Source organism: Streptomyces sp. NPDC029159, assembly GCF_055564055.1.
On record NZ_JBVHWT010000001.1, the window covers coordinates 379223 to 435704 of the forward strand.

At 70.1% G+C, this 56482-nt stretch carries 54 protein-coding genes (1 of these 54 only partly in view); 27 read left to right on the forward strand and 27 right to left on the reverse strand.

Features of this window, described 5'->3' with window-relative positions:
* The 3 genes from ACZ4U4_RS01685 to ACZ4U4_RS01695 all read right to left on the reverse strand — a co-directional run.
* On the reverse strand, positions 1-271 hold a 271-nt coding region (locus tag ACZ4U4_RS01685; protein ID WP_467868240.1), incomplete at its 3' end, for an IPT/TIG domain-containing protein.
* Between the two features lie 279 nt (positions 272-550).
* Positions 551-1294 carry an IPT/TIG domain-containing protein gene (locus tag ACZ4U4_RS01690; RefSeq protein ID WP_467868241.1) on the reverse strand — a complete coding sequence of 248 codons (744 nt, stop codon included), beginning with the start codon at positions 1292-1294 and terminating at the stop codon, positions 551-553.
* A 109-nt stretch (positions 1295-1403) separates the two neighbouring features.
* On the reverse strand, positions 1404-1967 hold the full coding sequence (locus ACZ4U4_RS01695; protein WP_467868242.1) for a hypothetical protein: 564 nt from the start codon (positions 1965-1967) through the stop codon (positions 1404-1406).
* A gap of 1048 nt (positions 1968-3015) precedes the next feature.
* Here ACZ4U4_RS01695 and ACZ4U4_RS01700 point away from each other — a divergent pair.
* The 4 genes from ACZ4U4_RS01700 to ACZ4U4_RS01715 all read left to right on the forward strand — a co-directional run bounded on the left by ACZ4U4_RS01700 (position 3016) and on the right by ACZ4U4_RS01715 (position 7952).
* Positions 3016-3300 carry a hypothetical protein gene (locus ACZ4U4_RS01700; RefSeq protein WP_467868243.1) on the forward strand — a complete coding sequence of 95 codons (285 nt, stop codon included), beginning with the start codon at positions 3016-3018 and terminating at the stop codon, positions 3298-3300.
* Between the two features lie 1333 nt (positions 3301-4633).
* Positions 4634-6127: a DUF1045 domain-containing protein gene (locus tag ACZ4U4_RS01705; protein WP_467868244.1), complete on the forward strand. Its 1494-nt coding sequence runs from the start codon at positions 4634-4636 to the stop codon at positions 6125-6127.
* A gap of 681 nt (positions 6128-6808) precedes the next feature.
* Positions 6809-7339, forward strand: a complete 531-nt coding sequence (locus ACZ4U4_RS01710; RefSeq protein WP_467868245.1) for a hypothetical protein — start codon at positions 6809-6811, stop codon at positions 7337-7339.
* Positions 7340-7703: 364 nt separating this feature from the next.
* Entirely contained in the window at positions 7704-7952 is a 249-nt protein-coding gene (locus tag ACZ4U4_RS01715; protein ID WP_467868246.1) for a hypothetical protein, read from the forward strand.
* A 410-nt stretch (positions 7953-8362) separates the two neighbouring features.
* On the opposite strand, the gene ACZ4U4_RS01720 is transcribed toward ACZ4U4_RS01715, so the two are convergent.
* Positions 8363-8833, reverse strand: coding sequence for a DUF2690 domain-containing protein (locus ACZ4U4_RS01720; RefSeq protein WP_467868247.1), 471 nt, complete (start codon positions 8831-8833; stop codon positions 8363-8365).
* Positions 8834-9319: 486 nt separating this feature from the next.
* Between ACZ4U4_RS01720 and ACZ4U4_RS01725 the strand changes: the two genes are divergently transcribed.
* A complete protein-coding gene (locus ACZ4U4_RS01725) occupies positions 9320-9448 on the forward strand; it encodes a hypothetical protein (protein WP_467868249.1) in 129 nt (42 codons plus the stop codon).
* 550 nt (positions 9449-9998) lie between these two features.
* Here the strand turns inward: ACZ4U4_RS01725 and ACZ4U4_RS01730 are convergent.
* Complete coding sequence (locus ACZ4U4_RS01730; RefSeq protein WP_467868250.1) at positions 9999-11237, reverse strand: hypothetical protein; 1239 nt, start codon at positions 11235-11237, stop codon at positions 9999-10001.
* A 963-nt stretch (positions 11238-12200) separates the two neighbouring features.
* Between ACZ4U4_RS01730 and ACZ4U4_RS01735 the strand changes: the two genes are divergently transcribed.
* The 7 genes from ACZ4U4_RS01735 to ACZ4U4_RS01765 all read left to right on the forward strand — a co-directional run bounded on the left by ACZ4U4_RS01735 (position 12201) and on the right by ACZ4U4_RS01765 (position 20077).
* Positions 12201-12899, forward strand: a complete 699-nt coding sequence (locus ACZ4U4_RS01735) for an ABC transporter ATP-binding protein (RefSeq protein ID WP_467868252.1) — start codon at positions 12201-12203, stop codon at positions 12897-12899.
* On the forward strand, positions 12896-15121 hold the full coding sequence (locus ACZ4U4_RS01740) for a hypothetical protein (protein ID WP_467868253.1): 2226 nt from the start codon (positions 12896-12898) through the stop codon (positions 15119-15121). The genes ACZ4U4_RS01735 and ACZ4U4_RS01740 overlap by 4 nt, the downstream gene beginning before the upstream one ends.
* The gene (locus ACZ4U4_RS01745; RefSeq protein WP_467868254.1) at positions 15118-15495 is read left to right on the forward strand and encodes a hypothetical protein; all 378 of its coding nucleotides are present in this window, start codon (positions 15118-15120) and stop codon (positions 15493-15495) included. The genes ACZ4U4_RS01740 and ACZ4U4_RS01745 overlap by 4 nt, the downstream gene beginning before the upstream one ends.
* Positions 15492-16271, forward strand: coding sequence for a class I SAM-dependent methyltransferase (locus ACZ4U4_RS01750; RefSeq protein ID WP_467868256.1), 780 nt, complete (start codon positions 15492-15494; stop codon positions 16269-16271). Before ACZ4U4_RS01745 ends, ACZ4U4_RS01750 begins: the two co-directional genes overlap by 4 nt.
* Before the next feature lie 164 nt (positions 16272-16435).
* Positions 16436-17992, forward strand: coding sequence for an alpha/beta fold hydrolase (locus tag ACZ4U4_RS01755; protein ID WP_467868257.1), 1557 nt, complete (start codon positions 16436-16438; stop codon positions 17990-17992).
* Between the two features lie 46 nt (positions 17993-18038).
* Positions 18039-18737: a response regulator transcription factor gene (locus tag ACZ4U4_RS01760; protein WP_467868259.1), complete on the forward strand. Its 699-nt coding sequence runs from the start codon at positions 18039-18041 to the stop codon at positions 18735-18737.
* Positions 18734-20077 (forward strand): HAMP domain-containing sensor histidine kinase, encoded by a 1344-nt coding sequence (locus ACZ4U4_RS01765; RefSeq protein WP_467868260.1) that lies wholly within the window; start codon positions 18734-18736, stop codon positions 20075-20077. The genes ACZ4U4_RS01760 and ACZ4U4_RS01765 overlap by 4 nt, the downstream gene beginning before the upstream one ends.
* 40 nt (positions 20078-20117) lie before the next feature.
* Here ACZ4U4_RS01765 and ACZ4U4_RS01770 read toward each other — a convergent pair whose 3' ends face one another.
* The gene (locus ACZ4U4_RS01770) at positions 20118-20402 is read right to left on the reverse strand and encodes a hypothetical protein (protein WP_467868262.1); all 285 of its coding nucleotides are present in this window, start codon (positions 20400-20402) and stop codon (positions 20118-20120) included.
* 102 nt (positions 20403-20504) lie between these two features.
* Positions 20505-21410 (reverse strand): NmrA family NAD(P)-binding protein, encoded by a 906-nt coding sequence (locus ACZ4U4_RS01775; RefSeq protein ID WP_467868263.1) that lies wholly within the window; start codon positions 21408-21410, stop codon positions 20505-20507.
* A gap of 204 nt (positions 21411-21614) precedes the next feature.
* On the opposite strand from ACZ4U4_RS01775, the gene ACZ4U4_RS01780 reads away from it, so the two are divergent.
* The gene (locus ACZ4U4_RS01780) at positions 21615-22433 is read left to right on the forward strand and encodes a helix-turn-helix transcriptional regulator (RefSeq protein WP_467868264.1); all 819 of its coding nucleotides are present in this window, start codon (positions 21615-21617) and stop codon (positions 22431-22433) included.
* A gap of 33 nt (positions 22434-22466) precedes the next feature.
* Here the strand turns inward: ACZ4U4_RS01780 and ACZ4U4_RS01785 are convergent, their stop codons facing one another.
* The 4 genes from ACZ4U4_RS01785 to ACZ4U4_RS01800 form a co-directional block, all read right to left on the reverse strand.
* Positions 22467-23381: a phytanoyl-CoA dioxygenase family protein gene (locus tag ACZ4U4_RS01785; protein ID WP_467868266.1), complete on the reverse strand. Its 915-nt coding sequence runs from the start codon at positions 23379-23381 to the stop codon at positions 22467-22469.
* A 248-nt stretch (positions 23382-23629) separates the two neighbouring features.
* The gene (arsB, locus tag ACZ4U4_RS01790) at positions 23630-24751 is read right to left on the reverse strand and encodes an ACR3 family arsenite efflux transporter (protein WP_467868267.1); all 1122 of its coding nucleotides are present in this window, start codon (positions 24749-24751) and stop codon (positions 23630-23632) included.
* On the reverse strand, positions 24751-25062 hold the full coding sequence (locus tag ACZ4U4_RS01795) for an ArsR/SmtB family transcription factor (RefSeq protein WP_467868269.1): 312 nt from the start codon (positions 25060-25062) through the stop codon (positions 24751-24753). The genes arsB and ACZ4U4_RS01795 overlap by 1 nt, the downstream gene beginning before the upstream one ends.
* A gap of 124 nt (positions 25063-25186) precedes the next feature.
* Positions 25187-25537 (reverse strand): ArsR/SmtB family transcription factor, encoded by a 351-nt coding sequence (locus tag ACZ4U4_RS01800; protein WP_467868271.1) that lies wholly within the window; start codon positions 25535-25537, stop codon positions 25187-25189.
* 197 nt (positions 25538-25734) lie between these two features.
* On the opposite strand from ACZ4U4_RS01800, the gene ACZ4U4_RS01805 reads away from it, so the two are divergent.
* From ACZ4U4_RS01805 to besB, 4 genes are all read left to right on the forward strand, one after another.
* On the forward strand, positions 25735-27129 hold the full coding sequence (locus tag ACZ4U4_RS01805) for an NAD(P)-binding domain-containing protein (RefSeq protein ID WP_467868272.1): 1395 nt from the start codon (positions 25735-25737) through the stop codon (positions 27127-27129).
* Positions 27130-27725: 596 nt separating this feature from the next.
* Positions 27726-28484: an L-lysine 4-chlorinase BesD gene (gene besD, locus ACZ4U4_RS01810; RefSeq protein ID WP_467868274.1), complete on the forward strand. Its 759-nt coding sequence runs from the start codon at positions 27726-27728 to the stop codon at positions 28482-28484.
* A gap of 41 nt (positions 28485-28525) precedes the next feature.
* The gene (gene besC, locus ACZ4U4_RS01815) at positions 28526-29299 is read left to right on the forward strand and encodes a 4-chloro-allylglycine synthase BesC (protein WP_467868275.1); all 774 of its coding nucleotides are present in this window, start codon (positions 28526-28528) and stop codon (positions 29297-29299) included.
* Positions 29296-30834, forward strand: a complete 1539-nt coding sequence (gene besB, locus ACZ4U4_RS01820; RefSeq protein ID WP_467868276.1) for an L-2-amino-4-chloropent-4-enoate dechlorinase/desaturase BesB — start codon at positions 29296-29298, stop codon at positions 30832-30834. Before besC ends, besB begins: the two co-directional genes overlap by 4 nt.
* 56 nt (positions 30835-30890) lie before the next feature.
* Here the strand turns inward: besB and besA are convergent, their stop codons facing one another.
* On the reverse strand, positions 30891-32276 hold the full coding sequence (gene besA / locus ACZ4U4_RS01825; protein ID WP_467868278.1) for an L-propargylglycine--L-glutamate ligase BesA: 1386 nt from the start codon (positions 32274-32276) through the stop codon (positions 30891-30893).
* Positions 32277-32716: 440 nt separating this feature from the next.
* Here besA and ACZ4U4_RS01830 point away from each other — a divergent pair, with 440 nt between their 5' ends.
* Positions 32717-33118, forward strand: a complete 402-nt coding sequence (locus ACZ4U4_RS01830; protein ID WP_467868280.1) for an acyl-CoA thioesterase — start codon at positions 32717-32719, stop codon at positions 33116-33118.
* A 21-nt stretch (positions 33119-33139) separates the two neighbouring features.
* Here the strand turns inward: ACZ4U4_RS01830 and ACZ4U4_RS01835 are convergent, their stop codons facing one another.
* The 4 genes from ACZ4U4_RS01835 to ACZ4U4_RS01850 are packed head-to-tail and all read right to left on the reverse strand — an operon-like array spanning position 33140 to position 36107.
* The gene (locus ACZ4U4_RS01835; protein WP_467868282.1) at positions 33140-34117 is read right to left on the reverse strand and encodes a quinone oxidoreductase family protein; all 978 of its coding nucleotides are present in this window, start codon (positions 34115-34117) and stop codon (positions 33140-33142) included.
* A gap of 45 nt (positions 34118-34162) precedes the next feature.
* On the reverse strand, positions 34163-34696 hold the full coding sequence (locus tag ACZ4U4_RS01840) for a carboxymuconolactone decarboxylase family protein (protein WP_467868284.1): 534 nt from the start codon (positions 34694-34696) through the stop codon (positions 34163-34165).
* Positions 34693-35226, reverse strand: a complete 534-nt coding sequence (locus tag ACZ4U4_RS01845) for a carboxymuconolactone decarboxylase family protein (RefSeq protein ID WP_467868285.1) — start codon at positions 35224-35226, stop codon at positions 34693-34695. The genes ACZ4U4_RS01840 and ACZ4U4_RS01845 overlap by 4 nt, the downstream gene beginning before the upstream one ends.
* Before the next feature lie 2 nt (positions 35227-35228).
* A complete protein-coding gene (locus tag ACZ4U4_RS01850; RefSeq protein ID WP_467868287.1) occupies positions 35229-36107 on the reverse strand; it encodes a dioxygenase family protein in 879 nt (292 codons plus the stop codon).
* A gap of 111 nt (positions 36108-36218) precedes the next feature.
* Here ACZ4U4_RS01850 and ACZ4U4_RS01855 point away from each other — a divergent pair, with 111 nt between their 5' ends.
* Entirely contained in the window at positions 36219-37772 is a 1554-nt protein-coding gene (locus ACZ4U4_RS01855) for a molybdopterin-dependent oxidoreductase (protein WP_467868288.1), read from the forward strand.
* A gap of 108 nt (positions 37773-37880) precedes the next feature.
* Here the strand turns inward: ACZ4U4_RS01855 and ACZ4U4_RS01860 are convergent, their stop codons facing one another.
* Positions 37881-38480: a TetR/AcrR family transcriptional regulator gene (locus ACZ4U4_RS01860; RefSeq protein WP_467868290.1), complete on the reverse strand. Its 600-nt coding sequence runs from the start codon at positions 38478-38480 to the stop codon at positions 37881-37883.
* Between ACZ4U4_RS01860 and ACZ4U4_RS01865 the strand changes: the two genes are divergently transcribed.
* The gene (locus ACZ4U4_RS01865; RefSeq protein WP_467868291.1) at positions 38473-38916 is read left to right on the forward strand and encodes a cupin domain-containing protein; all 444 of its coding nucleotides are present in this window, start codon (positions 38473-38475) and stop codon (positions 38914-38916) included. The two genes, ACZ4U4_RS01860 and ACZ4U4_RS01865, sit on opposite strands and share 8 nt — an antisense overlap.
* Before the next feature lie 55 nt (positions 38917-38971).
* The gene (locus tag ACZ4U4_RS01870; RefSeq protein WP_467868293.1) at positions 38972-39799 is read left to right on the forward strand and encodes an MOSC domain-containing protein; all 828 of its coding nucleotides are present in this window, start codon (positions 38972-38974) and stop codon (positions 39797-39799) included.
* 178 nt (positions 39800-39977) lie between these two features.
* Here ACZ4U4_RS01870 and ACZ4U4_RS01875 read toward each other — a convergent pair whose 3' ends face one another.
* Together ACZ4U4_RS01875 and ACZ4U4_RS01880 are read right to left on the reverse strand one after the other, a co-directional pair.
* Positions 39978-41150, reverse strand: a complete 1173-nt coding sequence (locus tag ACZ4U4_RS01875) for an epoxide hydrolase family protein (protein ID WP_467868295.1) — start codon at positions 41148-41150, stop codon at positions 39978-39980.
* Between the two features lie 17 nt (positions 41151-41167).
* Entirely contained in the window at positions 41168-42622 is a 1455-nt protein-coding gene (locus ACZ4U4_RS01880; RefSeq protein ID WP_467868297.1) for an MFS transporter, read from the reverse strand.
* A gap of 68 nt (positions 42623-42690) precedes the next feature.
* On the opposite strand from ACZ4U4_RS01880, the gene ACZ4U4_RS01885 reads away from it, so the two are divergent.
* Together ACZ4U4_RS01885 and ACZ4U4_RS01890 are read left to right on the forward strand one after the other, a co-directional pair.
* Positions 42691-43287: a CGNR zinc finger domain-containing protein gene (locus ACZ4U4_RS01885; RefSeq protein WP_467868299.1), complete on the forward strand. Its 597-nt coding sequence runs from the start codon at positions 42691-42693 to the stop codon at positions 43285-43287.
* A 187-nt stretch (positions 43288-43474) separates the two neighbouring features.
* Positions 43475-44131, forward strand: a complete 657-nt coding sequence (locus tag ACZ4U4_RS01890) for a DUF4232 domain-containing protein (protein ID WP_467868301.1) — start codon at positions 43475-43477, stop codon at positions 44129-44131.
* 87 nt (positions 44132-44218) lie between these two features.
* On the opposite strand, the gene ACZ4U4_RS01895 is transcribed toward ACZ4U4_RS01890, so the two are convergent.
* The 3 genes from ACZ4U4_RS01895 to ACZ4U4_RS01905 form a co-directional block, all read right to left on the reverse strand.
* Positions 44219-44668 carry a DUF7144 family membrane protein gene (locus tag ACZ4U4_RS01895; RefSeq protein ID WP_467868303.1) on the reverse strand — a complete coding sequence of 150 codons (450 nt, stop codon included), beginning with the start codon at positions 44666-44668 and terminating at the stop codon, positions 44219-44221.
* 310 nt (positions 44669-44978) lie between these two features.
* Positions 44979-45281, reverse strand: coding sequence for a hypothetical protein (locus tag ACZ4U4_RS01900; RefSeq protein ID WP_467868305.1), 303 nt, complete (start codon positions 45279-45281; stop codon positions 44979-44981).
* A gap of 176 nt (positions 45282-45457) precedes the next feature.
* A complete protein-coding gene (locus ACZ4U4_RS01905; protein WP_467868307.1) occupies positions 45458-47512 on the reverse strand; it encodes a serine/threonine-protein kinase in 2055 nt (684 codons plus the stop codon).
* Between the two features lie 344 nt (positions 47513-47856).
* Between ACZ4U4_RS01905 and ACZ4U4_RS01910 the strand changes: the two genes are divergently transcribed.
* Positions 47857-48447, forward strand: a complete 591-nt coding sequence (locus ACZ4U4_RS01910; protein WP_467868309.1) for a TetR/AcrR family transcriptional regulator — start codon at positions 47857-47859, stop codon at positions 48445-48447.
* Between the two features lie 66 nt (positions 48448-48513).
* On the opposite strand, the gene ACZ4U4_RS01915 is transcribed toward ACZ4U4_RS01910, so the two are convergent.
* The 5 genes from ACZ4U4_RS01915 to ACZ4U4_RS01935 all read right to left on the reverse strand — a co-directional run bounded on the left by ACZ4U4_RS01915 (position 48514) and on the right by ACZ4U4_RS01935 (position 54763).
* Positions 48514-50349 (reverse strand): SPFH domain-containing protein, encoded by a 1836-nt coding sequence (locus ACZ4U4_RS01915; protein ID WP_467868311.1) that lies wholly within the window; start codon positions 50347-50349, stop codon positions 48514-48516.
* On the reverse strand, positions 50349-51770 hold the full coding sequence (locus tag ACZ4U4_RS01920; RefSeq protein WP_467868312.1) for a TIR domain-containing protein: 1422 nt from the start codon (positions 51768-51770) through the stop codon (positions 50349-50351). The genes ACZ4U4_RS01915 and ACZ4U4_RS01920 overlap by 1 nt, the downstream gene beginning before the upstream one ends.
* Positions 51771-51782: 12 nt before the next feature.
* Positions 51783-52406, reverse strand: a complete 624-nt coding sequence (locus ACZ4U4_RS01925; protein WP_467868313.1) for a toll/interleukin-1 receptor domain-containing protein — start codon at positions 52404-52406, stop codon at positions 51783-51785.
* Positions 52407-52648: 242 nt separating this feature from the next.
* A complete protein-coding gene (gene argG / locus ACZ4U4_RS01930) occupies positions 52649-54094 on the reverse strand; it encodes an argininosuccinate synthase (RefSeq protein ID WP_467868315.1) in 1446 nt (481 codons plus the stop codon).
* Between the two features lie 159 nt (positions 54095-54253).
* A complete protein-coding gene (locus ACZ4U4_RS01935) occupies positions 54254-54763 on the reverse strand; it encodes a hypothetical protein (protein WP_467868316.1) in 510 nt (169 codons plus the stop codon).
* 549 nt (positions 54764-55312) lie between these two features.
* Between ACZ4U4_RS01935 and ACZ4U4_RS01940 the strand changes: the two genes are divergently transcribed.
* From ACZ4U4_RS01940 to ACZ4U4_RS01950, 3 genes are all read left to right on the forward strand, one after another.
* Positions 55313-55477 (forward strand): hypothetical protein, encoded by a 165-nt coding sequence (locus ACZ4U4_RS01940; protein ID WP_345078330.1) that lies wholly within the window; start codon positions 55313-55315, stop codon positions 55475-55477.
* Between the two features lie 58 nt (positions 55478-55535).
* Complete coding sequence (locus tag ACZ4U4_RS01945; RefSeq protein WP_467868317.1) at positions 55536-55829, forward strand: Dabb family protein; 294 nt, start codon at positions 55536-55538, stop codon at positions 55827-55829.
* 312 nt (positions 55830-56141) lie between these two features.
* Positions 56142-56482: the 5' portion of an RNA polymerase sigma factor SigF gene (locus tag ACZ4U4_RS01950; RefSeq protein ID WP_467868319.1), read on the forward strand. Its footprint extends 469 nt past the window's final position; the window shows 341 of its 810 coding nt (coding positions 1-341); its start codon is at positions 56142-56144; its stop codon lies beyond the right edge, outside the window.

The window sequence follows — 56482 nt, forward strand, 5'->3', positions numbered from 1 at the left end:
ACCCGGTCAGCGTCACCGAATTCCCACCCGCCGCGGGCCCCGAAGACGGCACCACGGAACTCAACACCGGTGCAGAAACCGACGTGTACGTGTAGGTGACGAACTCCGAACTCGTGCCTGCCGGCGTGGTGACAGTGACCTGAACCGACCCCGTCCCCGCGGGAGCGGTGGCGGTGATCTGCGTTGCGGAGTTGACCGCGAAGGATGTCGCCCTGTTCGCCCCGAAACGCACACTGGTGGCTCCGGTGAAGCCCGTGCCGGTCACAGTCACACTGGTCCCTCCCGCGGCGGAGCCCGAACCCGGCGAGAGGGAGACGACCGTGGGCACGGACGCGGTCGTGTGAATAGACGTGGTCAACGGATGTTTGGATACGCTCACGTGATCGACTCTTTCTGAAGGTACGCCGATGGGGCGCCAGGCCAGAAGCGACAAGAGGTGACCCGGGGGGTGGAATCGCGCGGGGGCCTGCCGGGCGGAGGGGATCTGTCCCGGCAGGCCACCCGCGCGCCTGGCTCTGAGGGAAGAAGCCAGGTTCAGCGGCCCGAACCGTCAGATACCGGGCCCTGCGGTGTACGTGAAGGCTCCGGTATCGGTTACGGAGCCACCGGCCGTGGTCACGACCACGTCGGCGGCGCCAGCGGTACCGGGCGGAGTGACGGCCGAAATCGTGGTGTCACTGATGACGCTGAAGGGCGCGAGAGCACCACCGAAGGAGACCGACTGCGTGGTGGTCAGGTTGGTGCCCGTGATGGTCACCGCGGTCCCACCGGAGGTCGGTCCGGCCGTGGGAGCCAGAGTGGTGACTGTGGGGGCGTCGACGTAGGTGTACGACAGTCCGTTGTTGGTACCGCCCGCGGTGGTCACCCTGACGCCGACCGGCCCAGCCGCTGTCCCGGCCGGCACGGTGACGGTGAGCTGACTGTCGTTGACGACGGTCGGTGTCGCCGAGACCGTCCCGAAGGTCACCGCGGTGGCGGTGGAGAGACCGGTGCCGTTGATGGTGACGGTGTTGCCGCCCGCGGTGACACCAGAGATCGGGCTGAGGCTCGACTTGAACGGCGCGCCCACGTAGAAGAAGGACAGCGGATTGCTGGTCCCGCCGGGGGTGGTCACCGTCACGTCGACCGTACCCGTCCCCGAGGGGGAGATCACAGTGACCGAGGTGGCCGTGTTGGCCGTGATCGTAGCCAGCTTCGAACCGAAGTGGACGGCAGTGGCACCGGCGAGGTTCGTGCCGGTGATGGTGACGACCGTCCCACCTCCGGTGGACCCACTGTTGGGGGAGATAGGCATGGGATGCCTCCTTCGCTTGATGTGTGGATGAGTGGAGGGCTCGCCGAGACACGGTGGACCGTGGTGCGCCTCGTAGGCGCAGCGAGCCGGTTGTCCTCCGTCTGTGCCGTCAGCCCGTACAGCCCGGAACGCTCCCCGCGGGGGCGCAGTTGTCCGGCGTGTTGCGGCTGACGTCGCTGGCCAGCAGACTCACCGCACCGGAATTCCGGTAGATGCCCCCGCCGGAGGCAGTGGCCTTGTTGTCGGTGACGCTGCTGGCAGTCAGAGAGACCGTGCCGTTGTCGACGTAGATGCCGCCGCCGGCCACGGCGCTGTTGTCGGTGACCGAGCTGGATAGCAGGGTCAGCCCACCGCCCCGGTTGGAGATGCCTCCGCCCGGCTGGGAAGCCGGAGCCATACCGCCTCGGACGCTGATCGCGGTGAGCGTGAGCTGACCGCTGGTTCCGGGAACGTTCGCATCGCCCTGGACTTCGAGGACCCGGAATGCCGGGGCCGACGGGTCACGGACGATGGCCGTTCCCAGTCCCAGCATGGTGATCGGCGTGGTGATGGGCGGCAGCCCGACCGGGCCGTCCGACGCGCTGCCGTGAGCACTGGTGAGCGAGTACGTGCAGAACGGGGGCAGGAGCAAAGTGTCCCCGCCTGCTGCGTTCGCCGCGTTGATGGCTGCCACCAGTGAGCGCTCGCTGCACAGCACAGGACTCTGGGCATGTGCGGTGGCCGGGGCTGTGATCAGGCCCGCGGCCAGAGCGCAGAGGACGACCGCGGAGCGAAGAGAACGACGGGCGGTTGGCATGATGCTCCCAGAGGGTCACGTGAGCCGTTGCTCCCACCCGCGCCAAGAAGCAGCACGGGTGGTGACGCACGTCCTCTGCCGAGGGATCTCATGAGGCATCACCGTCGGACCGGCGCAGGGTCGGGGACTCCAAACCGGGCAACGACAGAACCACCGTCACTTGCTCCCCCGGAGAAGATGGGCGGCTCACCGGATTGGACGTACCCAGTAACCCACCAGGGGGAAAGCACGGGCAACGTCACCGAGGACATGTCACCCGATTGGCAGGGCGCGTTGTCTGCTCAACGCACACCCCGCCCTTCTCTCGTCCGGTCTCGTCTCCACGCCTGAGGCTCGCACGTCCCGGTCGGCCAGGAGCTCGGTTCCCCGGGTAGTTGTCCGGAGCAGCCGAAACCGGTGCCACACGGCAGCCGAGTTCAGTGACGCCGAGGGTGGCAACGCCAACGTCAACACCCCAAGTGCGGCGGCCGCCCGCCAAAGTTGCCGATCAGCAAGCACTCGGCCGAGCTGGTGCGGCAGGCGATCGACGGCCGCAAGGACGGACCCGCGCTGCACATCGGCGGGCGGCCGATCAGCCGCGAACAGGCAACGCGTACTGCGCGCTCGGCGGACGCTGGAAGCATCCACGCGTTCCCGCTCTCCGGGAAGCGGCGCAGGCTCGCGGACTTCCGGCAGGACGTACGACGGCCGCGCAGTGCCACGTTCGACGGGCGGGGCCGGCATCCGGTTCACGCAGCGCTGCTGCCCTCGCCGAAGAACACCACTGGCGCGCACGCCAACCAGCAGCAGCCCAAGGTTGGAACACGGCACCGCCCCGCGTCGCGCAGGTCGGCGCTGCGCAACTGGCGCCGGTGTACCGTGCGCTGCGCAAGTCGTTCGAGGACGGCAAGAACGAACCCGGCGCCGCCGACTTCTACTACGGCGAATGCGAAATGCGCCGCAACGACCGCGCCGTACTCCGGCCGGGGAACGCCGTCTGCTGTTCGGCTACTGGCTCCTGTCCGGCTACGGCCTGCGCGCCTCCCGCGCCTTCAGCTGGCTCCACGCCACCATGGCCCTCTCCGTACTGCTCTTGATGGCCTTCGGACTCCCCGACCACGACCCGAACCCCGCCACCACCGGCGCCTATATCGAAATGGCCACCCGAATCTTCGAACCCGCCCTCCTCGGCTTCGGCCTCCTCGCCATCCGCAACCGCATCAAACGCTGACCAACATCACTCTCCGCAATCAGCACCGGATCACGAGAGCAGCCACCACCTTCTACGGAGCAGCGTGCACTTTCGCAAAGATGCGAGGTGCGAGAGCCCCAATCTTCGACACCGGCCAGTCGTCGGCGGGGTGTGTTGCATATGCAGCACGGGACGTCGTTGAGCGACACCGAACGCCACCCAACGACATCGAAACACCCCCTCTCACCTGGCCTTTCAGAAAAACCGCAGGTGAGAAGCGTCATGTTGACGGGTTCAAATCCCACCGCTACCGCTCATAAACACCCCTCTGATCTGCGGAAACGCGGTCAGGGGGGTGTTTTGCGCGTTGCATATACAACACATGTGTTGCACAGGAGCACCGACGGAGTCACTTCCGTCGTCAACTCCCCTATGGACAAGGGGTCCTGAAGCAACAACCTTCGGTGGGGCTGCCACCCACGGGGCACCCCTCCAGGCTGCGAATCTCAGAGTCCAGAACGGTGGAGAACCCAACCACTTCGCGTCGCAGCCGTCTCATCTGCGGCTCGGCACCACGACGGAGAACCGGTCGCCAGCATGTTTGCCGAGCACGCGCCGGACCTTGCACCGCCGGAGAAGGCGGCGACCAGCTTTGAACAAGGGGCTGGGACCGTCGCAGATCAGATGGTGTTTGCTGCCCGCTCTCCGCCGGTCACCCGGCGACGGACCGGTGCCGACGCTCGCCTTTTCGTGTGGGAGCCGTCCACGCACGCGCGTGACCAGCAGAGTTCGCCAGCCGCGCTCGGCTCGCGGGCAGGACTTGGTGCAGCCGATCGAAGATTCGTGCCTTCCGCCGCCGGTCCAGGCGCCACCAACAGGCTGCTCCCGATCCGAACCCCGGCTCCAGATATAGAAGTTGCCAAGCTATGTAGTTGTAGGGGACGAGCAAGATGCCCTGGCGCCAGAGCCGCTCGGCTACGGCCGTTGCCTCGGAGACCGCTCCGGCCACGGCCGGCAAGGGCTCGGTCAGCACCCCCTCCCCGTAGTCCACAATCCACGATCGAGTACTCAAACCCTCACAAACAGCTGAATCTCCTCACGGTAACTCCCCGCCAGGCCATATCGACAAGATCGCGTTACGAGCGCTTACGAGGAAGCGGACAGCGAGGGTAGTGGGATACCCCAATACATGAGTGACCAGAGTGCTGTATGAGGTTAGCAAGATTCGCACTCTTCGCACCCAGAGCACATGATCTTCGATATACTCAATTTTGCAGCCAGCCCCCACTCGAATGAGCATTAAACTCACCAGGCCAAGGGGAACTGAATGACTCAACTAGAAAAAATGCGATGGGTCCTTTTCTATGTTTTCGTGACCCTATTCGTATTGATTGTCGGCTCTACAATCTGGGTCATTTTCTTCTCGGTGAATGGATGGAGCCCCCAGGACAAGGAATTCATCACAAAGGTCTTCGTAGGGGAAGTGGGAATTTCGATCGTCGCCTTGTTTTACGGCCTCTTCAACTTGAAGAATATGCAAAATCGAGAAGTTCTCACAGGAGGTGACACAGGGATTGAAAGTGGCGCCACCGATACATTTTACGTGAAGACACACCCACGAAGTCAGCACCCGAACTTCTTTTCCGAGGTAGAGGAGTTGATTCCAAAATCCAAAAACATCACATTGATTGCAGTGGGCTTGAACCTACTCTGGGAGAAGCACATCGTGGACATGTTGATTCGGCGCGCACAGGAGGGCACTTGCAACGTAACAGTATGCATGGGGAACACCGCGAGCCCACACGTAGAAGACAGGTTCATCGAAGAGGAAATGGAGTGGAACCGGCCACAAGTAGGCAAGCCAGGGGTCGACAGGAATATCAGAGCACTAGTCGAGCGGCTGCACGCCTCAGGCAACCCTAGGAAATTCAAATTTGTACTTTTCGAGCACTACCCGACGTTCGCCACTTTAATTTTCGATAATGATTTATTCATTTACCCCTACGGCTATCAGTCCCTCGGGAATGTGAGTCCGATCTTCCATGTCAGGAATGACGGAAGCGACCAAGCTAACTTCTTTCTAGAGAATGCGCGGAAGATCGTGTCTAATTCCATTCCTGCAAACGATCTTGCCTCAGTAAGGAAGAATCGTCGTTTCCGCTCAGATGATTGGATTCTCGCAGCCGTCTACATTATTCCGTCGCAAGACAGCCCCATTTACCAGTTCGGGTCTTCCGTTCTTGGCTACGATATTTACGACGCGCAACCAATTCCAGCTCCGCAGAATCTAAAATTTGCCCGCGATTGTGTGGGAGAGTCCGCCGATTACGGGTTCCACGCAACGCTAGCCGATGCTCTCTACTACTCCTCGGAGAAGCAGATTGAGCGGGTTAGGGCAGAAGTCAGATTTCTGTCGCAAGAGTTCAAGCCGTTCCATTTGGATGGACTTGAGCCTGTAGTCAGTCCGCATGACAGCCGGGCGGTCGTCATTCGAGCTCAGGACTCCAGCGGAACCGTTGAGTCTATTCATCACGAGCTGGTGTCGCGTGTCTATAGGAGTGCTGTCTCTTCAACCTACCTGGCAGGGCAGACCACTAAGGCACTCCCCAGTGGGGACCATCGAGCCCAGATGATGCTGGAGCGCTACGGGTCACCTTTCATCTTGGATAAATTCATGCTTCATTTCACTGTGTGCGGCTCATGCCCGGAAGGGACCACTTCCGGAATTGCCGATTCCATCCAGCAACAGATGGATGGAATCCTTCGAGAAAAAATTTACGTCGATCAGATCGCCTTGGTCATCAAGCGCCCTGGTCAAAACAAATGGACTATTGAAGAGGCATTTCCCCTTTGCGGTCCTCATTAGTCTTAATCGAACGACATTCTGAAATGGACCTCAGTGGGCTGGCGTCACGCTCCCAAGGCGGCGTGCCGCACAGCTCTGTTTTCCCGAGGTCGAGGGCAGGTCGGAAGGCGTCGTCAGCCCACGCCCACGAAGGGTGGCCGTGTGGCGTTGAGGGTGATCGGATTTCCCTGTTTTGGCGACGAGTTGGGCCTCTGGTACGGCAGGACGATCGGTCCGCATGCCGTCCGTGGCTTGCCCCTTTTCGGCACCCGACACCCCATGGGAGCCGCCACCCTCATGAGCACACCCACGCCTCCCTCGCCCAGGGCACCGGACTGAGAGTACTGCGCACATGGCACAGACCCCGTCACCGACCCCGTCGGCTGCCCCGGCCTCATCGTCCCGGGCCGCACCGCGTGCCCTCGCCCCCTTTGCCGATGCCGACCGCGACGCCTACCCAGCCAGCCTGCCCCCGGCACTGGCATCGACCACCGCGGCACCACCTTCGCCGAGTCCCTTCTCGATGCCCTACGCTCCCCCACCACAGACACCGCTCTCCTCGGCGAGGTCCGGTTCGGCTCGGCGACCTTCCAGAGCTTCGCCTGGTTCGAATCGGCGACCTTCAAGAGACACGCATGGTTCGAACCAGCGGCTTTTCAAGGCAACGTCACCTTCGGATCGGCGACTTTCCTATACGACGCCATGTTCGTAGAGGCGGTCTTCAAGAAGTCGATCACTCTCGGGCCGGCGGTGTGCGCCGGGAGTGTGGACCTGTCCGGGGCGGTATTCGACAGCGCAGTAACACTCTCACTCGCCGCGCGCCACCTGGTGTGTCGGCGGACGCGCTGGTCGTCGACGGCGGAGATACGTCTGCGCTACGCCACGGTGGACTTCACCCACGCGGTCCCGGAGTCCCCCCTCACCATCGCTGCGCAGGCCGGCCCCTTCACAGGCCCCAACGGGGAGCAGGTGGCAGAACAAGCTCTCACCGACGCCCCCGCCCCGCCCGACCCCACCGTTCAAATAGCATCGCTCCGCGGCGTGGACGCCGCCCACCTAGTCCTCGCCGACGTCGACCTCTCGGAATGCCTGCTCACCAGGACCGTCCACCTGGGCCAGCTACGGCTGGAAGGCAACTGCCCCTTCGCCGCCGTCCCGCCCGGCACACGCTGGCAGCGCTGGCGCCCCGTCCGGTTCGCTCCGCGCCGCACCCTCGCCGAAGAACACCACTAGCGCGCAAACCAACCAACAGCAGCCCCAGGCTGGAACACGGCAGCATCCGGTGGCACACACGTCGGCCCGGCGCAGCTGGCACCCGTGTACCGGGCGCTACGCAAGTCGTTCGAGGACGGGAAGAACGAACCCGGCGCCGCGGACTTCTACTACGGCGAATGCGAGATGCGGCGCAACGACCGCACCGGCGCACCGGTCGGCGAACGCCGTCTGCTGTTCGGGTACTGGCTGCTTTCCGCTATGGCCTGCGCGCCTCCCGCGCCTTCAGCTGGCTCCTTGTCGCCATGGCGCTCTCCGTACTGCTGCTGATGGGCTTCGGGCTGCCCGACCACGACCCGGACCCCACCCCGCCACCACCGGCACCGTGCACGGCACCAAGATCACCCTCAACACCAACACCCCCGACCCCGCCCTGCACCTCAGCTACCACCAACGCCTCAGCTGGGAACGCGCCGAGAGAGCCACCCGCGTAGCCGTGAACTCCGTGGTCTTCCGCTCCAGCGGCCAGAACCTCACCACCACCGGCGCCTACATCGAAATGACCACCCGCATCCTCGAACCCGTCCTCCTCGGCTTCGGCCTCCTCGCCATCCGCAAACGCATCAAACGCTGACTACCATCACTCTCCGCAATCACCACCGGAGTCCGAGAGCAGCCACCACCTACAGCGCAACGCACAATCGCTCTTGGCTGGACGACGATCAGGACATGGACGGTCACAGCCAGAGGCGCTCGGTTCCCGGCGGCCTGCGGACAGAGGAGCTGGCCCCAGGGGACCTCACGCCGAGGACGAGGTCAGTCGGGCAAGAGCAGACACACTGGCCTGCCGCCACAGGCCGCGGCAGGGAATTCCACGGCATGACACCGCTCGGCGTGCTCCTCATCGGCCTGCTCAGTGGGCGCACAGGCGCCCGCGCGGGGCTGGTGGCGGGGCGGCGCGGCGACGGTGGTGGCGGTGCTCGCCGTTCTTGGGGTGCCGGCGGTAATGGGCCGCCGGCACCCCAAGCGGTGAGAGGAAGGCCCTCAGTACAGTTTGGTGCAGTACCAAGGGGTCGGATACGCGTAGTCCATGTGCCCACACACGCGGACGTTGTCACGCCCGGCTCCCATGGCAGTCCATGTCCTTCCGAGCCCCGGAGGGGTGTAGTCATCCGTAAAGGCGCTGTACGTGTACGGCGGATACTGTGCCTCCGGCGGGAACCCGTCCAGGTTCGTGGTCCAACTGCTCCCTCCGCCGTGTTGCACCATGCGGCCCCAGTGGGCATTGCACGAGGGCGAGAAGCGGAGCTCCCAGATGTTGTCGAAGGCGACGAGCTGCTCGACGGTGATCGCGTCGGCCGCGCAGCCCAACGCCTGCGGGTCCTTCCCCGTGCAGCCCCCGTCGAAGCACCTCGCGGCCTGCGAGGACGCGGGCGTGGCTGCCTCGGCTGTTCCGGCCGCGCCGAACATCATCTGTGACGCCGCGAGGGCAGCGACAGCGAGTCCGCCGCTCAAGGCTCGCCGCTTCGTAGTGCGTCCCAGGCGCGAGATCCAGGAAAACATCATTCCGTCAATTCCTCCATGGCAGTTCCGACGTGACCCGAGGAGTATGACTCGGCTCACACACCGGACAGGAGGGCTTACTGATGCGTATTCAGCTCTGATTGATAGCCCAAGGGCCATGAGTTGCCTACCATTAGGTGTTTTCAACCTCCGGTGCATCGGTCACGGGCCTCTTGCCGGGCCCCACGTCAGAGGGCTGTACTGGTAGCTGCTGGCGTGCGGGCCACGACGGGGACGCCCCAGTCATCTACGGTCCCTGGGGCTCGGACCTGCAAGTTCGCCCCCGTTTCAACCCTCCATCTCTACCCCCCGGCACCACCAGCGCAGCCAGGGGCCCGGATCACGCAGCACACCAATAACCCGACAATCACTCTCCGCGATCGTCGCCGGCGCGCAAGAGGGCCATCGCCACATGCCAAGCAAACGTGTACCTCCGTGGTGAATCTCACCAAAGAGACCCGACTCTTCTACGCCTTCGGCAAGTGCAAGGACGAAAACCTTCAGGCGGAGGTGGCTCCCGGCGTCGAATTCAACGAATTCGAGAACCCGGTGAGCTCCTGGCGCTGACGGGAGTTGCTGCCCTCGTGAGTGTAAGGGGCCCGGTCCAGGCTTGGGTTCTCACCTCGATCTTTCGTGACGGTCCGTCGGATTCTCTGGCGGGCCGTTTCGGCCGTCCGGACTGATCGGGGGCAGGGAGGGGGCCCGGCTGTCGCGTCGAGTGGGCACCGGGTTCCACGGCTCCGGTCGGGTGGTGCTGCTCGTTGAAGCGGGAAATTGCTGGTCAGCCGGGGTTCGCCTGGGTTACGAGCCGTTGCAGGGCGTCGGTGATCTCGCTGGCCCAGGGCCAATGCTTCGCGAGACGGAGGATGCGGCGCCACCAGGTGGTGACGGACCGTCGAGCCCCGGACACCGCGGCGGTTCCATGGCCGCACGCTAGAGGAACCACGGCTCCGAACACCACAGCCGGGCCCCTCACCCGCTGGTCTGACTTAGGCACCGTGGCACCGGTGTACCGGACCAAGGGGACGGCTACCGCCGCTACGACGCCGCCGGCACAGCAGTGCGGCGCCGGTGACCGGACCGCTCCCGGCCCCCGGCGCCGCGGGCTGACCGCTGGTCAGGTCTTGTATCGGGCGGCGGCGAAGTTGAGGTGGTTCGTTGTCGCCCCGCCGACAAGGAGGATCCTGTTCGAGGGCTGGATGACGACGGCGCGACCGCCGTCTCCCAGCCCCGCGAAGTCGGTGCGGACGGCACCGCCGACGCCGAAGGTGGTGTCCGGGCTCCCGTTCGTGTTGAGCCGGTACACACCGAAGTCGCCCGCCACGGGGTCGGCGAAGCTCGCCAGGCCGGTGGTCTCGCCGATGAAACCTCCGGCGACGATCTTTCCGTCGCTCTGGATGGCCAGACCGCGTACCCCGTCCGCCAGCGCTGTGGGGTTGATCTGCGTCTTCCCCGCGGTGCCGAAAGCCGTGTCGAGGGTGCCGTCGGGGTTGTAGCGCGCCCAGCCGGCCTTCACGTCCCCGCTGATCCCGACGGGGTCCGTGGAATCGGTGTCCCCACCGAGCACGAACTTGCCGTCGCTCTGCGTGACGATCGCGAACGCCAGGTCGTTGAGGCCGTTGAAGTCCGTGCGCACCAGCCCGGCGGAGCCGAACGTGGTGTCCAGGCTCCCGTCGGCGTTGAACCGCGCGAGGAGGAAGTCGTCCTGGGTGACCGTGTTGGAGTCGAACCCGGCGACCATGAACTGGCCCGTGCTCAGCAGGGCCAGCGCGAAGAGGTGACCGGCGTTGCCGATCGAGACGGCCTCCTTTCCCGCCCCGCCCGCGAAGGTGGTGTCCAAGCTCCCGTCGGGGTTGAGCCGGATCAGTCCGGCGTTGGCACCGGCGGCGCCGACGCCGAGGATCTTGCCGTCGGGCTGGATGACCATCCCGCGGATGGCGTCCCCGGTGGGGCCGCTGATGTCGTAGACGGCCACGCCGCCCGCGCCGAACGTGGCGTCGAGCGTCCCGTCGGGATTGAACCGGACCACTGCGACGTTCCCGCTCGGCTCGGATCCCTCGAAGCCGCCCACCACGATCTTTCCGTCGGTCTGGATGGCGACCGCGCGGGCGACGTCCTCCTCGGCGCTGAGGGAGAGGTCCACCTTTCCACCGGTTCCGAAGGTGGTGTCGAGGCTGCCGTCATGGTTGAGCCTTGCCACACCGAAGTCCCCGGTGCTGACGTCACCGACCCGGCCCGCCAACACCAACATGCCACCGCTCTGGACCGCCACCGCGTTGGCGATGGAGGTCGTACCGAAATCGACGACGGCCTTTCCCCTGGTCCCGAACGACGGGTCCAAATCACCGGCAGTCACAGTTCACCTCGCAACGCATCGTGGATATGAGTCTCACGACAGAACCTCCCTTTGCTCCCGCATGTCCGGCTGTGCTCGCACGCCTGCCGACCGCGCACCACCGCATTCCCGCCTCATACGCGCCTTTCCGCACCTGGATGCGCGCGACGGCAGGCGCCGTCTGCTGTGTGGAAAGAAAGAGCCGCGGTGGATCCGGACCGGCTCACCCGCTTCGCCCGGGTCTCGTCACCGTCCTGTCCGGCCTGCCTGAGGACGAACGCGCCGGGCGGGCGGCAGGTGCCCCTGGTATGCCCTGTCCGCTGGGCCCCAACCACGCGTTTCCTGCCCACGTCATCCACGAATCACCTGGGCACCACCCGCACACGGGATGACCATGCGTCAGGCGTGGTCAGGGCCGTGGGCTGCTTCGCAGCGCGGTGCACGCCGACACCTCTTTCGACGGAGCGACACCCCGCCATGGACACGAGCGGGCGTCCACGCGACGGCCCCACCCGGTACGCCGCGAAGAGGATCGCGACGGCCGGCATATGCCTCGCAGAGGCTCGCCCCTCCCCGTTCCCGGCTCATAGCGACGTCCTGACCAAACTCAGCCGATCCTCCGCCTTGGGCCACTTACTCCGATCGCGGCCATTTATCCGCTTGTTTCGGCATCAATCCCCGCTTCTCGCTTGAAGTGCAGTACAGAGTTTCGGACATTTGAGCGATAGGGCGATTGATCGTGCTCGGGTGGAGTTCGTACTTTATGGCGCGCTCAGGGGGCGTTCCGGCAACAGCGCCGAAACGACCGTTCAGGGCGTACTTCTACACGCGCTCGAACAATGACCAGGTCGGCCTGAAGATGCACAAGGTCAACGTCAAGGCCCACGCTGACTACTACCGGCAGGAGGGGCGGCGGGACCGCCCGCCCCTCCTGCCTCGTCGTGCCAGGTTGATTACTGGCGAGAGTGCTCCAGGGGGCAGGGAATGGACGGCGCAGCGACGGCGGATCCGATGCTGGCAGTAACCGGTCTTCGGTACGAGGTCGCTGACCGGGTGCTGCTTGACGGAGTGGACCTGAAGGTGCCTGCAGGGCAGTCGGCGGCGGTGGTGGGGCCGAGCGGAAGCGGCAAAAGCACACTGCTCGGCTGTCTCCTGGGGCTGATCCGGCCGTCGGCGGGATCCGTGCAGGTGGCCGGTGGCGACATCGTCAAGATGCGTCGGCGGGCGTTGGAACGGCACCGCAGCAGGCATATGGGAGTGGTCTTCCAGTTCGGGGAGTTGCTGCCCGAACTGACCCCGGTGGAGAACGTCGCGTTGGCGGCTCTGCTGGGCGGGAGCAAGGCCCAGCGGGCGTACCAGCGCGCCGAGGAACTGCTCGATGAACTCTCCGTCCCCTACTGCGGAGTGCCCACCGGTCGGCTTTCCGGTGGCGAGCGGCAGCGCACCGCCGTGGCGCGGGCTTTGATCAACGACCCCGCCGTACTACTGGCCGACGAACCGACCGGGGCACTCGACGCCGCAACCCGCGACAGCGTGTCAGAGGTGTTGTTCGAGGTGACCCGACGGCACGGCTGTGCACTGGTCGTCGTCACACATGACGCCGAGGTGGCTGACCGGGCGGACCGTTGCTGGGAACTCAAGAACGCCACGCTCGTGCAGCGCGCCCCGGGAGTCCGGTCATGAGGGAGCGCTCACTGTCCGGGCAGCTTCTGCGCATGGGCTGGGCCTCGGGGCTGCGGGCCGGCGGCAGTCACATCAGGGCGGTGGCCCTGCTGCTGGCCACCGCCGTGCTGACACTGGGCCTGACGTCGGTGATCGCGGTGCATGCGACTTACGAAGGCATCGAACTCCGCTCGGCGAACCGGGCGTTGCAGTTCAAGGATGCCTTTCCTGACCGCCCCCCGGTGGCCTTGGGCAAGAACGACTTCGACGAGATCGATGGCCGGCAATTCAGCCTGGTCTACCTGCGTCCGCCGGCCAAGGACATGCCACTTCCCCCAGGCATTGATCGATGGCCGGCTCCGGGCGAAGCGCTGCTTTCTCCAAGCCTCGTGCAGGCTCTTAAGTCTGAAGGAGCCGTCGGCCGATACGGCACGTTGGCGGGCACCATTCGCGAGGAAGGGCTGGCCAGTCCGGGCGAAAGGTACGGCTATGTCAACCCCACCGACCGGCAGTTGGACAAGAAGGCGGCACTCGCCGTCGTCGGGTTCGGTGGGGAGAAGGGACTGCGGACCGGCGATCCGCTGTTCGTTGCCGACGAAGGGAAGTTCCTGACGGCCCTCTATCTGATCCTGTTGCCGGCCGGAGCTCTCGCCGTGGTCGCTGCCCGTATGGGATCGGCGGGACGTGACAAGCGCACGGCGCTGGTCAGCGCGCTGGGCGGCGGCGCACGCCATCGAGTCCTGCTCAATGTCGGGGAGTCCGCGGCCCCGATACTCGCGGGTGCAGCCCTGGGGATGCTCCCCGGGCTGTGCGTGATGGCCGCCGGAAACCTCCGGCTTCCCTGGATCAACTACTGGGTTTCGGCAGCTGACCTGCAACGCTGGTGGTGGGCGGTTCCTGTGGTGGGATGCGCTGCCGCAGCGGTGCTGCTCCTGCTCGTGTGCGCGTTGCACCGCACGGGGCGGCGCCGAAGGACACGTGCCACACGGCTTGCCGCCCACCAGGGGAACATGGTGCGTTGGGCTGCGCTCGCCTGCCCGCTGCTGGTGGTCGGCACCGTCTGGGGGCCGGCTCAGCTCGACCCTGCCCAGTACGCCGATCTCAGAATGAAGCTGTACAACACCGGCGTGGTGGCCGCCATGGCGACCTTGCCGTGCGCAGTCGCGGTCGGTGCCGCCGCTCTCGGTACTCGGCTGGCCCGCTCAACGCGGCGCACCGGCCTCGCGGGCGCCCTCATCGCCGGCCGACACGCGTCCGCGCACCCAGGAGTGGTCTCTCGCCTGGTCGCCGGGGTCGGCATCGCGCTGGTGCTGGTGAGCCAGGTGCAGTTGAAGAACTCCCAGTTCGGCGAAAGTGCGCGGGCCGCGCAAGCCACGGTGACCAGGGTCGGAACCAGCATGCTGCTCATGCGCATCGACCCCGGCGGCGTGACACGGCAGCAGTTGGCCCCGGTTCTCCAGCGCTTCCCGCAGGGCACGGAGATGATCGCGCTGTATCCGCCGACGGGCTCGGATCCAGGGGCCGCGGTCCGGCTCCAGGGCTCGTGTCCGGCGCTGCAGGCCGTGCACCTCACCTGCTCGCGGGAGCCCACTTCCACCGCTGTGCGTGGTGCCGACCCGCGGATCGCCGAAGCCGTCCTCTGGGCCAGCCCTGGCGGTGAGCGCATAGCGGCACAGCAAGGGCCTGTGCTGCCGACCGGTACGGACAGTGCTCCCCGGACCGTCGTGCTGGCCTCATCCGACGGCAGGAACCTTCCCGAGGCGCAGCTCAACCAGCTCTTGAGGGACGCCCTGCCCTTGGCCGCCGTCACCGTCGAATCACCTGGTGGCTCGTGGCTGGTCGGTGCCAACAACCAAGTGGCCCATGGCCGCTGGGTCATCTTCTTCGGCCTCCCCGGTGTGCTGATCGTCGCCCTGGGCATCGTCCTCGCCAACCTCGCCGAATTCCTGCGCTTCAGCCACTTGGTCGCGCCCCTGAGCGTGCTCACCGGTGAACGCAAGATCTATTACTCCACGGCGCTGTGGACTCTGCTGGTCCCGATGCTCGCGACGATCGTCACCAGCGTCCTCGTCGCCTCCTGGCTGGCCATGCCTCAGGTGAGCGCGGCCAATGGGGTGGAGCTGTCCAGCGGGATGCTCGCCGCGACGGCGGGAGCCCTTGCCACGCTCGCCGTACTGACGTGGTGGTGGGGCTCCCGCGCAGCGCAGCGCCAGTCGTCGCAGTGGCGTCCGCATGGCGAGTGAGCAGCAAGTCCTGCGCGGAGCCCCGGACGACGGCGGAGCCGGTGCAGAGCAGGGCGGCACGGAAGTCCCGGGCCGCCAACCTGAGCCTGGGCAGCGACGAGCGCCACACCAGCGCGTGCGCCACCCGGCCGGAGAAGCGGGTCATCGACGCGCTGCGCAGCGCCGGCGTCGCCGGTGCCTTCGCCGTGCTCCGCCAGGCATATCCCCGTAAGAGCGTCGCCGGGCTCGAGGCGCTCCTGAAGCGCACCGGCAGCGACAGCACCACCACGCCGAGGATCCAGCTCGATGCCGCGGCGCTGCGGCGCCGGCCGAAGCCCGATCCCGGTGAGCACGGCAAGCACCACCCCACGCACCCTTCGAGGGGACTCCTGTGACGTACGACAGCAGCACCTACGGCGATTACTACGTGGCGGAGTACGACGCGCTGTACCGGGAGGTGGTGCCGCCCGTCGAGCAGATCCGGATGCTGGCCGACCTCGCGGGCGACGGGCCCGCCGTGGAAATGGGCTCCGGCACCGGCCGGCTGGCGCTGCCCCTGGCCGAGCACGTCCCGGTGATCGCGGTGGACTCGTCCGCCGCGATGACCGACCTGCTCGCGAAGAAGTGCGAGGGGCTGCCCCTCACGCCGGTGCTGGCCGACGCCGCGCGCTATGTGAGCGATCAGCCCGTCGACCTGGTCTTCACCTGCTTCAACACCTTCTTCGTCCTCTCCGACGAGCACACCCAGCGCGCGTTCCTGCACAACGCGGCGCGCATGCTCACCGAGCGGGGCACCCTCCTGATCGAGACGTTCATCCCGCGTCCCGGCCGGCGGCTCCCGGACGGCCCGCACCCCGGGACCTTCCCCGAACACGACACGATCGTCACGCTCAAGAGCCAGAGCGTCGGCCAGGTCGTCCTGTTCGTCGCCGAGAACCACGGCGAGGACCAGGAGCTGAGGTTCAGCGAGGTGGTGATGCGCGACGGTGAACCGCTGCGGATCCTGCCCGGTCAGATGCGGTACTGGTGGCCCGAGCAGATCGACCTCCTGGCCGGCGACGCGGGCCTGGTACTGCGGGAACGCTGGGCCGACTGGAACCGCACCCCGTACGACGCGACCGCCAGCGCGAAGCACATCTCCCTGTACCAGCTCACCGGCAAGGACCGGTAGAAGCACCCACGCAGGCCGCCGAACCTCCCGCTCACGGGCGGAGGTTCGGCGGCCGCCGCATGTCCGGCAGAGCTAAGGATTCTTACGTGCCTTTGTCATGGCTCTGCCGTTGCTGTGCAACGGGCCGGGCAACGTCGTCCCCGCATCCGAGAGAAGGAGACGGCATGTCCTCCACACGTTCCGTGCGGCGGGCGGGGCTGGCCGTGGGCGCGATGGCGCTGCTGGCCTCGTGCACGCCGGCGGTGAAGGCCGACGCCCCCGCGGGGGAGGGCACGACGCTCACCGCCGCGCGCCACGGCGACCGGCCGGCGTGGTGCCCGGAGGTGAAAGGGCACACCGTCGACTGCGGCTCCGTGGCACGCCCGCTGGTGACGGGGAAGCCGCGCCTGGGCACGATCAAGGTGAGCTACGCCGTCGTGCGCCACACCGCTCCCGGCGCCGCCGAGGGCACCGTGGCCGTCAACCCCGGCGGCCCCGGCGAGACCGCGATCGACCGGGCCCCCGTCTTCGCGGCCGGACTGGGCGGGATGCTCCGCGACCACGATCTGCTGCTGGTCGACCCGCGGGGCACCGGGCGCTCGCAGCGGCTGCCGTGCGGGGTCACGGACGCCGAGTACCGGCTCGGCACCCGGCAGCAGCAGCGCGACGCGGTCGCCCGCTGCGCCCGCACCCTCGGCCCGCGTGCCGAGGGCTACACCTCGGCGGCCACCGCCGACGACATCGACGTGACCCGCGCCCGGCTGGGCGTGGCGAAGCTGTCCCTCTACGGCATCTCGTACGGCACCTATCTGATGCCGGTGTACGCCGCCCGCCACCCCGACCGGGTGCGGTCCATGGTGCTGTCCGGCGCCTACCCCCTCGCCTTCGACCCGCTGGTCCGCCCCAGTGCCCAGGCGGTCTCCCTGTCCCTGCGCCGCATATGCGACCGCGCCCCGAAGGCGGCGTGCGACGGCGACCGGGCCGTCAAGGAGCTCGCGACGGTGGCCCGGAAGCTGCGCGACAAGCCGCTGCACCTGCCCGTCACCGCCGGAGGCACCACGTACCCCCTGCGGTTCACCGAGGGCCAACTGGGCAATCTGCTCTTCGAGTCGGCCAGCCGCGAAGCGGGCGCGGCCCCCTCCGAGCCGTCCCTGCTCGGCCGCCTGCCGCACGCCCTCCACCGCTTCGTCGCGGGCGACACCGCCCCGCTGCGCCGTCTGGTCCGGGAGGAAGCCTCCTCGGCGAGTGCCGAGGACCAGGCCCCGTACACCGCCGTGGTCTGCAACGACTACCGCAGGTCCTGGTCGGTGGACGCGCCGCCGGCCGTACGGAAGGAGGAGTACCGGCGGGCGCTCGACTCCGCCGCACCCGGCGCCTTCGGCGCGTTCGGCGCCAAGGGGTTCAACGAGTCGCCGACGGACGGTGGGGACGTGTGCCTCTCCTGGCCGCGCAAGGGCACCGCACGCCCCCAGCCGACCCGTCCCGACCTGCCCGACGTCCCGGTTCTGGTGCTCGCCGGCGACCTCGACGCCAACACCCCCGTCGCCAACAGCCGCCTGGCCGCCCGCCAGTTCCGCCACAGCACGTTCCTGTCCGTCCCCAACACCGGGCATGTGGCCGAGCTGGAGCCGAGCGGCTGCGTCACCGGCATCTCCACCCGGTTCCTGCGCACCGGCAGCCCCGGCGACACCTCCTGTCTGCGCGCCCTCCCGCCCCTCACCGTCACCCCGGTCCGCGGCTGACCGGCAGACGATCATGACCACGTCCCCCGCCTGTGAAAATGGGGCCATGACGGAGACGCCCGAGCACCGCGCCACGGTCCTGATAGCCGAGGACGACCCGGGCGTGCGCAGCACACTCGACCAGCTGCTGCGCTTCGAGGGCTACGACGTGCTCCTGGCACCCGACGGGCTCCACGCACTCGACCTCCTCACCCGGCACCGCCCGGACCTCGCGGTGGTGGACGTGGTCATGCCCGGCATGGACGGCCTCGCCCTGTGCCGCACGCTCCGCCGCCGCGGCGACCGGCTGCCCGTCCTGGTCCTCACCACCCGCCACCAGATCGGCGACCGCGTCGCCGGTCTGGACGCGGGCGCCGACGACTACCTGGCCAAGCCGTTCGCCACCGAGGAACTGCTCGCCCGTATCCGCGCGTTGCTGCGCCGCGCCACGCCGCCCGAGGCCGCCGCCCTCCTGGCCGTCGCCGACCTCACCCTGGACCCGGCCACCCGCCGGGCCCACCGCGGCACCGACCTCCTGGACCTGACCAAGACCGAGTTCGACGTCCTGGAACTGCTGATGCGCAACGAAGGCGTCGTCCTCACCCGCGCCCAGGTCTACGAACGCATCTGGGGCTACGACTTCGACACCACGTCCCGCTCCCTGGACGTCTACATCGGCTATCTGCGCCGCAAGACCGAGGCACACGGCGCGCCGCGGCTGATCCACACCGTGCGCAACGTCGGCTTCGTCATCCGTCCGTCATGATGCTCCGCACCAAGATCGCCGCGGTGGTCTTCGCCGCCGCGGCGCTCGCCATCGCCTTCATCGCCGTCGTCTCCTACCGCAACGTCGGCGGCCTGCTCTCCGACGAGCTGGACCGCAGCCTCGACGACCGCACCGAGACGGTCATCGCCGCCCTCGACGCCTCCCGTACCCCGCCCGCGCGCCCGGACATGACCGAGCAGGTCGTGCCCGCCCGCGGCCCCGTGCGGCTGCTCTCCCCCGGCCACCCGCCGCTGCCCGTCTCCGCCGCCGCCCGCCAGGTGGCCCGCACGGGCAAGGGCGCGAGCCGCGAGGACGTCACCGTCGGCGGCACCGAGTACGGCGTCCTCACCCGGCCGCTGCCCGGCGGCCGGGCGGTCATGGTCGGCCAGAGCTACGAGCGCGTCGACCGCATCGACCAGGCGTTCCTCTGGCGCATCTCCTGGACCACCGTGTGTGCCTCCGGCGTGTCCGCCCTGGTCAGCTGGCTCGCCCTGCGCCGCGTCCTACGCCCCGTGCGCCGTCTGGCCCATGTCACCGGCCGCATCACCAGCGCCCAGGACCTCTCCACCCCGCTGCCGCCCGCCGGCTCCGACGAGGTCGGCCAGCTGACCCGCAGCTTCGAGGCCATGCTCACCGCGCTGCGCCGCTCCCGCGCCCAGCAGCAGCAGCTCGTCCAGGACGCCAGCCACGAACTGCGCACCCCGCTCACCTCGGTCCGCACCGGCGTCGAGCTGCTGCAACGTGCCCGCGGCAGGCTCGCCCCCGAGGACGAGGAGCAGCTCCTCACCACCCTCGTCACCGAGGCCACCGCCCTCGACGATCTGGTCCGCGAACTCGTCGAGCTGGCCACCGACCGCTACACCGCCGAGGACCCCGCCGTCGTCGACCTCGCGGCCGCCGCCGAGGACAGCGCCCATCGCCACCGCCAGCTCACCGGCCGCACCATCACCCTCACCGTCACCCGCCCCCTCCCGGTGTTCGCCCGCCCCCGCGCCCTCCAGCGCTGCATCGACAACCTCCTGAGCAACGCCGTGAAATTCAGCCCCGACGCCACCCCCGTCACCGTCCACATCGACGGCACCCGGCTCTCCGTCCGCGACCAGGGCCCCGGCATCGCCCCCGCCGAACAGCACGCCGTCTTCCACCGCTTCCACCGCGGCCCCCACACCCAGACCACCCCCGGCTCGGGCCTCGGCCTCGCCATCGTCCACGACCTCATCACCACCGACCACGGCACCGTCTTCGCCACCACGGCCCCCGAGGGCGGGGCGGAGGTCGGATTCGAGCTGCCGGTGCATGGGGGTGGGGAGCGCGGGGGGAGGAAGGGGCAGCGGGGGTAGTGCTGGGGGAGGCACGTTCAGGTGCGTCCGGCCTGCGCCGTCACGGCCTCTCGTCGGAAGCTGATGGTGCGGTGCCCGTCTGGGGAAACCTGGTGAGCAGAACGGTGAGGCCGCCCAGGAGCCCGATGGCGCCCGCCACCCCATACGCCGCGTGGAAACCTGACAGCTGATCGGCTGGATGTGTGGCGCCGCCGCTGACGCCGGTCGACACAGCGACCAAGAGCGCCAGACCGACGCTGTTCTCCCAGGAGGCGTCCGGTGCGAACAGCGCCACCACGGCCGGGATGTCGCCCTCCGCGACGCGCTGGAGAGATGCGGTCGCCACCGTGCGGTCGTCGACGCGCCTTTGGCGACACAAGGCGAGACCCTCGGCATTCCCCTTGTTCCTGTTGGTCGCCGGCCAAGGGCCGTCGCCCGGCAGGCAACGTCACCCCGAGGCGACCGCGCGGTAGCGGGGAGCGAACTCTTCCTCGACGAACCGTTCGATGGTGGTGGGGGTGGAGGTGCGGGCGGTGCGCGGCTGTTGCATCCGGGCGTGGCGGGAGTTGAGGGCCTGACCGACCTCGGCCATCATGTCCGCGACGTTGGCGGACACGCCGCTTCGGCGGAGTTGGGCGTGGAAGGCGGCGAGGCTGATCTGCTCGTAGGCGAGGTCGGCCGTGCCGATGGCCTTCGCGATCACTTCCGTGGCTTCTCCCATGCTCACGTCGCGTTCGCCCTGGAGTTCCAGGACCTGCGTACCGCGCCAGGTCCCGGTGGCGAGTTCCTCCGCGGCCCGGACGCCGATGTCACGGGTGGTGACGAAGGGGAGCGGGAGGCCGGGATCGAAGGGGGCACTGATGCGGTGGAGGTTTCTGACGGTGTCGATGTGGTCCAGCAGGTTCTCCATGAAGTAGCCGGCGCGCAGCCACAGCGTCTCCACCCCAGGGGCGGCCGAGAGGGCCTGCTCAAAGCGGTGGAGCCCCGTGACCGGACCGGTGCCCTCGGCATGTTGGGCTCCCCAGCTGCTCAGCCCGACGACACGGGTCACACCGGACGCGGTGACCGCCTTGGTCAAGGAGGCCGTCACCTGGTCCTGGAAGGCGCCGAAGTCGGGGTGCTCGGGGAGGTAGTTGGGCTGGATCACCGCGTAGACGCCGTCCGCGCCGCGGAACGCATCGGTCAGTGCGGCGGTATCGGTCTGGTCGGCCTCCCACACCTCGGCGCCCCGCTCCGCGAGGTCGGCGAGTCGCCGGGCGGAGCGGCCGACGGCTCGGACGGGGTGTCCGTGCGCAAGCAGGTGCGCGGCGGCGGCCCGTCCGGTACGGCCGCCGGCGCCGGTGATGACGAACATCGGCTGGTCTCTTTCTCTCGGGTTCTTCGTCCGGGCCAGAAGGCCGCCGTCCGCGACCGTGCGGCGCCCTGACACCGGGGGCCCGGGGGCGGGCTGAGCGCCGCACGGTCCCGGCACTCGGGGGAACGGTAGTCACGCCGCTCGCCGGCGAGGTAGGAGTCGCCCACCCACCCCTGGTGGCCGCCGCGCCCGTACGCTGGTGGGGTGCGGGTTTCGAGCGGGGACGGCGGGCCGCTGGCGAGCTTTCTGCGCGCCAGGCGCGAGCAGGTGCGCCCCGAGCAGCACCATCTGGTTTCAGGGGCGAAGCGCCAGGTGCCGGGGCTGCGGCGGGACGAGGTGGCGCTCTTGACCGGGATCAGCACCGACTACTACGTACGCCTCGAACAGGGAAGGGAGCGGCGGCCGTCCCGGGCGGTGGTGGACGGGCTGTGCGAGGCGTTGCTGCTGGACCGTGCGGCAGCGCGTCACCTGCGGGAACTCGCTGCCGGTGAGGCGGCCACGGGGGATACGGAGCCCGGCATGAGCAGGGAGCGGCGGGAGGCCGTGCACCGGCTGCTCGGCTCCATGACGGTGCCTGCCCTGCTGCTGAACCGGCGGCTGGACATCGTGGCCGCCAACGCGCTCGGCGCTCTTCTCCACGAGGGGCTGGAGCCCCGGGACAACTATGCCCGCATGGTGTTCCTCGCCCCTGGGGCGCAGTCGTTCTTCCCCCAGTGGCCCGAACTCGCGCACTGCGTGGTGGCGGCCCTCCGCGCCCAGTCCGGCACCGGCCCCGAGGCGGCCCGGACGGCGGACCTGGTGGCGGAATTGACCGCGCTCAGTGCCGCTTTCCGTACCTCCTGGGACATGCACCACCTCTACGAGAAGACGCTGGAGCGCAAGCTGCTCCGGCATCCGCGGGTCGGGCCTCTCACACTCGACCAGCACGTCCTGGACGTGACGGGAGGCGGCGGCCACAGAATCTGGGCCTACCATCCGGCGGACGATGCGACCTCCGACGCCCTGCGGCATCTCGGCCACTGAGCACACGGCATGTCCATGGGCCCCAAACGGGGATCAGCCGTAAGGCCCCATGTCGTGTCGGCCCAGGAATCGGGCGAGACGGTCGGAGGCGCCTTCGAGGATGCCGTCGGGGAGGCGGTAGTTGATGAAGGGATAGAAGCGTTGGGCGATGAATCGCCGTCCGTACGCGGTGCCCAGGAGGTAGCGGGTGCGGTCGGACCGGTTCGGGGCGCCGCGGTGCCAGGTCTGGCTGTTGACCAGGTAGGCGTCGCCGGCTCGGGCCGGCAGTGACGTGGGCGTGCCGGGAAGGCGGGGGCTGTCGCGGCCGGAGAGGTGGCTGCCCGGGATGACCTGGGTGGGGCCGTAGCGGTCGTCCTCGATGTCGGTGAGCGCGACCATGACGTTCAGGGTGAAGCAGGGGATGGTGCCGTCCTGGGGCGTACCGGTCGGCATGCCGTCCAGGAACGGGAAGAAGAGGGCGTCGTCGATGTGCCAGTCGACGATTCCCTTGCCCGGCGGGATCCGCAGCGCGCACTGGGCGATCATGTGGCAGTCCGGGCCCAGAATCATTTCGATGAGATCGGCGACGGGTTCCAGGTCGATCATGTCGCGGAACGCCTGGTGGTACTCGAACATGCGCATGAGGGCCACGTCGCCGCGGAGGAGATCGCGTTCCGGTGGGGCGGTGCGGACCTGCGGATCGAGGTAGCGCTGCTCTGCGAGGTGCCGCAGGTGGGCCGCGGTGTCCGGAGCGATGAGGGACGGCAGGAGGGCGAATCCGTCCCGGTGGAACGCGGCGCAGATCTCCTGGAGATCACGCGGTGCGTTCTCCGGCCGCTTCGGGACGGCAGCGGCGGTTCCGGGTGAGGGGCCGGCGGCCGGCGGCCGGAGGTCGCCGAGCTGTTCCTCTTCCGGCGGGGCGGGCGTCGCCGTCGGCGCCGGGGCTGTGGGGGCAGTACGACGGTTCATGGTTCCTTCGCGGGGTCGGGGTGCTCGCCGGTCGGCCGCTCACGTCGGCCCGTTCGCGGGGCGCGTGGCGGCCGCCGGTGGAGCGTCATGTCATGGGTGCGGCGGTCTTTCGGCTGTCCGCGGGGGGGGCACTGCGCTCTCCGCGGGGGCGGCCTCACCGGCGGCCGCGACCCGGGTGGTTACGGAGGCTGTGACGCAGACGCGCGCGCCGACTCGCCCCGCTCACCCGATCGGGGCGGGGCAGCGGCTCAGGCCCCCTTCGCCCCCGTCGCCCCACCCGCCGGGGCGAATTTCCGGCGCCAGACGAGGGCGACGTAGACGAGGCCGATCAGGACCGGTACCTCGATGAGCGGGCCGACGACGCCGGAGAGGGCCTGGCCGGAGGTGACGCCGAAGGTGGCGATGGCGACGGCGATGGCGAGTTCGAAGTTGTTGCCCGCGGCGGTGAAGGCGAGGGTCGCGGTGCGGTCGTAGGCCAGGCCGAGCCCCTTGCCGAGCAGGAAGGTGCCGAAGAACATCACGGCGAAGTACACCAGCAGGGGCACGGCGATACGGACGACGTCCAGAGGCTGGGAGGTGATCGTCTTTCCCTGGAGGGCGAAGAGGATGACGATCGTGAACAGCAGGCCGTACAGGGCCCACGGCCCGATCTTCGGCAGGAAGTCGGCCTCGTACCGGGTGCGGCCGAGCTTCTGCTCGCCGAGGCGGCGGGTGAGGAATCCTGCCACCAGCGGGATGCCGAGGAAGACGATCACGTTCAGGGCGATGTGCCACACGGACACGTCCAGGCCCTGCCCGTCGCCCAGTCCCAGCCACCGGGGCAGCAGGTCGAGGTAGAACCAGCCCAGCAGGCCGAAGGCGATGACCTGGAAGACGGAGTTGAGGGCGACGAGGACGGCGGCGGCTTCGCGGTCGCCGCAGGCCAGGTCGTTCCAGATGATGACCATGGCGATGCAGCGGGCCAGGCCGACGATGATCAGGCCGGTGCGGTACTCGGGCAGGTCCGGCAGGAAGATCCAGGCCAGCGCGAACATGACCGCCGGGCCGATGAGCCAGTTGATCACCAGGGAGGAGATCATCAGCTTCTTGTCGCCGGTGACGGTGTCGAGGCGGTCGTAGCGGACCTTGGCGAGGACCGGGTACATCATCACCAGCAGGCCGATCGCGATCGGCAGCGAGATCCCTCCGATCTCGACCTTCGCCAGGGCGTCACCCATGCCCGGGATCACGCGCCCCAGCCCCAGGCCGACGACCATGGCCAGCAGGATCCACACGGCGAGGTAGCGGTCGAGGGTGGAGAGCTTCGCGACGATCGACGCGTCCGCGCCGGCCTGCGGGGTCTGCGTGCCGGGTTCGTTCGCCGTCTTCATCAGCAGGCTCGCTTCCGGCCGGTCTCGGCAGTCGTCCGGGCGGTCTCGGCGAGGTCGGAGAACTGGCCGGCCAGGCGTGCGATGACGTCGGGCCGGAGCCGGTAGTAGGTGAAGCGCCCGCACGGCTCCGTCTCGACGACTCCGGCCTCGCGCAGCACCTTGAGGTGGTTGGAGAGGTTGGTCTGCCGCGCTCCGGTCTCCTCGATCAGGTGCGTGGTGCAGAGGGTCTCGTGGGCGAGCAGGTTCACGATCCGCAGTCTGAGCGGGTCGGACAGCACCCGGATCAGATCAGTGTCGACTGATGTCAGCATGTGCTGATGCTTTCACATCAGTGGTGACTGATACCACCGGACGGTGGCGCGATGCGCGTCCGCGGGCGCCCGCATCGCCGATCGAGGAGATCGCCCCGGAGGGACGGCCCGCCGTGTGAGCGCCTCACCCGGTGACCGGCGGACCCAGCAGGCTCCCCATGGCCGCCAGGACCGAGGGCTCGACGCGGTAGTAGACCCAGGTGCCGCGCCGCTCGGAGGTCAGCAGTCCGGCCTCTTTGAGCTTTTTCAGGTGGTGGGAGACGGTCGGCTGGGACACGCCGACATCGGAGATGTCGCACACGCACGCCTCGCCGCCCTCGTGCGAGGCCACCGCGGAGAACAGCCGCAGCCGCACCGGGTCACCGAGCGCCTTGAACATCCGCGCGCCCGTCTCGGCTTCCTCGGCGGTGAACGGCCGCTCCGTCAGGGGCGGGCAGCACGGGGACACCGGCAGCGGCGACTTGGCGTTCGACATGTATCTATGTTCACACATGTCGAATCAAGGGTTACCGGCATGGCGCAGCACAGCACAGCTCGCGGAGCGGGACGCCGCGCGGAAGACGGGAACACCTGCACTGATTCGATGAATGTCTATGTTGGCGATTGTCGAATCACTCTGCGATGCTGGCCGCGCAAGCCATCGACAAACGTCGAAACACGTAAGGAGTCGCCGTGAAGCCGCCCGTCACCGCCGAGCTGCCCGTCGTCGTGATCGGAGCCGGGCCCGTCGGTCTGGCCGCTGCCGCCCACCTGGTCGATCGCGGCATCGAGCCTCTGGTGCTGGAGGCGGGTCCCGCTGCCGGGGCGGCGGTGCGGGAGTGGGCGCATCTGCTGCTGTTCTCCACCTGGAGCGAGGTCACCGACCCCGCCGCGGAGAAGCTGCTCGCGCCGACCGGCTGGACCAAGCCCGACGCGGGCTCCTACCCGTCCGGCGGGGACTGGGTGGCGCAGTACCTCCAGCCGCTCGCCGACGCCCTCGGGGACCGGGTCCGTACCGGTGCCCGGGTGACCGGCGTCTCCCGCGTCGGGCGGGACCGGATCGTCGACGCCGACCGCGACGCCCAGCCCTTCGTCGTCCACGTCACCCACGCCGACGGCGCGGAGGAGCGGCTGTTCGCCCGCGCCGTGGTCGACGCCTCCGGCACCTGGGCCGCGCCCGGCCCCGCGGGCGGCAGCGGCCTGCCCGCCCTCGGCGAACGCGCGGCGGCCGACCGGGTCACCTACCGCGTCCCCGACCTCGAGGACCCGGCGGTACGGGCCCGTTACGCGGGCAGGCGCACCGCCGTCATCGGCTCCGGCGCCTCCGCCTTCACCGCGCTCGCCCACCTCGCCGACCTGGCCGAGACGGACGACGGCACCGGCACGAAGGCGGTGTGGGTCCTGCGTCGCGGTATCTCCGGCGCCACCTTCGGCGGCGGCACCGCCGATCAGCTGCCCGCCCGCGGCGCCCTCGGTCTCGCCGCGAAGGCCGCCGTCGACGCCGGGCACGCGGACGCGGTCACCGGCTTCCGCACCGAGGCGATCGCCCGCGACCGGGACGGCCGCCTGGTCCTGGTCGGCGAGGACGGCCGGCGGCTGGAAGGGGTCGACGAGGTGATCGTGCTGACCGGCTTCCGGCCCGACCTGTCCTTCCTCTCCGAGATCCGCCTCGGCCTCGACGACCGCCTCCAGGCCCCGGCCGCACTCGCCCCGCTGATCGACCCCAACCAGCACTCCTGCGGCACCGTCCACCCGCACGGCCACCGCGAACTCACCCACCCCGACCAGGGCGTCTACCTGGTCGGCATGAAGTCCTACGGCCGCGCCCCCACCTTCCTCGCCCTGACCGGCTACGAGCAGGTCCGCTCCGTCGCCGCCGCCCTCGCCGGTGACCTCGAAGCCGCCGACAAGGTCGAACTCACCCTCCCCGAAACCGGGGTGTGCGGCGGCGCCGGCCTCTTCGACGCCCCGGAGACCGACCAGGGCGGGGGCTGCTGCGCCCCGGTTCCGCAACTCGTCCAGCTCGGCGCACCGGCCGCCACGGCCAAGGCCGAGGACGCCGCGGAAGGCGGCTGCTGCGGTTCTTGATCGGCGCCACCGGATACCGGCAGCGCGCACGACATCACCCCGGGCCGGGCCGGGGTGACGAAAGCCGACCCACGAGGGTCGGTTTTCGTTTACCTGTCCGTGCGGTCCCCGTGAACAACAGCAGAGGTGGCATCCGGTCTGGAGTGACAGGAGTTACTGGATAGGTTTATCGAGGTTACTCCGGCAATTATTGCGCAAAAGCTCGGTGCGGCGGCGGGGCCCTTCAGGGCATTCCGTTCAAAAGCCGATGGGCCGAACATGCCGCTCATGGATTTCACGCCACGCTCGCCGGCGCCACCCCCGTGCAGGAATACGGAAGATCCACCACGCCGCGCGGTCCGCGCTCACCTGCCGGAAAATCTACGGCAAAAGATCCATTCCCCTTGGCCGCAGACCTCGGCCGCGCGCCGCCAACTCACCATATTGGGTGCCGATCGCAGCTTCCGGTCTGGCCAGAATTTACACTTCCCGCCGTTTGTACGGTTGATCAGATCCGAGAAATACACCTACCGTCCTTCGGCGAGCGTTCCAGCCCGCACCACCTCTGGTCATCGCACCCGGTCCCGCATTCAGCAGTCGAACATCGGAGACTCTTCGTGAGCGGAAACGGTCCTGCACCCGAGAACATCTGCGCCCCGCTGGAGAACAGCGACATCCGCCGGCTGTCGCACCACTACCACCGGTACGGCATCGTCACGGTGACCGACCTGATCACACCCGACGCCCGCCAGAGGGTGCGCGCCGAGGCGGAACGCCTCCTCGACAAACACGCCGAGCGGCGCGATCTGCGCCTCAAGACCACCGCGTACACCCGCCGTTCCATGTCGGTGGTGCCCAGCGAGATGATCGCGGCCAACAGTGAACTGGTGACCTCGATCTACGCGAACCCCGAGCTCATAGCGCCCCTCGAAGCGATCGCGGGCGAGCGGCTGCACCCCTGCCCCAAGGCCGACGAGGAGTTTCTGATCACCCGTCAGGAACAGCGGGGCGACACGCACGGATGGCACTGGGGCGACTTCAGCTTCGCCCTGATCTGGGTGCTCCAGGCGCCCCCGATCGACATCGGCGGGCTGCTCCAGTGCGTCCCCCACACGACCTGGGACAAGGAGTCGCCGCGGATCAACAACTTCCTCGCCGAGAACCCCATCAACAGCTACCACTTCGCGTCGGGGGACGTGTACTTCCTGCGGACCGACACCACGCTGCACCGCACGATCCCGCTGCGCGAGGACGCCACCCGCATCATCCTCAACATGACGTGGGCGGGCAGCCGCGATCTGAAGCGCGAGTTCGACGCCGACGACCGGTGGTGGGACGACGCCAACGTCTCGGCGGCGTCCGCCATCAAGAAGTGAAAGTGCCAGGCGCCGGTTTCCGTCCACGAAAAGAGGCCACCATGACCGAGCTGAACACCGCGGGCTCCGCCAGCACAGCAGTCTGGGATCACTTCGACAACGTCGAACCGGGAATTCGCCGCCGTATCGCCGTCGAGGACCCGGCGATCAAGGAATACCTCGACGGCATGCTGGCCCGGATCGCCACGCACCGCGGGGTGGAGCACCCGTACCTGAACGCGTACCGCACCACGCGGCTCACCCCCGAGCAAGAACGCCTCATGTACAGCGAGTGCCACTACTTCTTCCGCCATCTCCCCTTCTACATCACCGGAATGGCGGTCAAGACCCGGGACGAGATGATCCTCCGCGAGATCATCCTGAACGTGGCCGACGAGGTGGGCGGCGAGGTCACGCACTCCACGCTCTTCGCGAATTTCCTCGCCGGAATCGGCATCGAGAAGGAACACCTCGACGGTTACGAGCCGCTGGAGGTCACCAAGCGCCTGAACGACGGAATCCGGGTTCTCTACACCGAATCACCGATTCACAAGTCGCTCGGCGCGCTGTACGCCGACGAGACCATGTCCTCCATCATGGTCTCGAAGATCAACGACGGTCTGGCCCACCAGGGCTACGGCAAGGACCTCCGCCACTTCTGGCAACTCCACATCGACGTCGAGGTCGGGCACAGCAACTCCGTCTTCAACGCGATCGCCCCCTACGTGGGGTCGCCCGCCACCCGGGCGGAGTTCGAAGAGGGCGCCTTCGCGTTCCTCGAACTCGTCGAGAACTACTGGGACGGGGTGCAGCAGCTCGTGGGGCTGGACGCATGACGCTCAGTGTCCCCGAGGACATCGGGCCGGCCTGCGGCCTGCGGCACCTCGCCGCAGGCCGGCTCGTCCCGGGCTCCGTCCACTCGGTGTCCGTCTCGATCCCCGACGTCGCATCGGTCATCGGCTTCGAATCGGGCGACGCGGACACGCTGCGCCGCATCGCGTGGGGCTATCCGCGCTTCCGCACCCACCCCTACGTGACACGGGTCGCGGGGCTCCTCGCCCAGGACGGCGCCGGGCCGGCCGAAGCGCTCCTGCTGACCCGGACGGCGCGTGCCGCGTACGCCGCGGCGGCGTACGCGGGGCTCCCGCCGTCCGCCGCGTTCACCGGACGCGGCGTGCACGGGGTACGCCTCGCCGACGGCGGCCCCTCGGCCGCCCGGGCCCGCGCGTACGTCCAGCACACCGGCAGCCACCTCTCCTCACGCGAGGCGGAGGACGTCCTGCTGGACGCCGGTCTGCTCACGGCACGCCAGGCCGAGGCCGCGGTGGACGACGCGCCCGCGGACGCCGTCCAGGCCGTCCTCGCCGATGCCTACCGCGTACCGGACACCGCGGACGTCTCGCTGCACAACAGCGGGATGAACGCCGTGGCGGCGACCGTCGCCGCGGTCACCGACGTCCAGCGGGAGCACGGCAGACGCCGGTGGCTCCAGCTCGGCTGGATCTTCTTCGACACCATGAGCCTGCTGGAAAAGCGCCTCATCAACGTCGAACACACCACGGCCCCCGACCCGTTCGACCTGGCGGAGATCGCCCGGGTCGTCGACGCGTCCGGCGGGGAGCTGGCCGGCATCATCGCGGAGGCCCCGAGCAATCCGAGTCTGCGCACCCCGGACATCCCGGCCCTGCGGGAGATCGCGGACCGGGCGGGCTGTGCGCTGGTGATCGACGCGACGATCGCCACCCCCTACAACGTCGAGGTGCTCCCCCACGCCGACGTGGTCTGCGAGAGCCTCACCAAATACGCCACCGGATCGGCCGACGTCCTGATGGGCGCGGCGGTCGTCAACCCGGATTCCCGCTTCGCGCCGGAGCTCCGTACCGGACTGCGGCGCCACGGCGACGCGCCCTACCACCGCGACGCGGCACGCGTGGCCGCCCGCATCCGCGGCTACGCGGCGCGCATGGAGCGGGTGAACGCCAACACCGTCGCCCTGGCCGAACGGCTGGTCCGCCACGACCGGGTCGTCCGGGGCGTCGACTGGGCGTACGACGCCCGTTCCGCGGCCAACTACCGCAAGATCGCGCGGCGGCCCGACGCCCCCGGGGGCCTGCTCATGGTGGACCTCAAGGTTCCGCTGGAGCGGGTCTACGACCGTCTCGCGGTCGCCAAGGGGCCCAGTTTCGGGGCCGAGTTCACCATGGCGTCGCCGCAGATCTTCATCGCCCATCACGATCTGCTCGCGACGCCCGAGGGCCGGGCCACCCTGCGCGCCAGGGGGCTGCACCGGGACATGCTGCGGATCTCGGTCGGCACCGAGGATCCGGAGCAGATCGCGGAGACCTTCGAACAGGCGCTGCGGCCCGAATGAACGGGGTGAACTTCCCCGGGCGACCAGGGCAGTTCACTTCCGCGCCGGGCACTGCCTCATCCGCGCAGCAGGCACGCCTCCGCCGCCTTGAAGTGCGCGTCGGCGGCCTCGAAGGTGGGTGCCAGGGCGGTCAGTTCGACGAAACCGCAGGCCGTCAGGGCGCCCAGCACGTGCAGCGCCACCCCTTCGCCCTTGTCCTGCCGGTAGAGCAGTCCCTCCGCCCGCAGCCGTTCGACGGCGGTCTTCGGGTCCATCGAGCCGAGTGCCTCCGGCTCGTGCAGCCGCCCGTGGACGTAGCGCACCTGCCGCCCGTCGCTCCGCCTCAGCAGTCCGTCGTCCCCGACCTCCTGGCCGACGAGGGCCTCGGCGTACCGCAGTACGTGACTGGGGCCCACCTTGCGGAGGTTGATCTCCACCGCGAGCGGCCCGCGGTCCCCCGCGACCACGAAGTCGATACCGAACGAACCGCGGTGGCCGAGGTCGGCCAGCACCTCGCCGGTGCGCGCGACCGCTTCGCCGATCGCGGGCCGCCACCGCTCCTCCGCCGGGAACCGGCACCCCCAGTACTGGCCGCCCGACAGCACCTGGTCGTGGCTGGCGACGGCCTTGACCGTGCCGTCCGCGTCGATGTGCCCGAGCCCGCTGGGGGACGAGGTGATGTCCGGCAGGAATTCCTCCACGATCGCCCCGCCCGCGGCGAGTTCCCGGTGGAAGTCCTCGGCGGGCATCCGGATCACGTCGGCCGATCCGAGGAGATCGCCCGTGCGGTCGAGCTTTTCGCAGTCGATCAGTACGTTGCCGATCGACGCGGCGTAGGAGTGCGAGCTGAGCTTCACCATGGCGTGCCGGGCCCGGTGCGGGTCCGCGGCGAGCCGGGCGATCTCCCGGACCACGGCCTGCTCGGTGTGCAGCTCCTCGGCCGTCCCGCCGGGAACCGCGACGCCCGCCCGCAGCAGGATCTCCTTCCCGCCGGCCTTGCTGCCCCAGCGGGTGACGAAGGGCTGGTGGCCCTCTTCGAGCTCCGCGCCGAGCGTGCCGGCGAGCGTGTCCAGGGATGCGGAGGCCATGAAGTGGACGATGGTCGTCCGGGCGCTCTCCGCCGCGGCGTGCCGCAGCGCGCCCATGACCGGCTCGTCGCCGAGGACCAGCTCGTCGAGGGCACGGGGCCGGTCGGATTCCGGTGACAGCAGGGTCAGCCGCTCCCGGACGCTTTCGATCATGCGGTCGTCGAAGCGGTAGACGTCGCGGAGGTGGTAGTCGAGCGTGAAGGGGTCGACCGGCTCCGAGGTGACGACAACGGCCCGCACCGCCGGGTCGCGGAGCTCCCGCAGGAAGCCGAGGCTCCGCTCCGCCGAGTACCGGAGGTAGGGCACCTCTTCCAGCAGGCGCTCGGCGTAGCTGAAGGCGTAGATCAGGATCCGGGTAGAAGCGACGTTAGCCATAAGAGAGCGATCTGCCTCACGTGTCTAGGTTTCGGCGGATGGCCTGAGCGGCTCTCGGCGAGCCGACCGTTCCAGGGGAGACTAACGACTTCGGGGCTCCTGGGTTCGGGGCTTACCGGATCGTCGAGGTGATCGGCAAGCAGCCCTTGGCGGGCGCCATTTCCGCGCAGCAATTTCCGCCGAAGCCGCCGAAGCCGTCCAGGCCGAAGCCCAGGCCGTCGAAGCCGGGGCACCCCTGCGACGAGCGCGAGCACGGTGGCAAGCGCCCGGCGCCCGGTCGCCTCGGGAAGACCGTCGCCGGACCGCGCACACCGCCGACTTTGCGCGGGGGACCGCGCATTTAGCGCGGGGCACAAGTGTGCGATTCCGGGGCGGTCGGGGCCCGGCCTAGCTTGACGGGGGCGATCCACCGCACTTGCAGGGAGTACCAGGTGAGCCCCGTGAAAGACCCCGGACAGTACGAGCAGCTCGCGGTCCACCTCGATGATCTGGACCCGATGGGGATGCTCCACAACTCCCGTTACGTGGCGCTCGCCGAGCGGGCGATCACCGCGTACTGGGCGCGGCGCGGCTGGTCGCCGGACGCCTCGGTGTCGACGTTCCCCGACTTCTTCCTGACCATCCGCGAGGTCAAGGTGGTCTTCCACCTGCCGATCACCGGGATCTGCGCGCCGGTCGTCCACTTCTGGATCGAGCGGGTGGGCACCACCAGCTGTGTGCATGGCTTCCGCATCCTCTCCGCCGACCGGTCGGTGGTGCACGCCGAGGGCCACCGGGTCATCGTCAACCTCGATCCGGAGAGGACGCGGTACCGGGCGACGGCACGGACCAGTGACGGCTGACGGCGGTGCCCTTCCGCCGTCTCAGGGGCGGATGACGATCCGGCCGGGCGCCTTCTTCTCCGCCATCGCGCGATAGGCGTCCGCCCCGTGGCCGAGGGCGAAGCTCTGCGCGACGGGGAGCGGCCGGAAGCGGCCGCTCTCGAAGTGGGGAGCGATCCGCCTGAGCCGCTCGGCGGAGGCCGACGCGTCCAGTGTGCGGCTGTCGGCGCCCAGCATCCGCAGTTCGCGGTGGTAGAAGTCGCGGAGATCGATCTCGGCGGTGGCGGTGCCGACGGCGCTGATGACGACGAGGCGCCCACGGTGGGCGAGGGACGCGACCGCGGACGGCGTGGTGACACCGCCCACGGCGTCGTAGACCACATCGGCCCCCCGGCCGCCGGTGAGGCGCCGGACCTCGGCGGGCACATCGGTGTCGTCGTCGATGGGGACGAACGCGTCGATGGCGGCGGCCGCGGGGGTACCGTCCGCCGGGGCGTGCGGGGCGATGCCCACGATGCGGCGGGCGCCGAGGGCGCGGGCGATCTGTACGACGGCGCCGCCCACACCCCCCGAGACGCCGAAGACGGCGATGGTCTCGCCGTCGGTGAGCCCGGCCGTCTCGACCACACCGAGCCAGCCGACCACGAAGTTCACCCCGACCGTCGCCGCCTCGGCGCAGTCCAGGGCCGCGGGTTTGCGGACCAGGGCACCGACCGGCAGGGCGAGGCGTTCCGCGTGCGAGCCGTCGCGACGGGAGCCGATGTCGCCCCCGGTGCCCCACACCTCGACGCCGACCCAGTCGTCGGGGCCTTCCAGGACGACGCCCGCGAAGTCACGGCCGGGGATGCGCGGGAGAGTGGTGCCCTCCGCGCGGCCCGCGACGGCCAGCACGTCCGACGGGTTGACCGACGCGGCTTCGACGGCGACGACCGCCATACCGTCACCGGCGACCGGGTCGGCGACCTCGTCGACGCGCAGTACCTCGGGGCCGCCGAATCGCTCGAATCGCAGTGCGCGCATCCTCGCCGTCCTGTCTGTGTGTCTGTGGGGGCGGAAGTCCGCTGGTCAGTGGGGCAGGGTGAAGCGGGTGCCGGTGTCGATGTCCACATCGAGCGCGTTGATCATCAAGGCCAGTCCGCTCCACCGGCCGATGATCATCAGTACCTCCAGCAGCTGTTCGTCACCGAGCACCGCACGCACCCGGCCCAGCAGGGCGGGGGCCACCGACGCGGTGGTGACCAGTTCCGTGGTCAGCTCCAGCACGGCCGACTCCGCCGCGCCGAACCCGCCCTCCGCGAGCCGCCCGCCGACTGCCAGGGCATCGCGCTGCCGGGAGCCGATCCCGCACTCCTCGGCCAGCCGCGTGTGCTGCGCGATCTCGTACGGGCACCGCATCAGGTGCCCGACGCGCAGGATGACCAGCTCCCGCAGGCGCGCGGGTACCACCGTGCTGGTCAGGGCGGCGCGGCCGGCGACCATCCAGCCGGCGAAGGGCTCCCCCGCGTGCGCCAGTGCCCGGTAGACGTTCAGGTTCCCGCGCTCGGCGACCAGGTCGCGGACGCGGGGCGACATGCTGGTGCAGTACGGGAGGCGGGTCATGGGGAGGACCGCAGCCGGGTGTCGTGGTCGATGTCGAGACCGGCGGCGTTCACGACGAGCGCGAGCCCGTGGTACAGGCTGACCAGGAGCAGCAGTTCGGTCAGCGCCGCCTCGTCGAGCAGGGCACGGACCGCCGCGAAGGTCTCCCCGGTCACGGTGCCCGTGGTGCACAGCTCGCCGACGAAGGCCAGTACGGTGTCCTCCGGCTCGGGGAAGCCGGACACCGCTCCCCCGGCGCTCAGCGCGCTCAGCTCCGCATCGCTGATACCGGCTCTCCGGGCCAGGGGCGTGTGCTGGGCGACCTCGTAGGCGCAGTGCCGGAGGTGGGCGACCCGCAGGATCACGAGTTCGCGCAGCCGCGGGCCGAACGTGCGGCTGTCGAGCTGGGCATCGACCATCGCGCTCCAGCCGTCGAACACCTGCGGGGCGCCCGCGAGGAGCCGGAAGACGTTCAGCTCACCGCGCCGGCGCAGGAAGTCACGGGCGGCGGGACCGACCGACCCGGCGGGGGTCAGCGGGATACGGGACACCGTCAGCGCTCCGCCCGGGCCAGCACGAACGTCTTCTCCACCGTCTGGAACGGCTCGTCCATACGGGTCCCGTCCGGAGCGGTGCCGCCCGCGTCCCGCTGGACGAAGTCCACCACCAGCGACCGTCTGACGCCGAAGACCGCGTCCCGCTCCACATAGGGGTCGTCGCTGCGGACCAGCATGGTGATCAGCGGCTCGAAGCCCTTGGCGTGCAACCAGAAGTGCAGGTGCTCCGGGCGCATCGGCGACCGGTTCGCGGCCTGCAGGATCTCCCCGCACGGTCCGTCGGTCGGGACCGGGTAGTACCGCGGGGCCACCGACCGGTACCAGAACCGCCCGTCGCCGTCGGTGGTCAGCAGGGCGCGCATGGCCAGCTCGCCGTGGAGCCGGTCCTGCATCTGCACGTCGTAGAAGCCCTCGCCGTCGCTGTGCCACGTGTCCACCTTGGCGCCGGCCACCGGATTGCCGTCCGGGTCGAGTACCCGGCCGTGGAAGAACAGCGGAATCCCCTCGGCCGCACCGGAGATGTCCGATCCGTTCTCCGCCGTCGGCCGGCCGTCGACGTAGAAGGGGCCCAGCAGCGTCGAATCGGTCGCCGATCCCCCACCCGGATGGTGGATCAGGTCCACCAGGGCGCTCAGGCCCAGAATGTCGGAGAGCAGGACGAATTCCTGCCGGGTCGGAGTGCAGGTCTTTCCCACCCGCTCAAGGAAATCCATCGCCTTGAACCATTCCTCACCGGTCAGGCGCGTCTCCCGGGTGAAGTCGTGCAGGCACTGCACCAGGCGGACGAACAACTCCTTGACGCGGTCGTCCTCCGCGCCTTCGAAAGTCTTCTGTACCGCCTCGGTGATCGAATCCGCCGTCACATCGATGGACACTGCATCTCTCCTGTCGCTCACCTGTCGCCCGCGCCGGGCAGTGCTGCGCTGCCTGTGGATCTCGCCCAACGGCCTGCTGAGAGAAGTACCGCACGGTGCCCAAGAGTGATCGTGGAGTTCACCGGCTGGCGTAGTGAGGACTCGGCGGCACATGGCATTCCGTCACGGCGCAGGTCCGCGGCAAACCACGACATGCGGGCCGACGAGTGCCGGAATAGGCTGCGTTCTGCCGCCGAGGCCCCTTCCGAATCACCTCCCGTCATCCGCAGCAATTCCGCGCGCGAGGGCAGAGATATGACAGCGAGTGATCAAGCGGACTGCGTAGAACCCCCCAATGGCGCCATGCGGAAACCGCCGCCCGCGTCCCGGTATTCCCGTCGCGGTTTCCTGGGGCTCTCGGCGGCAGGAGTCACCACCGCCGGTCTGGGCACCTGTGCCGTCCTCGGCGCATCGCCGTCCTCCGGCGCAGCCGCACCGCCGCCGTCGGAGAAAGACGAACTAGTGGTGCAGGCGACGCCCTCGCGCTATTTCGTCCGCCGTGAAAACGGTTCGTACGAGATGAAATGGGGCCCGCTCGGCGCCGCGGTTCTCGGTGGCACCAGCTCCCGATACGGGGACACCATCCCGAACGACCGGTCCTTCATCCACAATCGGGCGAAGCCGCCCGCCCTCGATGTGGAAACGTGGCGGCTCAAGCTCACCGGAGGAGCGCTCACCCGCCCCCGGTCGTTCACCTACGCCGAACTGCTGGCGATGCCTCAGGTGACCTTGCGCCGCACCCTCGACTGCGGCGCCAACTGCGCGGCATTCTTCCCCAAGCTCCCGCCCTCGGGCGGTGACGGCCGATGGCTGCCGGAAGGCTTCACCCAATGGCACTTCGGTGCGGTGACCGCAGCGGAATGGACCGGGGTACGCGTCAAGGACGTACTCGCCGCAGCCGGGGCCCACGGCGCGGTCGAGGTGAAATTCATCGGCCTCGACAAGATCTCCAGTCCCGACGATCCGGGCGGAACCGTCCCCTATTCACAGGTCGTTCGCGCGGCGGAGGCCCTCAAGGACGACACCCTGCTCGTCCACCGTATGAACGGGAAGACGCTGCCCGTCGACCACGGTTATCCGCTCCGCGTCCTGTTCTCCGGATGGGGCGGCAACCACATGGTCAAATGGCTGGGCGAGATCCAGGTGTCGAAGCAGAGCATTCCTGTCACGGGTCCGGCGCAGAACCAGGTGCTCATCGGGCCCGATTATCCCACCCCGGTCCGCCCCACCGACGCTCCCGTGCGCAGCGCGATCGAGCACGACCCCGAACGCACGCTCATGCCGGGCGATCAGGTGCTGAACGGACGCGCCTGGTCCGGTACCGGTTCCATCGACCGGGTCGACGTCACCGTCGAGAAGCTCGTCAAGCCCGGGACGTGGACCACGGTGATGCCGTGGCGCGAGGCGACGCTCCGCACCAAGCCCGAGCCCCTCATGTGGGTGCGCTTCGAACTGCCCTGGCAGAACGTACGGCCGGGGTACTACCGGATCATGACGCGCGCCAGGGACACGGCCGGCAACGTCCAGCCGCGCCCCGAGGACGTCGTATGGAACCAGCACGGGCTGGGATACAACGGGCACTACCCTCTGGAACTGATCGTGCTGCCGGCCAGCGACATGCCGTAGTTCGGCACGCACCCGTCGCCAGCCGTTCGCCCAAGAGCGCGACGCCCCCGGCCTCCGGAGCAAGGTCCGCACGTGCGCGGGAGCGGCCCGCGGGACGCCCGGCCGCGTTCAGTCGGATCCGGTGAGCGGCTTGCGGGTGAGGTGGTGCTGGACGACGGGTGCGACGCTGCGGACGAGTTCGTCCCGGTCCATGCCGACCAGCGGTTCGGCCTTGATCACGTAACGGGCGACGGCCACGCCCATCAGATGGGCGACGGCCAGCGCGACCCCGGTGGTCCGGTCGACGAGCGTGGCGGCGATCAAGCCGTCCTTGTCGCCGAAGAAGTGCCGGATCAACGCCGTGTCGACGCCTGCCCGCCCGGCGATCGCCCGCAGGGAGGCGCCGGTGTAACCGTGCTGCGCGAAGAGGTCCCGGGAGGCGGCCAGGATCGCCGTCCGGGTCCCCGAGTCGCCCGTACGCCTTCCGGTAGGCCGCTTCCGCGGCTCTTTCTGCCCGTCCGTCTCGCTCTCTCCCCTGCGTCCGGAGTCCGGGGCGGGGTCGGCCGGCGGATGCCGGTGGGGGATGTCTCCGTTCCGAAGGCGCGAATTGCCGTTACGGCAACGACAATTGCCACCCCGCGGGCGGTGGCCGCAGTGTGGTGTCCAGCCGAAGGCCGTCGATCCGGCCGAAGGCCGTCGAAGAGATCCAGGAGGCCGCACGGTGAACACCCATGAAGGCGTCGGGACGGCGCCGAGCAGCGACGGCGGTGCACCGCTGAACAACCGCGTCCACCACGTTCGTTCCGGTCAGTTGGACGGGTACGCCGCGATCAGCGGGGGCACGGTCGGATCGAGGAAGCTCTGGATGGGACGGGTGGAGAATCCGCCGTCGAGCGCCACGGACAACCACCATCACGGCGCGTCGGAGGCGGGGATCTACGTGGTCAGCGGGCACCCCGTGTTCGTCTTCCACGACGGGGCGCAGGAGGTGAGGATCGCCGCGGAGCCCGGCGATTTCGCGTTCGTCCCCCCATTCGTCCCGCACCGTGAGGAGAATCCCGACCCGCAGGAGCCCGTGGTCGTCGTGATCGCACGGACCACGCAGGAGCCGATCAAGGTATCCGTGCCCGAGCTGTACCAGCTCAAGGCGGCAGCGGCGCAATAGGCGGAGGCACACCCCGGGCGGCCGCCGGCGGACCGACGACGAAGGAGGCGAACACGTGGCCAGGATCGCCGCACTGACGTATTACCCGATCAAGGGGTGCACCGGCGTCTCGGTGGACGAGGCGGCGTTACGGCCCGCGGGGCTGGACCACGACCGGAGTTTCCTGGTCACCGACGCCGACGGCACCTTCCGCAGTCAGCGCCGTGATCCGCGGCTCGCGCTGATCGGGCCGGAGATCGGCGCCGACGGCGGGCTCCTCACGTTGCACGGGCCGGGGCTGGACCGGCTCACCATCGACGTCGACGCCTCCGGGCCGCGCCGGGACGTGACGCTGTTCGGGAACCCGTACCAGGGCATCGACCAGGGCGCCGAAGCCGCCGGGTGGCTCTCGGAGTTCCTCGGCGCGCCGTCCCGGCTCGTGCGGGTGCCGCCGGAGCACGACCGGGTGACCGACGGCCGGACGCCCGGCACGTCGGGGTACGCCGACAGCTGTGCCGTACACCTCCTCTCCAGGTCCACCCTGGACCTGCTCAACGCGCGGATGGCCGCACGAGGAGGCGCACCGCTGCCCATGGACCGCTTCCGCCCGAACATCGTCGTCGATGGCTGGGCCGAGCCCCACACCGAGGACCGAGTGCGCCAACTCGTCGCGGGAGATGCGGAGTTGGGCTACGCAAAGCCGGCCGTCCGGTGCGTCGTCACGATGGTGGACCAGGCGGTCGGCGCAACGGCGGGGCCCGAGCCGCTCCGCACGCTCGCCGGCTACCGGCGGGCCGCCGGGGGCGGTGTCGTGTTCGGTACGAAGTGTGCCGTGCTGCGGCCGGGGCGGGTGTCCGTGGGCGACCGGGTGATCGTCGGCGCGTGGGGAGAGGCGGAACGGTAGGCACTGGCCACCATCAGCCCGTACATCACCTCTCGGCCCGACCAGGTATCGGCCGCTGCGGGTGCACGACACCCTGTTCTGAGCCGACTCTCGATGAGGCGTCCGCCGGCCGGTCGGAATGACCGTTCAGGCGTGCCGAACCGTGCCACGAGCTGATCACTGCTGAATAGGTGTGCGGTCACGGTGCATCGTGACCGGCCCCTGTCTGTGGCTCCTGGTCCGTGCCCGGCCGGCGGACAAGGCGGAAGAACCCACGCACCTGTTCGACCAGCGACTCCGGCTGCTCCAGCGCGGCGAAATGGCCGCCTCGCGGCAGTTCCTCGAACCAGCGCAGGTCGGTGAACCGCAGTTCGGCCTCCCGCCGGGACGGGCGGGTGAGGTCGCGGGGGTAGATCGACAGCCCGGACGGCGCGGTGACCTTGTCCCGGAAGTGGGCGAAGCTTTCCCAGTACAGGCGCGCGGACGAGGTGGCCGACGCGGTGAACCAGTAGACCGAGATTTCGTCGAGGATCTTCTGCCGCGACACCGCGTCCTCGTGGTTGCCGTCGTGGTCCGTCCATGCCTGAAACTTCTCGGCGATCCAGGCAGCCTGGCCGGCCGGGGAGTCGGTGAGGCCGTAGCCGAGCGTCTGCGGCCGGGTCGCCTGCTGGCCCGAGTACCCCCGGCCGGTGCGCTGGAACTCCTTCTCAGCCTTGAGGTTCGCTCGTTCCGTGGGCGTCGGGTCGTCGAACGTGCCCAGCGCCACGGACCCCATGTTCAGGTGCACGCCGACGACCCGCTCGGGCGCCACCTCGCCGAGCGCGCCGGACACCGCCGAACCCCAGTCACCGCCCTGCGCGCCGTAACGCTCGTAACCCAGCGACACCATCAACGTGTCCCAGGCGCGCGCGATGCGCGTGACACCCCACCCGGTCCTCGTCGGCTTGTCGCTCCAGCCGTACCCGGGCAACGACGGGGCGACCACGTGGAATGCGTCCGCCGGGTCCCCGCCGTGTGCGCGTGGGTCGGTCAGCGGTCCGAGGACTCCCAGGAATTCGAGCACCGAACCCGGCCAGCCGTGCGTGAGCACCAGCGGGAACGCGTCCGGCTCCGGCGAGCGGACGTGCAGGAAGTGGATGCCCAGCCCGTCGATGGTGTCGCGGTACTGCGGGAATACGTTCAGCCGCTCGGCGAACCCGAAGTCGTAGTCCTCGGCCCAGCTGCGGCACAGCTCCTGTGCGTAGGCCAGCGGCAACCCTTGTGACCAGTCGTCCACCGGCTCGGGCTCGGGCCACCGCGTTCGTCGCAACCGTTCACGCAGATCCGCGATCTCGGCTTCGGTGATGCGGACCTCAAATGGCTCGGCGGCCACAGCTGGCTCCTGTTCTGTCAGGACGTGCCGGGGGGAAAGGTGACGGGTTGAGAGTCGACGGTGCCGTGAGGTTCCGGTGGTTGTCGGGCGCCGGGGCGTCGGGTCACGCTGAGGACGAGTCCGGCCAGCGGGAGGACCGCGAGCACGGCGAGGGCCACCGGCACCGACACGATGCCGGACAGGCCCGCGACAGCGGCCGGACCGATCCCGCCCCCCAGGTTGACCATGAAGGTGAGCAGGCCCTGTGCGGTGTCGCGGTCGTGTGCGGCGACCAGTTCCGGTGCAAGGCCCACGACCACGGTCTGGACGCCGGCGAACCCGCTCACGGTCAGCGCCACGCCGACGATGACCGCGGTCGGCCCGGTGAACACCCCGACCACGAGCACGCCGATGACGGAGAGTGCCGCAAGCCCGGCCGACACCTGCCACGCGGTGAACCGTGCGGTCACGGTGCCGGCCAGCCGCCCTGCCAGCACCGAGCAGGCGGCGGCCGGGACCAGCAGCGCGCCGGCTTCGAGGGCGCCACCGCCCGTAGCCTGCTCGATCAGGGACGGGGCGAGGAACAGCACCCCGTAGTAGCCGGCGAAGACCGCCCCACCGACGAGCCCGGCAGCCGGGACGCCGCGGGCCGCGATCACCCGCCGAGGTACGAACCCGTCGGGCCTGCGCCGCACGCGCCACCACAGTCCCACCCCGGCGAGCACCCCGGCGGCAGCCACGACGAGCGTGACCGCAGCGGGCAGTTGGACCGAATGCGCCTGCAACACCGTGATCAGCGACCCGGCGAGTACCGACAGCACGGCCGCACCGCCGGCGTCGAGTCGCCCGGCCGAGCCGTCCCGCTCACCGCCGCCGATCCGCGTGAACGTACGCCTGTCCGCCAACGCGGCCAGCAGGAGGGGCAGTGCGAGGGCCGGGATCGCGAGCACGGCACGCCACCCCAGCCACGCGGTCACCGCCCCGCCCACCAGGGTCCCGCACGCCGACGCCGTCGCGCCGGCGGCTGCGACCGTTCCCCACGCGCGCAGCCGTTGCTGCCCGGGAAGGGCGGTGGCCTCGGCGAAGACGGCGATCACGGTCGCACCCGCCCCGGCGCCACCGATCAGTCGGCCGATGATCACGACCGGCAACGTCGGGCCGACCGCCGCGAGCGCGGAGCCCGCGGTGAGTACCAGAACCCCGGCGACGAGGACCCGTACGGGGCTCCACCGGGTCATCAGCCGACCGGCGACCGGCATCGCCAGTGCCGAGGTCAGCGACCATGCGGCGAGGATCCATGCCGTGGTCCCGAACGGCACTCCGAGCGCGCGGCCGATCGCCGGCAGCGCCACCGACGGGGCGCCCAAGGCGACGTACATCGGCAGCACCAGCAACCCCAGGATCAGTCCCAGCCGGCGCCCGTCCGGGGCCTGGGCAGGCCCCCCGCCCAGGCGCCCTCCCGACCGGACCGTCTGCGGCATCGTCGTCTCCACCCAGGTATGTTGTGACATGTGAAAGCGAATACGGGTGTCACGCTACGAACGGTGAGGAGACACGTCAAATGCTAGATGCGTGTCACATCGCATCGGCGGTGGAGGCGGCCGTCGATCTCGCCAACACCTGGAGGCCGATCAAGGGCGAGGACGCGCTGGAGACCGTGGAACAGCTCCAGGACTTCTTCGCCAACCATCCGCCTGCCGGACCGGGCGAGCCGTCGAGCTCGGCCACGGACCGGGGGCCCGGTCCCCGGCGGCGCCTCACCCGCGCCGACCTGACGGAGGTCCGCGCACTGCGCGAGACCGTGCGCGGCGTGCTCGAACGATCCAGCACCGACCCGGTCGCCGCTGCGGCCCTGATCAACGACGGTCTGCGCCGCAGTCGCGCCACTCCGGTGCTGCGCCACGACCACGACCGCTGGTGGACCGAGGTGACCGCCGACACCGACCGCTGCGCGGCGCACCTGGCCGCGACCACGCTCAGCGCGCTGGCTAGCGTGATCGCCACGCTCGGTCCGACCCGTCTCGGCGTATGTGCCGGGACCCAGTGCCAGGCCACCTACGTGGACCTCTCACGCAACGGCTCGAAGCAGTACTGCACCCGAACCTGCGCGCACCGCGCCAGCGTCGCGGCCTACCGCAGTCGGCACAGCAACAGCTGAGCGTCGGAACATGGCCGCGTCGCTGCCGTGCCCGCCGAACCGGCGCCCCGCCCAAGGGCGGCGTCGCGCCTGTCCGCAGAACGTGAGTGAGGCGTTTCCGGGACGTCAGCGGCCTCGGGAAAAGTGAGGGTCACACGGCGGGAACGACCGAAGAAGAGTCCCGCACGCAACCGCAGGGGACCCGAGCATGCGCACTTCCCGGATTCGTACCGCCGCACTGGCCACCGTCACCGCCGCGCTGGCGCTGGGCCTGACCGCCTGCGGAGGCGCCGACGGCGGCACCAAGGCGGCGGGCGGCGACGCCGGCGGCGCGCAGAGCCGGTCCGTGTCCGCCGGGGACGGTGCCGCCAAGGCGGGCGCCCGCTCGGCGACCGCCTCGGGCGGGACGGACGAGACCGGCGGCACGGACACGGCGGACGGGCAGCCGTGCGTCGGTGACGAGCTGATGGTCACCGCGGAGCACCGCTTCGCCGGGCAGCAGGGCGACCACCTGCTGATCACCGCGTCGAACGAGGGCGACAAGCCGTGCTGGGTCACCTCGTACCCGTCCGTCAAGCTCGGTGGCGACGTCGACAGCGCCGCGCTGCCGCACTCGAAGAAGGACAGCCAGGGCGGCGGCGCGCACCTCACCCTCCAGCCCGGCGGCAAGGTCTACAGCGCGGTGAACCTCTTCGACTACGGCTCGAACAACCACACCGCCACCTCGTTCGCCATGGCGCTGCGCGGCACGGACGGCCAGGACGGCCCCTCCTACTCCGTCGACGCCAAGGGCGACAAGCCGCAGTTCACCTGGAACGAGGCCGACGTGCTGAACTGGAACTCCGAGAAGCCGTACGACTTCTGACGGCGCGTCGGCCATTGACCGACGCCGCCCGTGAATCCCACGAAGCCCCGTGCCGTCCAAGCAGCACGGGGCTTCGGCGGTGTCGTGTCAATGGGCGCCTCTCGCCCTTGGGCGGGCCGTTGCGGCTCCGAGGGGCGTTCTGGCCAGTGTCCAGACGATGAGGAGGTCGAAGACCATCACGACGATGGACCAGACCGGGTAGTACGGCACGAACATGAACTGGGTGATCAGGCTGATCGCCGCCATCGCTATACCGGCGCCGCGGGCCCACGGCTTGTGCAGCAGGACCCCGATACCGGCGATGAAGAGCCCCAGTCCGATCACGAGGTGGATCCAGCCCCATGAGGTGAGGTCGAACCGGTAGGCGTAGTGGGGCGGGGAGAACAGGCTGTCGCCCGCGATACCGGTGACCCCCTGGAGAATGCTGAGCGGGCCGCTCACCGTCAGCGCCACACCGGCGAACACGGCGCCTTTGTTCATGGCCGATACGTCGCCGTGGGTACCCGGCCGCCGCCCTTCGTCGGGCATCGCTGCCATGCCGCCACCTCCCTGTCCGGCGCGACCGCCGGCGCACACCGCATGTGTGAGGCGAGCCACGCTCCTCTGACAGCGTCGCGTCAATCCCCCGGCGCCGCGACCGCAGACCGCCCCGGGGCGCGTACGACCGCCGTACGCATGCTCCGTTCGGGTTACCCGTACGGGGTGCGGGCACCCCGTCACCGACCGAAAGAACCGCCCCTGACCTGCGCGAACAGGTCAGGGGCGGTGAGGTGTGACCGGGCGGCTTCCGGGGCGGGCAGGGCCCCTTGACGAGGTGGTCGGCCAGCGGCACGGGCCACCGGGTGCGTCAGGCCGAGAACGAGCCCGCGCCGCCCGGTACGTGGATGCCGTGACCGGGCGGGACGGCCACCGACGGGCCCAGGCAGAACGGGTTCCCGTACACCTTCACCGGCCGGTCCGTCCGGTTCGCCAGCACGTGCGCGAGGACGGGCAGCTGCTGGCAGCCTTCCGGGTCGCGGTAGACGTCGAGGGGCTGGGCCTCGGTGGAGAAGACCACCACCTCCCCGGACTCCGGCTCGGTCGCGGACGCGGGGGCCGCCAGCCCCAGCGTCGCTGCCGCCGCCACCAGGCACACCGTGATTGCTCGCATGATCTTCCTTCGGATACGCGCCCCGCTTCACCCGCGGGCTTGCGCCACCTCTATCGCGTCCATCGCATCAACTGATGGGCATACTTCGCCGATTCACCCGATCCGGGGGTGTCCGGTGGCGTTCACGGTGCGGATTCGAGAGGGCGTGCGGGCGGGGGCGTGCGCCCGCACAGGTCTCACGCCCGCTTGTAGTAGTAGCCGCTGCCGTTGGCCGCGCCGACGTTGTGCTGGATACCGCTGCCGTTGACGGTGAAGTACGAGGCGTCGAGGCTGTCGTAGCAGTAGCCGGGGTTGGGGCCGACGCGCTTGGCGGCGTCGACGTTGATGCGGCTGCCGGTCCGAGAGGTCACCCGGCCCTCGTACAGGCAGCTGTTGTACGGGAAGTCGCTCAGGCTCACGGTGCCCGAGCGGGAGATCCGGATGGTGCCCGGCTGCCCGGGGTTGTACGGGTCGCCGAAGGCCCAGCTGCCGACGAAGGGCGCGGGGACCGAGCCGCTACCGGAGTCGCCGGAGCCGCCGCTCGAACCGCCGGAGGAGCCGGAGCCGCTGCTGCCGGACGCGCCGCCGCCTCCGCCGCCGGACGAGCCGGACGAGCCGCCGGAGCCGTCACCGGAGCCGTCACCGGCCGAGGTACCGCCGCCCGCCGGTGAGCCCGAACCGCTCTCCCCGGCCTGGCCGTTGTGCCCATCCCGGCCGTCCTTGCCGTCGGCCCCCTTCGCCCCACCGGCCTTCCCGTCGTCGTCCTTGCCGTGGGGTGCCTCGGAGTGCTTGCCGTGCCCGGACGAATCACCGCCCGGCGCGGACGGGGACACCGGGGCGGTCGAGTGCGGCCCCCCGGCCGTGGGCGGAGGCGTGGCGGAGCGGCTGAACGGCTGGAGCACGGCGAGCGTTCCGCCGCCCACCGCCAGGACCAGCACCACGGGCACGGAGACGACCCACGGCCGACGCCGCCGCTCCGGGTCAGGTTTCTTACCGGAAGGCTTCCTGTCCGTTTCCCCGCCCCCGGCTTCCGCGCCGGGCCCCTCGTCCGGCTCCTGGCCTGGTCTCTTACCGGCAGCCTTCCTGTTCGTTTCCCTGCCAGCCCCCTCGCCGCTGTTCCCCTCCGGACGCAGCCCGACGGTCTCCCGGTCCGGGGCCTCCTCCCGTACCGGCGTCGCCTCCGCGTCCAGCAGCAGGGCCGACTGACGGGCGAGGCGGCCCAGCACCTCCGGCGGCAACCACGACGCCCCGGCCGCGGGGCGGGATGCGGAGCCGGAGCGGGAGCCGGAAGCGGAACGGGGGTCCGGGCCGGAACGGGGGTCGGGGCCGGAACCAGGGCCGGAGCGGGGATCGGCACCGCCACCGGCCGCCTCGCCCTCCAACAGCTCGGCCACCGACGGTCGTTGGTCGGCATCCTTCGTCAGGCAGCGGCCGATCAGCCTCCGGAGTCCGGCGTCGTGGACCTCGTCCAGATCGGGGGCGTTCTCGACGATGTGGAACATCACCGCATGCTGGTTGCTGACGCCGCGGCCGAAGGGGAGGGCGCCGGTGGCCGCGTAGGTCAGGACGCAGCCGAGGGTGAAGACGTCGCTCTTGGGGCCCGCGGGGTCGCCGAGGATCTGTTCGGGGGACATGAAGCCCGGGGAGCCGATCACCATTCCGGTGCTGGTCAGCAGGGATTCGACGGAGGTGCCCACGGCGCGGGCGATACCGAAGTCGATGACCTTGGGGGCGTCGGCGGTGAGCATGACGTTGGACGGCTTGAGGTCGCGGTGGACGATGCCGGCGCCGTGGATGTCGTCCAGCGCGCGCAGCAGTCCGTCGGCGAGGGCGAGCACCGACGCGGCGGGGAGCGCCCCGTGGCCCCGGACGACCTGGTCGAGGGAGAGCCCGGGGACGTAGCCGGTGGCGACCCAGGGGAGCGGTGCGTCGGGGGCGGCGTCCAGTACGGGGGCGGTGTACCGCGTGCTCACCCGGCGCGCGGCAGTGATCTCACGGCGGAAGCGGGCGCGGAACTGCGGGTCCGCGACGTGTTCCTCGTGGACGACCTTGACCGCGACGGTGCGGCCCGCGGCGGAGCGGGCGAGGTAGACGCGGCCCATACCGCCGGCGCCGAGCCTGCCGAGCAGCAGGTAGGGGCCGATGCGGGCGGGGTCGGCGGGGGTCAGCGGGGTCAGGCCGTCGCCGGGGGCGCCGGCACCGTTGCCGCCGTCCTCGCTGTCCTCGTGCGCGCCGTTGTGGACGTCGGTCATGGCCGTGTGATCCCCCGGTCGTCCCCACCGCCGGATCGGTGGTGAGAGGTCGTCGTTGAGCGGTGTAGGAGGGGACGCCCTCGGGGCGCCGCGGGTTTCCACGGCGCGGAGGTGATCCGCACGCTCCCGCCGCGGCCCGGCGGACGGGCAGGAACGTGCGGCACGGCCCGGGGGCCCGATGCGGACGCCGGGCCCCCCGCCGCGCTGCGTCCGCACACCGCAGTGTGGAGCACGCACCGGCTTTCCGGAATAACTTCCGGAAAAAATTCTAGAAAATTCTTCTATGCTGGTCCGCGAGGTGCCCGCGGGGCACCGTACCCCGAACCGGGAGCGAGGCGACGGCGATGAGTCCGAAGCAGCAACGCGGCGCGGCCACCGCCGCGCTGGTCCTCGACCGCGCGCTGGAGATCTACGCGGCGGACGGCGAATCCGGTCTCACACTGGGCGCGCTCACCGTGGCCAGCGGCGTCAGCGCAGGCTCCATCTACCACCACTTCGGCAGCCTGCCGGGCGTGCTGACCGCGCTGGCGCAGCGCTGGCTGGCGCGGCTGCTGGAGGAGATGACCGCCGCGCTGGAGCAGGTGGACGACGCGCGCTCCGGAGTCCAGGCCGTGGTCCGGGTCTATCTGCGCTTCGTCCGGACGCACCCGGACGCATCCCGGCTCCTGCACTCGGCCCCCATGGACCGCGAGGCCATGGCGCGCGCCCCCCAGCTCCGCGACTCGCAGGAGGCCCGCCTCAGCCCGCTCACCGCCTGGCTCCAGAGCCGCCAGGAAGCGGGCGAACTGGCCGAACTCCCGCTGCCCGTCCTCGAATCGCTGATCCTGGGACCGGTGACGGGAATCGCCCGCCGCTGGCTCTCCCTGGGGGACGTCGACCTCGACGAGGCCGTACGGGAGACGCCGGAACGCATCTGGCGGTCCGTCAGCCCGTGACCGGGCGGCCCCGGCGCCCCACCGGCGTGCGGAGGCCGTCACCGCGCCCCGCCGGGGGCTGCCGCCTCATCCCCCGGCCCCGTCCTCCTCCACCGTCTCCGCGGTCTCCACCGCCTCCGCGTCGACGGCCGGTCCCCGCCCGCCCTCGGGCAGTACGGGAGCCTCCACCGCGCCGTCCAGCTGCTGGTCCGAGCGGAGCGACCGGACCCGGTCCATCATCCGGGCCACCGCCGACATCGGCAGGGTGTCGACGTAGGCGGCGATGTCCCCGCCGCCGATGTACTGGGGGACCTGCATCCCGGAGATCTCCTTGATGATGCGGATCATCGCGACGTTGTCGCGGCCCAACACCTCGATCTCCCCGTCGAGTTCCAGCGCGGCACGGCGCCGTTCGACGACCAGCCGCCGCTCCTCGATCTCCAGCTCGATCTCGGCGTTCTTCTGCTCGTGGGCGAGCCATTCGCCCCGCTGCTCCGCCTCGAACGTCCGTTTCAGGGCCGCGTTCAGCGACTCGTCCTCGGCCCGGAACTCACCGAGCGTGGTCCGCCGCGCCTCCACGCCCGCCTCCTCCAGGGCGGTGCGGACCTGCGCGGTGAGGTCGGTCCGGGTCTCCGCGTAGGTGCTCAGGAACTCCGAGACGGTGGAGGCGGCGGCGATCTCGTTGAAGTACGAGGCGACGGTCGCGCCGAGCACCCGCTCGACGAAGCGCTGCACCGGGATCGGGTCGTTCTCCAGCCCGCCGAGCCCGGAGGTCTGGGTGCCGCCGAACTCACGGATCAGCCGCGGCGCGGCCTTCCGCGGGATCACCAGGGTCTGGCTCATCTCCACCGACAACCGGTGGCCCTGCACGGTGACGACGATCTGCCGCAGCTGCGCGTCGTAGTTACGCGACGCCGACTCCGTCTTGTACATCCACTGGAGGATCAGCAGCCGGGTCGGGACCAGAATCACGCGGACGAACCAGGGGTTGAGGGTGTAGACCGGCCCCTCGGCGAGCGTCTCCGCCTGCACACCGCGGCGCCCGCCGTTCTCCAGGAACACCCACGGCAGCTGGAAGCGGCGGTGCCCCGCCACCCGCGGCCCCAACTCGTCGTCGTCCTCTTCCTCCTCGGGGTCCGCGCCGTCGAGCGTGACGACCACGCCGGTGAAACCGACCGGGACGGTGATCTCCTGGAGGTGGTGCCTGGTCAGCCCGCTGCCCCGGAACCGCTCGGTTTCGACGTTGTCGGTGGTGACGACCTCGAAGAGCGCCGGGTTGATGTCGTAGTACGAGCCGCCGGCCAGCACCGCCATCTGCCGGCCCTGCTCCCCTCCCCCGGCCAGGAACGCCGCGCCGTCCTGGAAGTTGTCACACTCCACATGCGGCCCGAAGAACCGGTCCGGCGGCCGGATCCGGCCGTCCTTGGCGCTCACCAGCCCGATCGTCCCGGAGCCCACGTAGGTACGCGGGGCCAGTTCGACGCGGAAGAGCCTGGTGTTGAGGTCGTAGGCGTGGCCGCCGCTGAGCGTGACGGCCTGGACGCCCTGCTCCCCGCCGTTCAGCAGGAACGCCACCCCGTCCTGGAAGAAGTCGCACTCCACGGCCCGGCCGACGGTGCGCCCTGCCGGCTTCTTCCGCCCTTCGAGGGCGGTGACCACGCCGACGCTGTCCACCGGGACGCGCACCCGCTCGACGAAGGTGACCTCGTACAGGCCGGGCAGCAGCCAGCTGTAGCGGTCCGGAAGGAGGGTGCGCGCCCAGACGCCCCGCGAGGAGCGCGGGGTGATCCGCCGGAACTGCGCGTCGGCGCGCCCGTACCGCCGGGTGACGATGCCGACCTTGTCCGGGGGGACGACGACACGGCCGTACCACGCAAGGCCGGCCAGGGCGACGAGCAGCAGCGGGATCAACAACCATGCCATCAGCGGGAAGCCCCCTCGCGGTGGAAGTGCAGATGTGTGGCCAGCACCGTCGCCGTCCACTGGTCGTACCAGTCCGGGAACCGTTCGTTCTGCGGGTTGCGCAGCGTCGGGTAGAAGCCGGGGCGGCCGCCGGGACCGGCCGCCGCGGTGAACTCCCGGTAGGAGCGCGGTACGCCGTCCGCCTCCGAGCCTCGCCAGCCGCAGGCCACCGACAGGGCGAGGAACTCCGCGTGCCGGGTGCCGCGCACCGTCGCCGTCCGCGCCTGGGCGGTGAAGCCCTGGCGGTCGTGGGAGTGGCCGGACCACAGCGCGTCGATGCCGGCGAGGACGCCGGACGGCAGGCGCCGGGCGTCGCGGGCACGCAGCCAGCCGTCGTCGAGCCGGCCGGCCGCCTCCAGCAGGAGCGAGGTGGTCAGCAGGTCGGCGTGGGCCCATTCGCCCTGCCGCAGGGCGTGGCCGAGCCCGTCGAGGGAGGTGGCCGTCGGGATGCGTACGGTGCGGACCGGCGGCCGGGCGAGCGGCGCGGGCAGGACGGCGGCGTGGTCGAGCGGGCGGCCCTCGGTGTGGGCGTCGTGCAGGCGGCGCAGCAGGGCCAGTTCGTCCGGTCCGGGCAGCTGTCCGTCCCGGGCGTCGAGGTACCAGGTGTGCGCCAGTTGGTAGTTGCGGTCGCCGTGGAGCAGGACGGGGAAGAAGGGCCGGTCGTGCAGCAGCCCCTCCAGGATCATCCGGGTGATGTCGTCGGAGTCCTGCGACTGCGGGGACATCAGCACCACGACGGCGGTCGCGTACCGCAGGCGCTGCCGGAGGGTCCAGAAGTGCGCGTCCCCGGGCCGCAGGTCACCGGCCGACCAGGTGGGGAGCCCGGCCGCCCGCAGGTGGCCGGTGAGCGCCTGTCCGTAGGCGGCGTCGGCGGGGACGTGGCAGAGGACGACGCCCGGTTCCTCGGGCGGCGTGAGCGGCCGGGGCGGGGCGGGCAGGGCGGCGGAGAGGCTGTCCGCGTGCCCGGCATCGGTGTCCGGGGCGCGGCCGAGGATGACGGCGGCGAGTTCGGCGACCTTGGCGTCGTACTCCTCGGCGCCGAGATCGCGGAAGTCGCGCCAGGTCCGGTTCGCGGCGAACGGCGGAAGGGCGACGTCGCCCAGGAGCAGCGGGATGAAGCGCAGCTCCCGGCGGGCCGCGGCGGTGGCGAGGGCGGCGTACTCCTCATGGGCCCGCGGCGAGGCGCCCGACGCCGGGCTGATCAGCACCAGCGCGGTGGTGGCGGCGCGGATCTCCGCCTCCAGCCGGTGCACGAGCACATCGCCGGGGAGCAGGCTCCATGCGTCGAGGAAGACATGGACGCCGTGGGCGGCGAGCCGGGACGCCAACTCCTCGGCCCAGTGGGCGTCTTCGGGGGCGTGGGAGAGGTATGCGTCACTCATGGCCGGCCTCCGTCACGATGCGGTACGGGGCGCCACGTCCCCGTCCGGCTCCGCGGCCGCGTCGGGCCGGACGGCGCGGATGAGCGCGGCGAGCTGTGCGTCGAACGCCGCGGTGCCGGGCTCGCGCAGGTCGGCCGGGCGCCGGATCCGGGCGAACGGCGGGAGCGGCACGTCGTCGATCAGCGCGGGGACGAACCGCCGCCCGCCGGAGTGGACCCGCTGCAGCAGCGCCGCGTACTCGTCCCGGATCGCCGGGTCGGCCATGGTGGCGCGGCTGAAGAGCAGCACCCCGTTGGCCGACGCGAGCAACGCCCGCTCCTTCTCCAGCGCTTCGACGAGCCCCGGGCCGATCCATGCGTCGAGGAACACGTCGAGCCCCGCGTCCCGCAGCCGGTCCGCGAGCCGCCGGGCGGTGTCGGCGTCCGCCTCGGCGTACGAGAGGAAGAGGTCGTAGCCGGACGCGGAGGGCTCCGGCGGTGCCGGATCGGGCGCCGGGGGCTCGGGCGGCGGAGGATCGGCCGGATCCGGTGACCGCCGCCGGCGGAGCTGCCCGCGCACTGCCACGTATCCGAAGTACGTCGAGGCGAGGGCCGTGGCCCCGCTGATCACCGCGACGACATCATCCAGCATCTCCATGTTCCGCCCCCGTCTTCTCCTCACACCACCGCTTCAGAGTAGTGGGAGGGGCGGGAAAGGTGGCGTCAACTGGCTTTACCTGCAAGGGGGTTGTGAGGCGGGAGGGGTAGGGGTAGCTGCTGCCGTCGCGGGTGTTCGCGCTGCTCAGGCGGGCACGGAGCGGCCGGGCGCAGGCGAAGGCCCCCGCACGCACAACGGGCCCCGCGGACCGAAGTCCACGGGGCCCGGGTGACGGGATGCGCTCAGTCCGTGCCGGATTCCATCGCGGCGCGGTCGAGGGCCTCGTCCTCGGCGGAGACCTCGCCGCGGGAGGCGATGGCCTCGGCGCCGCCCTCGGGCATGGAGCCGATCAGGCCGGTCGCGGCGGCCTGGGCGGCGCCGACGGCGGGGCTGGTGGTGCCGATGAGGCCGATGCCGGCGTACTGCTCCAGCTTGGCGCGCGAGTCGGCGATGTCGAGGTTGCGCATGGTGAGCTGGCCGATCCGGTCGACGGGGCCGAACGCCGAGTCCTCGGTGCGCTCCATGGACAGCTTGTCCGGGTGGTAGCTGAAGGACGGGCCGGTCGTGTCGAGGATCGAGTAGTCCTCGCCGCGCCGCAGCCGGAGGGTGACCTCGCCGGTGACGGCGGCGCCGACCCAGCGCTGGAGCGACTCGCGGACCATCAGGGCCTGCGGGTCCAGCCACCGGCCCTCGTACATGAGGCGGCCCAGGCGCCGGCCCTCGTTGTGGTACTGGGCGAGGGTGTCCTCGTTGTGGATCGCGTTGACCAGGCGCTCGTACGCGGCGTGCAGCAGGGCCATACCGGGCGCCTCGTAGATGCCGCGGCTCTTGGCCTCGATGATCCGGTTCTCGATCTGGTCGGACATGCCCATGCCGTGGCGGCCACCGACGGCGTTGGCCTCCATGACGAGGTCGACGGCGGACCCGAACTCCTTGCCGTTGATCGTCACCGGGCGGCCCTGCTCGAAGCCGATCGTGACGTCCTCGGTGGGGATCTCGACCGACGGGTCCCAGAACTTGACGCCCATGATCGGCTCGACCGTCTCCAGGGAGACGTTCAGGTGCTCCAGGGTCTTCGCCTCGTGGGTGGCGCCCCAGATGTTGGCGTCGGTGGAGTACGCCTTCTCGGCGGAGTCCCGGTAGGGGAGGCCGTGGGCGAGCAGCCACTCCGACATCTCCTTGCGGCCGCCCAGCTCCGTGACGAAGTCGGCGTCCAGCCAGGGCTTGTAGATCCGCAGGTTCGGGTTGGCGAGCAGGCCGTAGCGGTAGAACCGCTCGATGTCGTTGCCCTTGTAGGTGGAGCCGTCGCCCCAGATCTGGACGTTGTCCTCCAGCATCGCCCGGACCAGGAGCGTGCCGGTGACGGCGCGGCCGAGCGGCGTGGTGTTGAAGTAGGGGCGACCGCCGGAGCGGATGTGGAACGCGCCGCAGGTCAGCGCGGCCAGCCCTTCCTCGACCAGGGCGGCCCGGCAGTCGACCAGACGGGCGAGCTCGGCGCCGTAGGTCTGCGCGCGGCCGGGCACCGAGGCGATGTCGGGCTCGTCGTACTGGCCGATGTCGGCGGTGTAGGTGCACGGGACCGCGCCCTTGTCGCGCATCCACGCGACCGCGACCGAGGTGTCGAGGCCGCCCGAGAAGGCGATGCCGACGCGCTCACCGACGGGGAGGGAGGTAAGGACCTTGGACATAGCAAGAGTATGCAGCCTTTCGAATTTTCATGCAAGCCCATTCCGCACCACCTCACCCCAATGCCTTCCGCCCCTCTTCGACCTGCGCCAACGCGACCGCCCGCCGTCCGGACGGTTCCGGGCGACGGGCGGTACGACGGGGTGGCGGCGGTGCGGCGGTCAGCCCCGGCGGCGGAACGCCTTACGGATGAAGTGGACGATCAGCCAGATCACCAGCACCACGACGACCAGGATGATCACGAAGAGCACGATCAGGAAGATGCCCAGCTTCTTGAAGAAGCCCGTCTTCTTCTTTTTCTCCGACTTCGCGTGGGTGAGGTGCACCTTCTCGATCTGCGCAGCGGTGACGGCGGTGCCGTGCCGCGCCTGTCCGGTCGTGGCCGCGGCGGCGACGGCCGTACGCGACGAACCGGCGGCAGGCGCACCGGACTTCGCCCCGTCCGCGGCCACCTCGGCGTGGTGCGCGACGACCGCGGCCGGGCGGACCACGGCGGCGGTCGCGGGCGCGGCGGCCACGCCGAGCAGACCGAAGAGGAGCGCGAGCACCGTCGCGGCCCGGCGCCGGGCGCCGCGCGAACTTCCCTTACCCCGTGCGGAGTTACCGGCCTCCGCGGCAGCCGTCCCCCCGGCCACGCCGGCTCCCGGTGCGCGGCGTATGTCCTTGTCCATGTGTGATCCCCCTCGGGCGTGCGTCGGACGCTGGGCCGCGACCCGGAGACCGTCCGCGGCGTACGCCATTATCGGCGGCGCGGACACCTGCTCGGACCCGCGCGCACGCACCGTACCGCCCGGCGCCGACCGCCCGCGGGGAGCGGACCGTACAGGGCGACACCTGGGGAGATGGGGAGAAGAGGAGGGGGAAGCGGCCGGACGGGGGGTTGCCGGCCGCTTCCCCGAGGGGCCGGGCCTCCGAGTCCGCGCCGCGATCGGGGGATTACGCGGCATGGACCCCGCAGTGAGACCCGGCCCCGCCCCGGGGCTCCTGCCGGACCTCCGGGGCGTACCCCCATGGTGCCCCCGCAGGCCGCCGCCGCGGCGCGCCAAAAGACCTCCCTCGGCGGGGCTTTGGTCCCGTTCACCCGCGGCGGGCGAGACCCCGGGCGGCCGGTGTCCGGGCGGCGGGACCGCCTTCGGGCCGGTGCGCCGGGCGCCGTAGTGGTTACACTCGCCCGGTCGCACAGGGGAGCGGGCAGCACTGCCCAGGGGGAGACGGGTTCGATGGCGCAGGCGAGAAAGATCGCGATGTACGTGCTCATCGTCTTCGTGCTCTACACGATCATCACCTCCCCCGACCGGGCCGGTGACCTGGTGAAGATAGGCTTCGAAGGTGTCTCGTCCGCCGCGAAGGGCGTCGGCGAGTTCATGACGCAGCTGGTCAGCTGACCGCCCCCGGCGCCGCCGGGCGGTCCGGCCAGGCACCGCCCGCCGCACGGAGGCCCCAGTGATCCGCCACCTGGTTCTGTTCCAGCTCAACGACGGCGTCTCGCCGGACGAGCTGCGCGTCCAGGAGGCCGCCCGCGCCTTCATGGAGCTGGGCGACAAGATCCCGGAGCTGACGCACTGGGAGTGCGGCTGGAACATCACCGACCGGCCCATCGCCCGCGACTTCGCGATCAACTCCGCCGTCGCCGACCGCGACGCCCTCGCCCGCTACCTCGCGCACCCGGCCCACCAGGACGCCGCCGCACAGTGGCGCGCGTTCGCCACCTGGGTGATCGCCGACTACGAATTCTGATCGCCCCCGGCACCTCCTGACGCGCCCCTCGCCCCCGGCTCCGACGCCGGGCGGGGGGCTTTTCCGTGCCCACGTGGCGAACGGGGCGCGGACCATGCCCACCAGGGGCCGCCCTCGCGGGTACCGGCGTACGCGCGGGCGCCCGGCGCGCGCGACGGTACGCCGTTCGGGGCCCTCCGAACGGGCAGCGACGCACCGCGTTACGTAGATCAACTCGCCGGTCAACACGGAGTAATGCGGTACTTGCACACACTGCGCATGTCTTGTGATGCTATGACCGCTTTGCCGGATACATGCACTGTGAAGGGTGGCGTGACCGTGACGGCCCGTACTGCGCCCAAGGCGCCATCCCGCGAGAGCCGGAGCGCGGACACGCGGGCGCTCACACAGGTGCTCTTCGCCGAACTGGCCGGGCTCGAAGCCGGCACCCCCGAGCACACCCGGGTCCGCGCCGCCCTCATCGAGGCCAACCTCCCGCTCGTCCGGTACGCCGCCGTACGGTTCCGCAGCCGCAACGAGCCGATGGAGGACGTGGTCCAGGTCGGCACCATCGGCCTGATCAACGCCATCGACCGCTTCGACCCGGACCGGGGCGTGCAGTTCCCCACCTTCGCGATGCCCACCGTCGTCGGCGAGATCAAGCGGTACTTCCG

What these genes read in the sequence shown, in the direction of transcription:
- ACZ4U4_RS01690 (WP_467868241.1), bottom strand. Translation starts at nt 1,294, where the DNA reads ATGCCTATCTCCCCCAACAGTGGGTCCACCGGAGGTGGGACGGTCGTC.
- ACZ4U4_RS01700 (WP_467868243.1), top strand. Translation starts at nt 3,016, where the DNA reads ATGCGAAATGCGCCGCAACGACCGCGCCGTACTCCGGCCGGGGAACGC.
- ACZ4U4_RS01710 (WP_467868245.1), top strand. Translation starts at nt 6,809, where the DNA reads ATGTTCGTAGAGGCGGTCTTCAAGAAGTCGATCACTCTCGGGCCGGCG.
- ACZ4U4_RS01735 (WP_467868252.1), top strand. Translation starts at nt 12,201, where the DNA reads ATGGACGGCGCAGCGACGGCGGATCCGATGCTGGCAGTAACCGGTCTT.
- ACZ4U4_RS01740 (WP_467868253.1), top strand. Translation starts at nt 12,896, where the DNA reads ATGAGGGAGCGCTCACTGTCCGGGCAGCTTCTGCGCATGGGCTGGGCC.
- ACZ4U4_RS01755 (WP_467868257.1), top strand. Translation starts at nt 16,436, where the DNA reads ATGTCCTCCACACGTTCCGTGCGGCGGGCGGGGCTGGCCGTGGGCGCG.
- ACZ4U4_RS01760 (WP_467868259.1), top strand. Translation starts at nt 18,039, where the DNA reads ATGACGGAGACGCCCGAGCACCGCGCCACGGTCCTGATAGCCGAGGAC.
- ACZ4U4_RS01765 (WP_467868260.1), top strand. Translation starts at nt 18,734, where the DNA reads ATGATGCTCCGCACCAAGATCGCCGCGGTGGTCTTCGCCGCCGCGGCG.
- ACZ4U4_RS01775 (WP_467868263.1), bottom strand. Translation starts at nt 21,410, where the DNA reads ATGTTCGTCATCACCGGCGCCGGCGGCCGTACCGGACGGGCCGCCGCC.
- ACZ4U4_RS01785 (WP_467868266.1), bottom strand. Translation starts at nt 23,381, where the DNA reads ATGAACCGTCGTACTGCCCCCACAGCCCCGGCGCCGACGGCGACGCCC.
- arsB (WP_467868267.1), bottom strand. Translation starts at nt 24,751, where the DNA reads ATGAAGACGGCGAACGAACCCGGCACGCAGACCCCGCAGGCCGGCGCG.
- ACZ4U4_RS01795 (WP_467868269.1), bottom strand. Translation starts at nt 25,062, where the DNA reads ATGCTGACATCAGTCGACACTGATCTGATCCGGGTGCTGTCCGACCCG.
- ACZ4U4_RS01800 (WP_467868271.1), bottom strand. Translation starts at nt 25,537, where the DNA reads ATGTCGAACGCCAAGTCGCCGCTGCCGGTGTCCCCGTGCTGCCCGCCC.
- besC (WP_467868275.1), top strand. Translation starts at nt 28,526, where the DNA reads ATGACCGAGCTGAACACCGCGGGCTCCGCCAGCACAGCAGTCTGGGAT.
- besB (WP_467868276.1), top strand. Translation starts at nt 29,296, where the DNA reads ATGACGCTCAGTGTCCCCGAGGACATCGGGCCGGCCTGCGGCCTGCGG.
- besA (WP_467868278.1), bottom strand. Translation starts at nt 32,276, where the DNA reads ATGGCTAACGTCGCTTCTACCCGGATCCTGATCTACGCCTTCAGCTAC.
- ACZ4U4_RS01835 (WP_467868282.1), bottom strand. Translation starts at nt 34,117, where the DNA reads ATGCGCGCACTGCGATTCGAGCGATTCGGCGGCCCCGAGGTACTGCGC.
- ACZ4U4_RS01840 (WP_467868284.1), bottom strand. Translation starts at nt 34,696, where the DNA reads ATGACCCGCCTCCCGTACTGCACCAGCATGTCGCCCCGCGTCCGCGAC.
- ACZ4U4_RS01885 (WP_467868299.1), top strand. Translation starts at nt 42,691, where the DNA reads ATGCTAGATGCGTGTCACATCGCATCGGCGGTGGAGGCGGCCGTCGAT.
- ACZ4U4_RS01890 (WP_467868301.1), top strand. Translation starts at nt 43,475, where the DNA reads ATGCGCACTTCCCGGATTCGTACCGCCGCACTGGCCACCGTCACCGCC.
- ACZ4U4_RS01895 (WP_467868303.1), bottom strand. Translation starts at nt 44,668, where the DNA reads ATGGCAGCGATGCCCGACGAAGGGCGGCGGCCGGGTACCCACGGCGAC.
- ACZ4U4_RS01900 (WP_467868305.1), bottom strand. Translation starts at nt 45,281, where the DNA reads ATGCGAGCAATCACGGTGTGCCTGGTGGCGGCGGCAGCGACGCTGGGG.
- ACZ4U4_RS01905 (WP_467868307.1), bottom strand. Translation starts at nt 47,512, where the DNA reads ATGACCGACGTCCACAACGGCGCGCACGAGGACAGCGAGGACGGCGGC.
- ACZ4U4_RS01910 (WP_467868309.1), top strand. Translation starts at nt 47,857, where the DNA reads ATGAGTCCGAAGCAGCAACGCGGCGCGGCCACCGCCGCGCTGGTCCTC.
- ACZ4U4_RS01915 (WP_467868311.1), bottom strand. Translation starts at nt 50,349, where the DNA reads ATGGCATGGTTGTTGATCCCGCTGCTGCTCGTCGCCCTGGCCGGCCTT.
- ACZ4U4_RS01920 (WP_467868312.1), bottom strand. Translation starts at nt 51,770, where the DNA reads ATGAGTGACGCATACCTCTCCCACGCCCCCGAAGACGCCCACTGGGCC.
- ACZ4U4_RS01925 (WP_467868313.1), bottom strand. Translation starts at nt 52,406, where the DNA reads ATGGAGATGCTGGATGATGTCGTCGCGGTGATCAGCGGGGCCACGGCC.
- argG (WP_467868315.1), bottom strand. Translation starts at nt 54,094, where the DNA reads ATGTCCAAGGTCCTTACCTCCCTCCCCGTCGGTGAGCGCGTCGGCATC.
- ACZ4U4_RS01935 (WP_467868316.1), bottom strand. Translation starts at nt 54,763, where the DNA reads ATGGACAAGGACATACGCCGCGCACCGGGAGCCGGCGTGGCCGGGGGG.
- ACZ4U4_RS01940 (WP_345078330.1), top strand. Translation starts at nt 55,313, where the DNA reads ATGGCGCAGGCGAGAAAGATCGCGATGTACGTGCTCATCGTCTTCGTG.